Origin of the sequence: Eubacterium callanderi (genome assembly GCF_900142645.1) — a bacterium.
Taxonomy (GTDB): domain Bacteria; phylum Bacillota; class Clostridia; order Eubacteriales; family Eubacteriaceae; genus Eubacterium; species Eubacterium callanderi.
The window spans coordinates 1-57,092 of record NZ_FRBP01000016.1; the positions used below are offsets into that span (position 1 = coordinate 1).

A 57,092-nucleotide genomic window follows, 5' to 3' on the forward strand; every position below is an offset into this window, starting at 1 on the left:
TGAAATGTTGAGCATTGTGGAAAATATGGGCTTGATGGGTGTTCCGATTCCAGAAGCCATCACAAAGGCCATTGAGATTTTAAAAAAGAAGTCTGAAACAGAAGATAAAAATGGAGGTAAGGAATAATGTTAAACGGAATTGATATCAGTGCATGGCAAAGAGGCATTGACGCCGCATCGGTGCCATCCGATTTTGTGATCGTTAAGGCAACCCAGGGGCTTGACTACATCAACGATGACTGTGACCGGGCGTACCAGCAGGCCAAAGCGGCCGGAAAGAAGCTGGGCGTGTACCACTTCGCGGACGGGAACAGCTCCGGGGTAGCCGAAGCGGATTTCTTTATTGATAATATCCAGGGCTACATCGGAGAAGCGATTCTGGTTTTGGACTGGGAAACCGATGCCGTCAACTGCGGCCCCGGCTATGCCAAGGCGTTTCTGGACAGAGTACAGGCCCGCACCGGCATTAAACCCATGATCTATATGAGCGGCTCCGTTGTGAATGAATGGGATTGGAGCGCGGTCGTGGCCGGGGATTATGGCTTATGGGTGGCTTATTACAGTAAAGACAGCTGTGATGGCTACTGGCCGGAAGCGCCCATGTATCCGATCCATTATTGGAGCGATGCTGCGATGCTTCAATACACTTCCGGTGGGCGTTTAGCGGGCTGGGGTGATCGGTTAGACCTGAACGTTTTTTACGGCGATCATGCTGCCTGGGACGCTTACGCAGGCGGTGGAACCGGCGTAACGCCGCAGCCACAGCCAACCCCAAGCAGCCCAAGAACCGCCCCCTGGGGCGTGGATACCATTCAGTATTGGATGAATATCTGCAACTATAACCCCGGCGCCCCGATCGACAACCTTGATGGACCAGAAACAAAGCTTGGCGTCATGAACGGGCAGCGTGCTTATGGGGTCCCGGTCGACGGTTTCTTTGGCGATCAGACCCAGGCTCCGGCGGAAGATCAGATTCTGGCCTACGAAAAACGTTTGGCGGAGCTGGGCTTCTATCATGGCGAGTTCGACAGTATCCCAGGACCACAGTTGTTCCAGGCGGTCAAAGACTTCCAGGCCAGCAACGGATTAATCGCGGATGGGATTGTCGGAGAACAGACCTTTGCACTGCTATTTGGATGATACATTTATACTTTTAAGCTGTTTTAAAGGTTTGTGTTGTACTCTTTGCATAAAGATACACATAATCTTTATCTTTTCTATTTTTTTCCTTTCATGTTGCCTTTCGGGGCGGCTGTTTTGGGGCGGATGTTCTTCTTTAGAAAAACCTTATACCTTAGGGATATTTTGTGGAAATGTAGAGTAATATAAAAAAGATATTGGCAATGGTTCGCCCAAATACAGCCTTTTGTTTGGAGAATGAAAAAACAACGCAACCTTTTGTTTGGAACGCTTTTTAAAACAGGATGAGCATTCGTTTGTGATGATTGTATAATACCTGTAAAGAGACACCGTTGTTTTGTAGAGTGCTATTTTTTAAAATCTCCTAATAAGCCTGAATGAAGGAGAATTCGGGCTTCCATAGCATATATCCTCTTTTCATAGGCAAAACCCCTGGGATTGATTTAACCAGGGGTTTTGTTTTGAGGGATTAAAGCGTTTGCGTTATAAGATAAAGGCATCGTGGTCTGGAAGCGGAGGTTCAAAGACGTTTTATCATTCTTGTAAAAGTTACGCTGTAACATTTTAGATAAAGACTCAAGTTAGCCCGATAAAAATGAATAAAAAAGAAAAGATGAAACATTCGTTATAGAGATTCTAAGTATATGTTTATAGGCACTAAAAATATTTTTAGGGATTTAAGATAGATTTAAGGGAGATCACGTATTATACAGAAAATGATGTCTCCTTCACATCTTTGCATCAGATTATTGGGTCCCTCTCTAAAGGGGAAAAGGAAGAGGGATCCAGTACCCTTTTAATATTTTGAGAGTTGACAATCATCAAAACACAGAAACATCCACTTCAGTTTCATTTTATTTACTTTCCTTACAAAAAGCTCGCGATTCAAGGTTCGCGAGCTTTTTGCTGTATAAAGAAATACAAGGGATAAAAGATGAAAAAGATAAGTAGAGTATAAAGAATATTATTTGGGTATTTTTACATCGATGAGGAACAGGCATGTCCGGTCATTAAGAAGGATATCGTTTGGTTGGACGAAAGAATTTTGTGTAAATTTTAGGAAGTTGAGGTATTGCTAATTCTGATCATAATTTTCTTATAAGTGTTGCCGAGCATACTTGAGATTTTTTTCATGTTTTTGTATAATAAAAAGGATAGTGGGGGCGAATATGTGGGTGCGTTACAGAGCTTTTTGTCGGAATAATGTCAGTCTCTGTGAGCGGCCCCCACTATTTTAACTAAAAAGGATTCTAAAGATAAGTAAACAGCGGTTACTTTTTCTTTTTAATTGGTCGAGGCGGTTTTTTGATGGTTTAAAACGTCTCTTAATGGGTAAAATATTTTCTGAGATCATCTACCTCCTATTAGGATAATTTTCATCTCAACTTTTCCTTTTTTTGAAAACTCCCGGTCTTTGGATCAGGAGTTTTTTGTTGCAAAACAAAAGGTCTATAATGCAAATAGAGATGATCTTTATAAGATAATATTTCAACGGGGCTGGAACGGAGGAGGAGCCGGCGAGCTGAGCGGTTTCAGGCGGACAAAGACTTCCAAAAAGTAGCGGGTTAACCGTGAATGAGATTGTCGGGGAACAGATCTTTGTGCTGCTATTTGGATAATTTATTTATACTTTTAAGCTGTTTTAAAGGTTTGTGTTGTATTTTTTACATAAATAAAGAGATAAACGGAATCTTTTTTCATTTCTATTCCGTTTTGGCCGTCCTCCATTTTGAAGGGCGGCCTTTTTTGTTTTTGTGAAAAGCTTAAAACTTAAGGAATTTTGATGGAAATGTGGTATAATAGAAAAAGAAACAGGGACACCGGCAACGGTCCGCCCCAATACAACATGAGAGTAGACCGCTATTCTGTGGAAGGGCTAGCGGTCTTTTCCATTTTTAATGAGCTCCAGAATGAACCCGATCAGGATTAAAACCAAGATCAATTGGTTACTATCCATAAGCCTCACCCCATTTCTGGGACTGGATTTGACCGTGCCAGTGCCACAAGGGCCGGATGCCCCTGTGAGTGAGATTATAGCACAATTTGGCTTGAAAAACAATTCGGAGATATCCAATGTCTATTGGATGAAAAATCGCCTTTAACGAATTGGTTAAGGCGGTTTTTTTGATGGTTTAAAATCCGCTCAGCGAGGGTATAAATAATCACGAACACACATACCTCTTACTTTTTAAAATACAAATTACTCTCCCCATTAACTTTTCCTTTTTTAGAGTTCCCGGTCTTTTGGATCGGGAGTTTTTTGTTTTTTTAAATTTATGTGCGGTTAAGACAGTAAGATTCTGGGTATTGTATAATTGAAATCCATATAAAACGGAGGTGCTAAAATGTGTACGGCAGCGACATACACAACAAAAGATCATTATTTTGGTCGTAATCTTGATTTGGAATTCTCCTATAATGAAACGGTAACAGTAACACCACGAAATTATCCGTTTCAGTTCAGAAAGGTAAAAGCACTGGAATCTCATTATGCTATGATTGGTACGGCCTTCGTTGTGGATAATTATCCGCTGTATTATGATGCCACCAACGAAAAGGGACTAAGCATGGCAGGATTGAATTTTCCAGAAAATGCGGACTATAAACAAGAAGCAGAGGGAAAAGATAATGTAACCCCATTCGAGTTTATTCCCTGGATTTTAGGGCAGTGCTCTACCATTAAAGAGGTAAAAGAACTCCTTGGTAGGATCAATCTTATCAATATCAATTTTAGTGAAAAATTACCGCTTTCACCCTTGCACTGGATGATATCGGACCGGAACGAATCGATAACTGTGGAATCTGTAAAAGAAGGGATGAAAATATATGATAACCCTGTAGGAATTTTAACCAATAACCCAACTTTTGATATTCAGATCTTCAACCTAAATAATTATGTGAATGCCACCAGAGAAATACCCGAAAATCGTTTTTCAAGTGCAATAGCTTTAGATGTTTATAGCCGTGGTATGGGGGGGATTGGGATTCCTGGAGACCTTTCTTCATCCTCTCGTTTTGTAAAAGCAGTATTTACTAAACTAAATTCCGTCTCTGGAACTTCTGAATCTGAAAGCATTAGTCAGTTTTTTCACATACTTGGTTCAGTCAATCAAGAACGCGGATGTGTTCGTTTAGCTGAAGATACGTATGAAATAACTATTTATAGCTCTTGTTGCAATGTTGATAAGGGAGTCTATTACTATAAAACTTACGAAAATAGCCAAATAACAGGCGTAGACATGCATAATGAAAACCTCGACAGTCAAAGTATTGTCTCTTATCCATTAATTAAAGAGCAACAGATAAAAATACAAAACTAAAAACCGTATCAACATAAATTTTTCATGGTGTATTTTAGCCCCTAGTCGAATCGGGGGCTTTTATTGTTTTGGTGTTTTCTTGTATGGAGGATAATAATGAAAATCGCACAAGAGTACAAAGGTTACTATTTGGATGTGTTCTACAAGAATGGGGTTGTGAATGGCATTATCCAGCAAACGCAGGATCGACTCCAGGGGTTGACGGTTGAGGAAGTTGTACGGGAATTTAAGAAGAAAGTAAACCACATCAGCTAAGCTACTATAATAGTATAGGGATTCATCGAGCACGGATGTTGTCGTGCTTTTTTTGCGTTAACTTAAGATGTTCGTTAAAGTCGTAAAAAATAGCCAAAGAAGGTCTAAGAAATAGAGGTCTTTATGAAGTTTTCTACCTATTTATGAATAAAAAACGGGTGATGTTTTGGGAAATAAATCTGGAACGTTTTGTAAACTATTGTAAAATAACCAGCAATCTTTTAGCAGAATCCTTTAAAATAGCGGTTTTTAGCTGTTTGTAATTACCCAAGAGATAATTATACCGAAATTACAAAACCCCGGATTCTATGCCGGGGTTTTTTTGTGTCCGGTTAATTTTGATTTTCTATGGGCATGCTCAAAAGACTCAAAACCTGATTTTTCACAGGTTTTGAGTCTTTTGAGCATATGGACTAAACGTTGGAAGTGATGTTGACATCGAAAATAATCGAAATATCATCTATGTGATCAGGGACAAAAACACAAGAAATCCATGTGAGCTGTTACTGTGATTGGAATCGGGTTCTGTATGCCAGCGATTTAATTTGCCATCTTAACAACCCAGAAGGTTTATAGCTGTCCCAGAGTGTGAATAATGCAATAAAAGCAGGGAGTCTGATTGGAACACAAGTTGTTTTAAGGAGAGCATCCTGAGAGGTGACTGACACCGTTATGCCGACAGTCATTTTGAAATGGGAATATTCGGCGAAATATAGGTACTTTGAGAAAGCGGGTTTTTGTGTATGATTCTCATAAATATTTAGAAATATTTATGAGAATTTTTTTGTTTTAAAAGTTCATTAAAGTTTCGCGTTAAATAAATTGACAAAGCAATAAAAGATGCTATAATAATGAATAAAATGGTTATTGCCTTCGTTTGAAAGAAATAATAGTTATGTATGAATCTGATTTGTGTTTTAGATTAAAACTAATGGAAGCGTTGGAATGTAGCTTTAAAAGTAATATATAGTTTTGAAGGAGTTTTTATTAAATCAAATTTTAGATTATATTTAAAGAAGGACTACAGTAGAAAAATGCAAAAAATAAAAGCAGATCCATGCACAATCCTTATGATTAATCAGGGGCAACAGAAAGTGGGGTAGAATGATGCATTGTTTTTTAGGAATTGACGCTGGTACAAGTGGGGTAAAGGCTGTCATTGTTGATGAAAATGGCGAACTCAAAAGTATTGGCTATCAGGAATGTGATGTAATCAGTGAAAATCCTGGCTGGGCTGAACAGGATCCAATGGACTGGTGGCGGGCCTGCGATGGTGCAGTGAGGGAAGCCGTTGAAGGTAGCGGTTGTGGAAAAGAGATTGTCAGTATTGGTTTTTCAGGACAGATGCAGGGGAACGTCATGGTGGATAAGGAGGGAAAGCCCATTGGAAACTGTATGATCTGGCTTGATCAAAGAGCCAATGAGGAGGTCGAGGAAATAAGACAGCTTATTTCAGATCAGGAGGCTTTGGAAATCACCTCGAATCATTGTTTGAACAGCTATTGGGCACCAAAGATTCTCTGGATTAAAAAGCACCGTCCACAAGATTATGAGAAGACTGCAAAGGTCATGTTCACAAAGGACTTTCTAAGGTTTTTAATGACAGGTGAGATTGCCACCGAGGTAAGTGATGCATCCCTGACATTTTTAATGGATGTACCGAACCGTTGTTGGTCCGAGCGTATGCTTCAGGCAACGGGTATTCCAAAGGAAATTTTGCCAGAGCGTTTGGTTGAGTCCTATGAAATTGTTGGACAGCTACGTACTGAAGTTGCAAAGGACTGGGGCCTGAACCCGGGCATTCCGGTGGCAGCTGGTGCGGGAGATCAGCCAGCATGTGGTGTTGGAACAGGTATAGTGAACGATGGTGTCATCGGCTCATCCATTGGGACCTCCGGCGTAGTATTCGGATCAGTGGACAAGCCCTTTATGATTGACCAGGAGTGCGGAACTTTCAGTATGGCACATGCTGTTCCGGATAAGTGGTGCTTTTTAGGGCTGGCGCTTACCAGCGGGGCTTCCTTTAAGTGGCTGAGGGATAACATATTTCCAGATAAAAAAGCAGCCATGGCAGCAGCAGGAAGTGATGTCTACGATTATATGACAAGGCTGGCCCAGGGGGCAGCAGCAGGAAGTGATGGGCTGATTTTTCTGCCATACTTAAATGGTGACAAAACCCCCAATAATGATGAGCACGCAAGGGCAGTGTGGTTTGGGCTTTCTCAACGGCATGGTATTCAGGAAATTTGCCGGAGTGTGATGGAGGGTGTGACCTATTCCCTGCGCGATACAGTGGAGCTGTTTCGCGAATGTGGATTGGATGTTAAAAAAGTCGTTGCCTCGGGCGGCGGTGCTAAGAGTCCACTTTGGCGCCAGATGCAGGCAGATATTTATAACGCCAGTGTTGTTACCATGAATATGGAAGAGGGACCCGGAGCTGGTGCTGCCATTTTAGGTGCGGTTGGAGCAGGTTATTTCAAGAATATTCAAGAGGCATGTGATGCTATTTTAAAGGTAACTTCTGTGACAGAGCCTAATGTAAAGCAGGTTGCTCTTTATAATGAATACTATCAAATTTATAAGAATTTGTATCCATCCCTGAAATCTAATTTCAAACAGAATGCAATTATTGTAGACAAATATCACCATTCGGCTGAATAAAAGCATTTTTTATAGAGGTCAGCAATAAAATTTTGACGAACATGTACGCAAAACCAGAGACCTGGTGAATTATGCCTATGCCCATAATATGACAATGGAAACAGAAATTGGCTATATGAGTCAGGGCTGCTCGGATGCTTCTGGCGGAAGCCTTTTATGAAATGACTGCTGTTGACTCTTTAGCGGTGTCCATTGGGACCGCTTACGGTGTTTACAAGAGTGCCGAAACAACAAAGCTGGATTTTGAGATCCCTCATAATTTGGCAGAAGCCCTGTCGATTCCTTTTATTGCACTAACGGGGATGCCCATATAAGAGGCTTCTTATTTGGCGCAAGTGAAACCTTTATTGTAGAAAATGGAACCATGCTCACTGGTTATGTGGGGTATATCTACTTTAATTGACTGGGATCACAACCGGGTGCGCGATAGAAAATGCCATGTGATGGTAATAGACGAATAGGCCCATAAAACATTTGATTCTGGCCAGTAGCCTTCAATATCATGAAAAAAAATCATAATTAATTCAAATTTATTTGATTGCAGTTGTAAAAAATGTTAATTAATGTTAAATTTAAGAAAGTGTTCATTTTTTAGTAATTGCTATTAATTAGTTCTATTTAAAAGCATAGAAACTTTGGAGGTGCAGGAATGACAGAAAGGCAGTTTCAAATACTTGCTCTTATTTCGGAAAACGGCAGGGTTGAGGTGGCAAAGCTTGCGGAAATACTGGGAGTGTCCCAGGTTACCATTCGGAAAGATCTAGACGCGTTAGAATCGAAGCAACTTATTCGGCGGCTTCAGGGGATTGCAGAGCTGGATCGTGAAAATGATGTGACAAACCGTCTTGCCTATCACCACAGGGAGAAGCTGTCCATTGCAGAGGAAGCTGTGAAGGAGATCAAAAATGGTGAGACCGTTATGATTGAGTCTGGCTCCTGCTGCACTCTTTTAGCTGAGGAAATTGTCAAGGCCTCAAAGGATGTGACGATTATTACCAACTCGATCTATATTGCAGACCACATACGGCCAGCCTTGGGGAATCATGTTATTTTGCTGGGCGGCGAAATACAGATGGAACCAATGGTAACGGTAGGACCCATCATGGTGCAGGCGGCAAAGAACTTCTATGTGGATAAGTTCTATACAGGTGTTGATGGCTTTACGCCAGACGGGTATTTTACTGCCAGCGACATTATGCGTGTTGAATCCATCCGTACCATGGCCGGCCAGGCTAAAAAGACGATTGTACTGACGGAATCGGAAAAATTTGTAAACCACGGTGTTATGGCGCTTCTTCCCAGTACCAGTATTCATGCCCTTTACACCGATGACCAGATTCCAGATAAGATCAGGAATGATCTTAAGAAGAGTGGCGTGTGCGTTAACACGGTGAATACAACGTATGGACAGACTAAGTAAAATATAGTTTTCATTTGCCGGGGAAACATTGATTTTGAAGTTTTACCCTAAATCTTTGTTTGCTATATAAAATCTATGCTCAAAAGACTCAAAACCTCCAGTGCGAAGTGTTTTGAGTCTTTTGAGCATAGGTCTGGAAATTTAAAAAAGAATGCGGCAGGTCATTTTAGAAAAATTAAAAACTAAGTGTTATATTAAAGTCTAGATTAGCGAGTAGTGCACGTCACATAAGTCCAGTTGACACCACGGCTCGCTTTTTTTATTTTTCTGAAAATAAGGAGTGATATGATGCCAAGGACAAAATTACAGGAGATCGTTTATGCGGTTTTAATGGCCCTTTTTATGGTGCTGGCCATGGAACTTTATAATAAGAGGCTGCGCATGGGAGGAATGACCAATGCAGGCTTTTTTACAGCCTTTTCAGAAATGCGGATCATGGTGCCCGTTTGTTTTGTGATGGGTATTTTTTCATGGAGCGGATCGCCCCCAAAATCGCCTTTAAAATGGTAACGCCAGGCGAGGATAAGGCATTAGCGTCCAGGCGGCGGTGACCGACTGCCTGATGTGATGTGTCCGGTGATGAGCTTTTGGGCGACCCTGATTTTCAAGCGCCCGTGTGTACAGTTTCTGGCCGTCTGGCTGGAGACCATTGTCATCAATTTTCCAATGGCCCTCTGCTGGCAGATTTTTTCTGCGGGCCGCTGGTACGGTTCTTATTCCGGACAATTTTTAAAAGGCAGCTTGAAAAGCAGGCTGGGAATCATAGGGGTAAGACAACCGCTGCGTGGATAAATGGCCCTTTACCGTTGCTCGATTTGATGCAGTATTCGTGTTAGAATAAAGCTGAAGGGGGAGATAAAATGAAAGCGATACAGCTGCGGATTGGCACGCTGCGAAAACAAAAGGGGATCAGCCAGAAAATGCTGGCCGGGGCAATTGGCGTGACCCCTCAGTCTGTGAGCAAATGGGAGACGGGAGCAGCACTTCCAGATATTGGGCTGCTGCCGGCGCTGGCGACATTTTTTGAGGTATCGGTTGACGAACTGCTGGGGCTCAAATCTTTGCCGGATGATGCTTATGAGCCATCAGGAACAGGCTTATCTGGCTACTGGAGTGAGCGAATGGAGTATCTGAAACGGACGAGGAGCAGATTATGGAATAAGGACTATTTTCAATTTTTGATCGAGCGTGTTTGGAAAATCAAAACACCGGTGCGAGTTCTGGACTGTGGATGCGGATATGGCGCTGTGGGACTGCAGATGCTGCCATTACTGCCGGAGGGCAGCTCCTACACGGGCATTGACCTTTCAGAACAGCTCATCACAGAAGCAGAAAACATCTATAAAAAATTGGGTTACCCGGCGAAATGGATTCACGGTGATTTTATTACATATCCCTTTATCGAAAAATATGATCTGGTGATATGCCAGTGTGTGCTGCGCCATGTGGATCAGCCTTTTACCTTTCTTAAAAAGATGAAGGAGGCAGCGCAGGATGGTGGACTTGTCATTGCGATGGAGCCCAATCGGGAGACAGAGTGTGACAGCCTGTATATTGACCGGCTGGATTATGGCGCGCTGTGCAGCAGAAACGGCCTGCGAAAAGTCTGGAAAACAGAGTTTGAGCACCAGGGCCGGGATTATGCTGTGGCGGTAAGACTGCCGCATATGATGAAAAAAATTGGCCTGAGCCATATTGAAAGCCGTATGAACGACCATGTCCAGTTTGCCTTTGGTGACGCCAGGGGCGGCGAAAAATTGTCTGAGGATTTGCTGGAAATAAACGAATGGAATGAGCCCTTATCTGAAGCGGATTTGAAAGCAAGGACCGATTATCTTATAAACCACGGAATGAACCGGGAGGAAGCCGTCGGATTTTGCCAGAACCAGCAAAAGACTGGCGAAAATGTCCGTATGCTCAGGGAGAATCTGGCTTACACGCAGTTGCCCAGTATGGTCATAACCTTTGGAAGAAAAGCAGAGACTGTTAAATTCGGATATTAAATCATTTTGACGCACTGTGATTTTATGTACAAAAGATTATTGAATTTATAAAGGTATGCTCAAAAGACTCAAAACCTCCAGTGTAAAGTGTTTTGAGTCTTTTGAGTATGGGTCTGGAATGTAAAAAGTTTATGGAAAGCATACCAGCAGACGGCTCAGCGCCGGGGCGCTTAGCTCAGGGGCAAGGGTCAGGTGGTCACTCAGAAGGGTCTGATTTGGGATAGAATGTTCGATTTCGCGGGAGTAGGAACAGAAAACAGCCTGGTGCTCCTGGTCGGATAAAGCCCGGTCCTTTTCCAGCCACAAACTCAAGGAGAGGATGTAGACGGAGAGGCAGGCCAGGGCGATGTGCTGGATTTGCAGAAGAGGCTCACAGGACCAGGCGCAGTCCATGAAATAGCGGAACAGGTAGTATACGCTTAAATGCTCATAATAATGGGCGTGGACGCTCTTAAAGGCCCTGGCGGCAGTAAGACTGTCCGGCGCCTTGAGGCGCTTACGGGCGCGCTCCAGCTGCCTGGTGAAAGCACTCTGGCGGTGCTCACACTGGATAAGGAGGTTAAAAAGAGCGTCGAGGGTGTCGCTCGCCTCAGCTTCTGCGGGCGGAACGCTGGATCGGAGATCGCTCAAGGTCCGGGTGAGCTGCCGGTCATCTGAAAATGCTGTGTACAGACTGTTTTCGGCAGCTTCGTCTGAGATAAACAGGAGGGCAGTGAGCCGGGTAGCGAACTGGAGCAGCAGGGCAAGGCGCTCAAAGATTGTGAAACGGCGGTTCTGCAGCAGTGTACGGCCAAGGTGCCGGGCTCTGAGCATGCGCGTACAGAACAGCGGATCGAGATCAGGATCGTAACCGGAAGACTCGTCGTTCTGGGCCATCACAAAGCGCATGGGAGCCGGATCGGACAGAATGAGTCGGGCGGCCTCTGGGCAGGACAGGGATAGGCCTGCCTCTCGGAGGCCTCCGAAGTCCGCATAAAAGCGGGGGTAGAGGCGGCAGGTCTCACTCAGGGCATTCTCGCCCAGGGCGGTATGAATGTCGCAGAGATTTTCAGGGTTAAGGAAGGGACAGAGTCCGTTCCGATTGATGAAAATGCAGTCGCCGTCCCCATCCAGGGTCATGGCATCACGGAGACGCTTGCCTATGGGGCCTTCTGCCTTCTGGTAGAGCCGCTCGGATTTAGGGTCGATGACGACCTCCCAGCCTGCGCAGCAGGTATCCGGGCAGTCCCCGGCCAGGCATCTGAAGGAATCGAAGGGTTCGGGTGTTTGAAAATTCATGGTATTCTCCTTTTGGTTTGACACCATTATAGCAGAACAAGGCTGTGTTTAAAAATAAAAACACGTCTGGACTGTCTTGACTTTTAAATGATTAGAAGTATAATGATTAGAGTTCTAATTGTTTGAAAGGAGTGTGGAGGATGACAGCAGAAGAAAAAATTAAACGCTATATTGTCTTTACCATCGGGGTTCTCATCAACTCCTTTGGCATCAGCTTTATTACAAAGGCCAGTCTGGGGACATCGCCCATTTCCAGCGTTCCCTATGTGCTGAGCCTGCGTTTTGAGCCGACTCTGGGTGAGTTTTCATTCGTGCTCAACATGATTTTTATTATTCTGGAGATCGCCCTGCTGCGCAGAAGGTTTGAGAAGATCCAGCTTTTACAGATTGTGGTTAACGTGGTGTTTAGCTATTTCATTGATTTCAGTATGCTGCTGCTCGGTGGCTTAAACCCAGTAAATTATGTCATAAAGCTTGTCTTTCTGCTGATCGGCTGCGCGATTCTGGCCTTTGGCATTACGCTGGAGGTCTTTGCGGATGTGATTCTGGTGCCGGGCGAGGGGATTGTCAACGCCATCGCAGTGACCTTTAAAAAGCAGTTTGGGTCGGTCAAGGTAGGCTTTGACGTTACGCTGATGGCCACAGCCTGTATCCTGTCGCTGGTCTTTTTTCACGGTTTGCAGGGTATCCGGGAAGGGACGCTTATCTCGGCCCTGATCGTGGGAACCATTGTCAAATTTTACAGCAGGCGTCTCGGCTTTCTGAGGGACGGACTCTTTGGTGTGCGGTCCAAGGGCGCTGAGGCGGATAAGCCCTGCGGCTGCCCGGTGATTACCATCAGCCGGCAGTATGGCTGTGGCGGAAATGAGGTGGGCAGACGCCTGGCCGGCGATTTGAAGATGGCTTTTTATGACCGTGAGATCAGCAGCCGCACTGCCGCCGAGGGCGGCTATACCTACCAGTATGTGGAGCGGGAGGAGCAGCGCTATACCAACAGCCTGCTCTACGACCTGGTGGCCTCCAATTACGCCATGGCTCCCGGTGAGGTGCCGCCGCTGGACGCTCTCTTTGAGACCCAGAGCCGGGTTATCCGTGAGCTTTCCTGCCAGGGCCCGTGCGTGATCATGGGGCGCTGCGCAGATTATGTGCTCCGGGACCGGCCGGACTGCTTCCATGTCTATCTCAGCGCGAATATAAAAGACCGCACTCGCCGGATTATGGAAAAGGAAAACCTGGGCGAGACTGCCGCCAGGCAGCGGATCGCAGAAAAGGACCGGGAGCGGTCCAGCCATTATAAGCACTTTACCGGCCAGGCCTGGGGCGCCGCCGGAAATTACAGCCTGTCGGTAGACACCTCAGTCTTTGGGATTGAGGGAGCTGCTGCGGTGATTGAGGACGCCTTCGGGCGTGCCTGGAAAGGAAAAGAAAATGAATCAGAGCTTTCACAACCTGCTGTTTGTCAGCCAGAGCCTTTTTAACAAGCGGCTCTACGCAGCACTGCAGGGAACGGGCCTGTCCTCCGGGCAGCCCAAGGTGCTGGAGTACCTGAACCGCAACGACGGCAGTGTCCAGAAAGACATCGCCGCCGGATGCCAGATTGAGCCGGCGACCGTCACCAGCCTGCTGCCGAGGATGGAGGCGGCAGGGCTCATTGAAAGACGAACAGAGAACGGCAACCGCCGGTCCCTGTACGTTTATCTGACAGAGAAGGGCAGGGCAAACGCTGCCCGGATCGAGGAGGCCTTCGCGGCCCTGGAGAGCGCGGCTTTTGAGGGTATCCCGGAGACGGAGCGCGAAGCGTTTATGGCGGTTTTCTGCAGGATCTATGAGAACCTGAATGGAAAATAGAGAACAAAATTTCAGTTTTCAGTTTTTTTCATAAAAACCCTTGTGTTCAGGGTGTTTTTGAAGTATAATAAAGGACGGATTAATTTTCAATCAATGCAATTTTGAAAAGATATCCAGGGGGAGGCCCTGGGTATCTTTTTCTGATTATACCGCCAATGTAAAGGCGGCGCATTCTGTACAAAAAGAGCCTTTCCGGCTCCGGATATAAAGAAACTAAGAAAGCAGGAAACATATGAAAGAAGAACAACCGATTATCAATATTGCGGTTATCGCCCACGTTGACGCGGGTAAATCGACCCTGGTCGACGCACTGCTGAGCCAGAGCGGCGTTTTCAGAGATAACCAGGAAGTGGTTGACTGTATCATGGACAGCAATGACCTGGAACGGGAGCGTGGGATCACCATCTATTCCAAAAACTGTTCCATCATGCACGATAATATCAAGATCAACATTGTGGATACCCCGGGCCATGCGGACTTCTCCTCTGAGGTTGAACGTATCTTAAAGACGGTTGACACGGTTATTCTGCTGGTGGACTCCAGCGAAGGCCCTATGCCCCAGACCCGTTTTGTCCTCAACAAATCCCTGGAGCAGGGACTGCGCCCGATTCTGTTCATTAACAAGATTGACAAGAAGGACCAGCGCGCCGAGGAAGTGGTCGATATGGTTTTCGATCTCTTTGTAGAGCTCAAGGCCAATGACGAACAGCTGGACTTCCCGATTCTTTACGGGGTTGCCAAGCAGGGAATTGCCAAATATGACATGGATGACGACAGCACAGACCTGACCCCGCTGTTTGAAACCATTGTAAAGCATGTGGGTATTCCAGAGGATATGAGCCTGGAACCGCTGCAGATGCAGGTATCCACCCTTGGCTATGACGATTATATCGGCCGTCTGGGCATTGGCCGCATCGACAAGGGAACCATTCACACCGGGGACAGCCTGGAGGTCTCCAAGCGTGACGGCAGCTTTAAGCGGGTAAAGATCGGACAGATTTTTGTATACCGCGGCCTCTCGAGGGTTGAGGTCAAGGAGGCAAAGGCCGGTGACATCGTCGTGGTCTCCGGGATTCCGGACATTATGATCGGGGAAACCATCGGTGAAGTGAACCAGGTACAGCCCATGGAGCTCATCGAGATCGAGGAACCGACCCTGTCCATGAACTTCCTGGTCAACACCTCTCCTTTTGCCGGAAAAACCGGTAAATTCGTGACCACCCGCCACATCAAGGCCCGCCTTGAGAAGGAGCTGGAGATCAATGTCGGGATGACCGTTGAGCCGCTGGAGGGCACCACAGAGGGCTACCGTGTATCGGGCAGGGGCGAACTGCACTTATCTATTCTGCTTGAAAACATGCGCCGTGAAGGCTATGAGGTGGCGGTTTCCAAGCCAGAGGTGATCATGCACCGCGATGAAAAGGGCCACAAGCTGGAGCCTGTGGAAAGCGTGATCATTAACGTCCCGGACGAGTACTCCGGAACAGTTATCTCCAAGCTGAACGTGCGTAAGGGCAGCATGGTGAGCATGGCCGCCGAGGAGGGATGGACCAAGCTGGAATACCTGGTGCCGACCCGTGGCCTGTTAGGCTACCAGAGCGAATTTATCAACGACACCCACGGCGAGGGCACTTTGGTACGCCGTTTCGATTCCTTCGAGCCTTATTTTGGGGAGATTCCACAGCGGCAGAACGGCGTGCTGATTTCCGGCTTTTCCGGAGAGACCATGGCCTACTCGCTGTTTAACCTGAGCGACCGCGGTACCATGATGGTGGGCGCGGGAACCCCCGTTTACGAGGGGATGATCATTGGCATTAACAACCGTAGCGACGACATGGTGGTTAACCCCATCAAAAACAAGAAGCTGACCAACACCCGTTCCTCGGGAGCGGATGAGGCCTTAAAACTCATTGATCCTAAGATCTTTACGTTGGAAGAAGCTCTGGAATTCATCAATGATGATGAGCTGGTTGAGATCACCCCCACGGATATCCGTATCCGCAAGAAGATTTTATCCGAACTTGACAGAAGAAGAGACCGACGAAATTAATATAAAAAAGAGAGAACCCGTATCGCGACGATACGGGTTCTTTTTGGGTATAGGCGCTGTAGTCCGAGACGCTGCCGGTATTTCCGCCCGTTTTTCTCAGACAAAATTAATACAAAGTGGGTATACTAGAGAGAGAAGAAAAATGAAAGGAGCGGCAGATGGTGTTTAAGAAGAAAAATTTGAAGGACTATATCCTTTTGATCACGTATGCTGTCTGCCTGCTCATGGCCCTTGTCAATATCAAGTATATCTGGAATGGCCTGGGGATTCTGGTGGATATTGCCATGCCGATCCTCATCGGGATCGCCATTGCCTTTGTGCTCAATATCCCAATGAGCTTCTGCGAACGCTATGTCTTTAAATTCATGGACCGGATACGGGGCAGGAGGCTCCGGGAAAAGGGGAAGCGGGCCGCGGCCATTGTGCTGACCTTTATCTTTATCGGGCTTCTGATCACCGGAGTCGTCACCTTTGTGATCCCCCAGCTCCAGAAAAGCGTTGAGATGCTCATTACCAAATTTCCAGGCTATGTGGCCAGCTTTAACCTCTGGGTCAACCAGCTTCTGGAATGGCTGCACCTGCCTGAGGATGCCTGGAACCAGATCTCAAGCCAGTGGCAGGACCTGTTTCCCAAAATAAGCAGCAGCCTGATCGGGGCCATGCCTGAGATCGTAAACACAACGGTCAGCATTACCCAGGGCGTGTTCAATTTTCTCATGGGCTTTATCATTTCTGTCTATATGCTGGCAGACAAGGAACGCCTGCTGGCGCTCAAGGATAAGCTCATGTACGCCTATATCCCGGATAAGACCAGGGCGTTCATCAATGAGGTAGGCCATACGGCCAACCAGACCTTCCACGGCTTTATCGCCGGACAGATTACCGAGGCCTTTATCCTCGGAACCCTGTGCGCTGCCGGGCTGGCGATCCTGCGGGTACCCTATGCGCTGCTCATCGGCGTGCTGGTGGGGGTGACAAGCATTATTCCCATCTTCGGGGCCTTTCTGGGCGCTGTGCCCAGCGGGCTGATTCTGCTGGTGGTCAATCCGGTGTACTGCCTGATCTTTATCATTTATATCATCTGTCTGCAGCAAGTGGAGAGCAATGTGATCTACCCTAAGGTGGTGGGAACCTCGGTCGGGATCTCGGGCCTGTGGGTGCTGATCGGCATGCTGCTGGGCGGTAGCTTCTTCGGCTTTACGGGCATGATCCTGGGCATACCGGGATTCGCAGTGCTGTACTCAGTGGTGCGGACCCTGACCAATGCCCGGATTGCCAGAAAGCAGGCGGCCAAACAGAACGAGACCATCACGGTTAAGGATTTGGAAGATTCATAAATTAAAATTGAAAACATAAAGGAGTGAATGACATGAGTCGGGAACTAAAAAATATTGAACCGGACGAATTGGAAGCTTTACTGGAAAAAAATGACGGGAACACGGTCTTGTTGGATATTCGGGACAAAATGGAAATTCACAATGAATTTGAGGATCAGGAGTGTGTAGTCAACATTCCGCTGAAGCTCCTGCCCTCACAGCTGGAAATGCTCACGCCCTTTAAGGACAAGACCATTGTGCTGGTGTGCCGGTCGGGTATGCGGGCGTCCAGAGCCCAGAAGCTGCTTGAGCAGGAGGGCTTTACGGACCTGCGGGTGCTGCGGGGCGGCGTGGTACATTGGGAGCGGTTTAAAAAAGGCTGAAAGTGCGGACTTTTTCAATGGAAAATTACAGGAGAAAAATACTGCGCATTTTGAATGACAGAGCGGCTTCAGGCCGCTTTTTTAATGGCTTTTATCGGAGTGTGAAAAAATAGTATCATTTAATAGTACAGGCTCAAAAGCCTCAAAACCCCGGGAACGGGGCTTTTGAGGCTTTTGAGCTTTTGTTTTGAAACTTCTGTTTTATGTTTGATTTTCTTTGTAGCGGGTGATGTCGTGGCAGGACAGCAGGCAGGCGGGGCGGTTCTTCCAGGTGATCAGAGAAGCGTCGGCTGAGGACCACACGCGCAGCAGTGGGTTGTAGATCTCCATGGTACAGTTTTTGCTGGCGCTCCCGACACTGCGGGCAGGGCAGCGTGCGCAGGGTTCGGTCCGGTCGAAAAAGGCCTCGTAGCAGTACATACCGACCTCTGAGGATGGGACCAGATCCTTTGTTTTCTGGTTGATGTATAAAAGCCTGCAGGTGCCGGGCTCGATGACGTAGATCCAGGAATTCTGGTTGTCAAGCACGGTTTTCATGGCGGCAGCGGACTGCTCAACCCGGTCCTGAGCCCTCTTTTTCAGCAGGAAGGTGCTCAGGATTTCTGAGATAAAGGACAGGGCGGCAATCTGTTCCTGGGTCCAGAAGCGGTTGTTGCGGCACTCGTCAAAGCCCACATAGCCCTTGAAGCAGCCGTTATCCCGGATGGCGCACTGGAGCATGGATTTGATGCCCTGGGGTGCCAGAACCTCGAACTGAGCCTTCGGGAGGCTGGCGATGTCCCGGCAGTAGAAGATACCGTTCTCGTCAAAATTGTCAAGGTAGCTGCCGCCCAGGTCTGTCGCGTAGGACACATGGCTCAGGTTCTGGATCTCCGGCGCCACACCGTCATTGCACCATTCAAAGGTATTGGCGCAGTGGGTGTCGTCCTCGCTGTTCTCAAAAATATAGACGCGGCTGACATCAAACTGGCGCCCCACAATCTCGAGGATGGAGTGCACGGCGCTTTCGATGTCGATGGATTTGTACAAAATCCGGAAGACATACTCTACCAGCTGGCTGTTCACCGCCTGCGAGCTCACCTCGCTGTCCGAGTCGATGCGCTCGTTCACAGCGCTGTAGACGCCCATGGCAGCGTTTTTGAGGGCCATGACCTCCAGCTCCCGGTCAAAGATCACATACTGGTTTTTCCCCTGGCGCTTGGCTTGGTAGAGGGCGTAGTCTGCGCGCTTGTACAGCTCGTGGAAATCTTTGGCATGGTCGGGGCAGCAGGCAATACCGATGCTGCAGGAGGTTTCGGCGTCGTCTTCATTAAACACATCGAGGCTATGGAAATTCTCGATGACCTGCTGCGCCTTTTGAGTAGCGACCTGGATATCCGGAATATCGCGGATAAAGGCGATGAATTCGTCGCCGCCGATGCGGCCCACCACGTCGCCGCTCCGGAACAGGGTCTGGATTTTGCCGGCGATCTCCATCAGAAAAGCGTCGCCGAAAAGATGCCCCCGGGTATCGTTGACATTCTTAAAGTCGTCAATGTCGATGATCAGCAGGGCGCACAGGCTGTTTTCCGGGCAGCGGGACAAGTGCTTCTCAATGATACTCTCAGTGGTGCCTTTATTGTACAGCTTTGTGAGAGTGTCGCGCTCGGCCTTCTGCATAAGCTCCTGGGAATGCCGCTTCTCACTGTCAATATCCACAATCACGCCCACAGCCTTGAAAGGCTCACAGTTTTCGTCGTACTGGGCGGTGATGCGGATACGGCACCAGATATACAGAGCGTTGGCTTTTTTGATCCGCACCTCGGTTTCCACATAGGGGCTGCCCTGCCGGATGTCCTCGAGAATGCCGGTAAAGGCCGGAATGTCCGAGGCCAGAATATGCGAATGGGCGATGGTGCCTGTGCTGATGTTTTCAGTCATGGGCTCATAGCCGAATTTCTTCTGCCAGTTGTGGGAAAAGATAAAGGTATCCTTTTGGATGTCCCACTCAAAGATAATGTCGGTGGTCTGGTCCATGATGATCTCGTGGCGCTCCAGGCTCAGCCGCAGGTTTTCCTGGGCCTCCTTTCCGGCTGTGTCATCGATGAGAATACAGTAGAAAGAATCCGGGCCGCTCTCGCTTTTGATGAGCTGCCCCTTGTCTAGAATCCAAATCGTGCTGCCGTCGCTGCGCGTGGCACGGTATTCGATCTGCTTGGTGCTTTTCTGCCGCAGCTGGCGCTTGACCTCCAGCAGCGTGGAGGAGCGGTCGCGGGGGTCGATGATGGCCATGAAGCTGTCGTCAAAGCGCTCCCGGATCTCGGCACGGGTGTAGCCGAACATGGACAGAAAGCCGTCGTTGACCTGGAGAATGGTCAGCTTTTCGTCGTAAAGGCAGCGGAAAATACCGCCTGGGATATTTTCAGTCAGCTGCTGTAAATCCTGGCTCCGGGCCTCCAGCTCACGGGTGGTTTTTTCAATGAACCGCTGGATATGGGGGTCGGAGGCCGTGAGTATGTTCTGGCTGAGGGCGGGCAGATGGGCTCGGCTGTCGATGCGGGCAATGTGCAGCTGACGGAGCCGCAGTTCTCCGTCAATCAGGCTGCAGACCAGGCTGCCTGAGAGCTGAACCTCGGGCGTGGGCTGGCCGGGGGTGTCTGCGCGCAGACGCAGCTGGCAGTCTGCCAGACAGTGGGTATCGGACAGGGCGCGGGTCTCGATAGATGCGTCCAAAATGGTAAAGGGATAGGGAAAGCGGGAGAAATCCGCTTCCAGAACAGCCTCCAGCCCTCCGCTCTCATGTATATTGCTGTGATACAGGCCGGACCAAAGCACATCCTCTGTGGCCATCGAGAGAATTTTTTCGGTATCCCTCATCTCAAAATAGGCCCGCTGTAATTCCTTGACAAAGGCCCTTGTCTTGCGATCGATGCTCATCCTTACACCTCTTCTAACGAATTATAATCGTGACTATCCTCAAAATCACTTTATGGGGGAAACAGCTCTCCAAAACACAGACAGCGTTTTCAAAAGCAGTATATTGATGTTATTATACCGCTAAAAAAACTAAACCACAAGCGAAAAGAAAAAAGAAGAGCTGCCATCCGGGCAGCTCTCAGTAATAATAAATTTCCCCTTAAAGGGCGCGGTTAATGGCGGATACCAGGGCGGTTACCGAGGCGACGATGATGTCGTTGTGGATACCGGCGCCCCAGACAGTGCGGCCATCGGGCATGGTGATGCCCACATAGGCAGCGGCCTGGGAGGTGGAGCCCTCTTCCAGCGCGTGTTCTTTATAGATCAGATCGGTGTAGGGGGTGTCCAGGTAATCCTTGAGGGCGTTGCTGACCGCGTCGAAGCGGCCGTTGCCTTCCGCAGACACCATGGTTTTCTGGCCGTCACGCTCAATGGTGATGGTGGCCTTGATGTGCTCGCTCACCTGTTCAAAATGGTATTCGGGCAGAGTGACCGGGTGCTGGATATTGACATAGGTTTTCTCGAAAATATCCCGGACTTCCTCGGCGGAGAGCTCTTTGTGCTTGTGGTCGGAGACATCCTTGACCGTGTACCCCAGGTCCTCGCGCATGCCCTTTGGCAGGTCGTAGCCGTATTTCTGTTCGAGGACATAGCCGATGCCGCCCTTGCCGGACTGGCTGTTGATGCGGATCACGTCCTTTTCGTAGCGGCGGCCAAGGTCGGTGGGGTCAATGAGCAGGTAAGGCACGGTCCACTGGTCACAGTGCTTTTCCTCGCGCCACTGCATGCCCTTGGCGATGGCGTCCTGATGGGAGCCGGAGAAGGCGGCAAAAACGAGGGCGCCGCTGTAGGGCTGGCGTTCGTACACATGCATCCGGGTTGTGCGCTCATAGACCTCGGTGATTTCGGGCAGGTTGTCAAAGTGGAGCTTGGGGTCCACGCCGTGGGTGTACATGTTCAGCGCCAGGGTGATGATGTCCACGTTCCCGGTCCGCTCACCGTTGCCGAAGAGGGTGCCCTCGATGCGGTCCGCGCCGGCCAGGAGGCCCAGCTCGGTATCGGCCACCGCACAGCCGCGGTCGTTGTGGGGGTGCAGGGAGACAATGACGTTTTCCCGAAATTTTAGATTTTTGCACATGTACTCGATCTGGCTGGCGTACACATGGGGCATGGACATGGATACCGTGACGGGCAGGTTGATGATGACCTTGCTGTCCGCGGTGGGCTGCCATACGTCCAGCACTGCGTTGCAGATATCCAGGGCAAAATCGACCTCGGTGCCGGTAAAGCTCTCGGGGGAATACTGGAACTGGAAGTTTCCCTCGGTCTCAGCCGCCAGATCCCTCAGCATGACGGCGCCGTCCACAGCGATTTGGATGATCTCTTCCTTGGATTTGCGGAAGACCTGCTCACGCTGGGCCACAGAGGTGGAGTTGTACAGGTGGACAACGGATCTCTTACAGCCCTCCAGGGCCGCGAAGGTCTTGCGGATAATGTGCTCTCTTGCCTGGGTGAGCACCTGGATGGTGACGTCGTCCGGGATCAGGTCCTGTTCGATCAGGGTCCTCAAAAAGATATATTCCGTTTCGGAGGCCGCCGGGAAGCCGACTTCGATTTCCTTAAAGCCCACAGCGACCAGGGTTTTGAAATACTCGATTTTTTCCTCCAGGCTCATGGGAATAATGAGTGCCTGGTTGCCGTCGCGCAGGTCTACAGAGCACCAGATCGGCGCCTCGGTAATATACTCTTTGTGCACCCAGTCAGTGGATTCGACCGGGGGCATAAAATAACCGCGTTTGTATTTCTTGGGGTTCATCATAATGGTAAGTTCTCCTTTTTCAGATTTTAATCGGATCATCTTTTCATTCAATCATTTTGAAGCTGGTCAGGAGAATGATCGAATGAAAAGACGTTCGTTTTGTTGCCGCTCGTCCGCTAACGCTCCTTACTCGCTGCCAAATTTTTTATAAAAAATTTGGACAAAACATCAAAAAAATCTCTATATTCACTTAAGAATATAGAGACGAAAGATTTTATCCTACGTGGTACCACTCTAATTTTACAGCATAACGCTGCCTCGTTGGCAGATACGGACCGCACTCGGCCTTATATCCTCCTGGGGTAACGGTCAGGAACCGGCGCCGCCTACTCTCGTGGATTTCAGGGTGCCACTCCGAGGCCAGTTCAGATACCTTTCCCAACTGCTTCGCATCAACCAGCAGCTTTCTGGATGTTCCGGGGATCTTACTATTCCTCATCAATGTGTTGTGATAATCATAATCATTTTAAAGGAATTTGTCAAGGAAAAAATTGTTAAAGTTAAAGAACAAAATTTATCCGCGCCCCAGGTCACAGACTCAAAAGGCTCAAAACCCCGCAGCATAGAAGTTTTGAGCTTTTTGAGCCTGTCTTTCAAGCGTTTATGCGAAAATGACCGCGTACAGGATCACGATGATGCCCAGCACAATGCGGTACCAGCCAAAGGCCTTGAAATCGTGCCTGCGGATATAGCCCATGAGGAACTTGATGGCAAAGACAGAGACCACAAAGGCCACAGCCATGCCGATGAGCAGGATGCCGATTTCCATGCCTGTAAAGCCAACGCCGGTTTTGACAAAGAACTTCACGATTTTTAAGAGGCTGGCGCCCAGCATGACCGGCACAGCCATAAAGAAAGAAAACTCAGCCGCGATATGGCGGGAACAGCCCAGCAGGGAAGCCCCGAGGATGGTGGAGCCAGAGCGGGAAGTTCCCGGCACAATGGACAGCACCTGAAAAAGGCCGATGAACAGAGCCGTTTTATAGCTAAGCTGCTCAAAGCTCCGGATGGCGGGCGTTTTAGCGCAGTTCCGGTTCTCAACAACAATAAAGGCGATTCCGTAGACGATCAGCGCGATGGCCACCGTGACATAGCCGTAAAGCTTTCCTGTGACCAGGTCGTCGAAGGGCAGGCCAATGAGGCCAAGGGGGATAATGCCCACCAGCACCTTGCCCCAAAGGGACCAGGTCCGCTTTTTCTGTATGGGGGATTTACTGGGAGAAAAGGGGTTGAGCTTGTGAAAATAAAGCAGGGCGACCGCCAGGATAGAACCAAACTGGATGACCACCACAAACATGTCCCAGAAATCCTTAGAGACATTCATGTGGATAAACTGCTCAAACAGGATCATGTGGCCCGTGCTGCTGACCGGCAGCCACTCCGTGATCCCCTGAACAACGCCAAAAAAGGCGGCTTTCAAAAATTCTAAAAACATTGGTATCTCCTTCATCAATTCTTTTGAATAAGCCTATTTTATCATGGAACCGTCCCCGCAACCTAAACACAGGCTTACAATATGCTTACAATTTTGTAACATAGGGGCGCAAACTCAAAAGACTCAAAACCCCACAGCGTGGAAGTTTTGAGTCTTTTGAGCATGTATCTTAAGTTTTTATGCAAACATCACCGCGTAGATAATGACAATGATGCCCAGCGCAATGCGGTAGTAGCCGAAAGCCTTGAAATCGTGCTTGCGGATATAGCCCATGAGGAACTTGATAGCAAAGACAGAGACCACAAAAGCCACGATCATCCCCACTAAAAGGATACCGATCTCTGTACCTGTAAAGCCAATGCCGGTTTTGACAAAGAACTTCACGATTTTTAAGAGGCTGGCGCCCAGCATGACCGGCACAGCCAGGAAGAAAGAAAACTCCGTAGCCACATAGCGGGAGCAGCCCAGCAGGGTGGCGCCAATGATGGTGGAGCCGGAGCGGGAAGTCCCTGGGATCAGGGCCAGGATCTGGAACACGCCGATGAACAGGGCCGTTTTGTAATCCAGCTGCTCAAAATTACGGATGGTCGGATGCTTGGTGCGGTCCATGTTTTCCACCACAATAAAGGCAATCCCGTAAACGATCAGGGTGATGGCGACGGTCACATAGCCGTAGAGCTTGTCGGTGATAAAATCATCAAATAAAAGTCCGATAACAGCAGCCGGAATGACGGCCACCAGTACCTTGCCCCAGAGAGACCAGGTATCCCGTTTCTGCACCGGTGATTTCTTAGGTGAGAAGGGATTGAGTTTATGAAAATACAGCAGAACAACGGCCAGAATGGATCCAAACTGGATGACCACCAGGAACATGTCCCAGAAATCCTTGGATACATTCATATGGATAAACTGTTCAAACAGGATCATATGGCCTGTGCTGCTGATGGGCAGCCACTCCGTGATCCCCTGAACGATCCCGAAAAAGGCCGCTTTTAGCAGTTCTAAAAACATATAGATAACTCCTTACGTATTGATTTTTTAACCGAATAATATTTTACCACAACACCCGATAAATGAACATTAAAAAATTCTTACATTTTTATCATATTAAAGTTATTTTTATATAAAACGGACAAAAAGTATTAAAACTATTTTGTTATTAGAGTGAAAATGTTAATTTTGACAGGTCCTGAAAGCCTGGCAGAAACTTTTCGGCCTCTCCATTGCTATTCTCACAGAATTGTGATAGGATAAATAGCTAAAGAGAAATAAGCGAGCCGAGATAAAGGAGAAACGATGAGAGAATGTATGGAAGACTTACCGAAACTGCAGGCGCGGCTGAAACGCATCGAGGGCCAGATCCGCGGCATTTCGGACATGATGGAAAAGGATGTCCCCTGCAATGAGATCCTGATTCAGATCAACGCTGCCAAATCGGCCCTGCACAAGGTGGGGCAGATGGTTGTGGAGGGGCATCTGCACCACTGCGTCAAGGACAGCATCGAGCATGGAAATACCGAGGAAACACTAAAGGATTTGTCCAAGGTCATTGAGTATTTCTCAAGGATCTGATACAAAAGGGCCCGTATCGCCACGGTACGGGTCCTTTTTATATAAATTTTTCTTAACAGGCCTTGAACAATCGGGTCAACGGTCTATAATGGTATTAACCGATTGGGTTAATGAAAGGAAAATGGAATGAATGATAAGTTTTTTAAGCTGCCGGAGGAGAAGCAGCTGCGCATTGTCAACGCGGGATTTAAGGCTTTTGCCGAGAACCCTTATAAAAAGGCCAACACAGCCGACATCGCCGCCGCAGCAGGTATTTCCAAGGGGCTGCTGTTCCACTACTTCAGCAACAAGCAGACACTGTACGAGTACCTGTTCCGGTATGGTAACGACGTAATGTTCAGGCGTATCAGAGAGCTGCTGCCTTCCGATGAGTCCGATTTCTTTGAGATCTGGCTGCGGTCCCAGCGGGCTAAATCCGAGATCATGATGCGCAACCCTTACCTGATGGACTTCTTTATCCGGGTCTATTATGACAAGGCGCCGGAGAGTGCGGGGAATATGAGCTTTTACAGCGATTTGGAGACCACCATCACCGCGTTGATCCTGGACCGGATCGACCGGAGCAAGTTCAGGGAGGAGACCCCGCCCGAGAAGGTGATCCGCTGGCTGATCTGGGCGGCCGAGGGCTTTATGAAGCGCCAGAGCGATCTTGGCAGAGTAGACATTGAACAGCTGAATTCCGAGTATACCGAGCACGTTCTGTTTATAAGACAGCACTGCTACAAAGAGGAGGCATTACAATGATCGCAATCGAGCACCTGACCAGAGACTACGGCGAGGGCCGCGGGATTTTTGACCTGTCCTTTGAGGTAAAAAAGGGCGAGGTCTTTGGCTACCTGGGCCCCAACGGCGCCGGGAAAACCACGACCATCCGCCATCTGATGGGCTTTCTTTCGCCCAAGCGCGGCACCTGCGCGATCGACGGCCTGGACTGCTTTAAGCAAGCGGCTGAGATCAAGGAATTTTTAGGGTACCTGCCCGGGGAGATCGCCTTTTTCGACAGCATGACCGGCGTGGAGTTTCTGAACTTTATGGCCGAGATGCGTGGCATGAAGGACCGTGCGAAAATGGAAAAGCTCATCCGCTTTTTCGACCTGAACCCAAAAGGGAAGATCCGTAAGATGTCCAAGGGCACCAAGCAGAAGCTGGGCCTGGTGTCCGCCTTCATGCACGACCCCGGGGTCCTGATCCTCGACGAGCCCACCAGCGGGCTGGACCCCCTCATGCAGAACCGGTTTATCCGCCTGATCCAGAACGAGAAGAAAAAGGGCACGACCATTCTCATGTCCTCCCACAGCTTTGAGGAGGTCGAGCGGACCTGTGACCGGGTGGGCATTATCCGCGCCGGGGAGCTGGCAGCCCTGGACAGTGTGGCCTCCCTCAAGGCAGAGCGCCACAAGATCTACCAGGTCAGCTTCGCCACCGCTAAAGAGGCCGGAGATTTCGCGGCCCGGTGCAACGGCACCCGCCAGCTGAGGGAGCACCCCCAGCTTGTGGAGGTGCGGGTGGCAGGGAGCATGGACAGCTTTCTGAAAATGCTCACCGGCTACCACGTCATGGCGTTGGACACGGTCTCCCAGGATCTGGAGGATATTTTTATGCAGTATTACGGAGGTAAACATCATGCTTAGCGGGCCGCTTTTCAGAAAAACCTTTAAATCACAGCTCAGGATACTTGTCATCTTCGCGGCCATTCTGGCCATGTATATGGGTGTTGAGATCAGTATGTTCAACCCGGATTCCATGGACGGCATAAAAGAGATGATGGACATGCTGCCCCAGCAGATGATAAACGCCATGAACCTGGACGTTGGCGCTGAGACAAGCCTTGTGGGCTTTCTGGGCTCCTATTTTTACGGCTTTATTGTCATCATGGTGCCCATGATTTTTAACATTATCGCCAGCAACAACGCGGCGGCAAAGCTGGTGGATTCCGGCGCCATGGCCTGCCTGCTGTCCGCGCCTAATTCCCGGACCAGGGTCATCGCAACCCAGGCCGCAGCCCTGATCCTGTCCAATATCCTCCTCATGGTCTTTGTGACCGTTATGGGGATCGCGGTCAGCCAGGCTCTGTTCCCGGGCGATCTGGACATCCGCGCCTTTCTGCTCGTCAACGCAGGCGCCCTGCTCATGCAGCTGGCCGTCAGCGCCATTGGCTTCTCTGCCTCCTGCCTGTTTAACGAGAGCCGCCTGTCCCTGGCCCTGGGCGGGGGCCTGCCCGTTCTGTTTCTGGTGCTCATGATGCTCTCCGGCGTCAGCGAGGACCTGGACGTTGTGCGCTACACGACCCTGTACAGCCTGTTTGACCCTGCCGAGATCATCGCTGGAGGCGACACCGTGGGCCTGTGCATGGCGGCCCTGGCGGCAGTCTCGGTGGTGCTGTATACCCTGGGCATCCTGGTCTTCAGGCGGAAGGACCTGCCGCTGTAAATATAAAAAGCAGACTGAGATCTGAATCTCAAAAGGCTCAAAACACGTATCCAAGGTGTTTTGAGCCTTTTGAGCCTGTATCTTGGGGGATTCTTATAAAAAAGGCGCGCTCGGTTATTTTTTTCTGAAAGTGGTATGTACATAAAAAGGGTGCTGCCAGAGGCAGGCCCGAAGCACTGATGAAAGAAGGAGCGATTATGAGAATAGCCATAGTGACCGGGGCGTCCAGCGGGCTTGGACGCGAGTTTGTAAAACAGATCAGTGAACGTGAGCATCTGGATGAGATCTGGGCCGTTGCCCGGAGGCGGGAACGGCTGGAAGCGCTGGCCAGGGAAGTAAAAACACCGGTGAGGCCTGTAGTCATGGACCTGACAGACACCAGCAGTTTTCCGGAGCTGACAGCCCTGATGGCCGAGAAGCAGCCGGACGTGCGGCTGCTGGTCAATGCCGCGGGTATGGGGAAGCTGGGAAATTACGCCGAGGTGACCGAAGCGGACAGCAATGCCCTCATTGATTTAAACTGCCGGGGAGCAGTCGATATGACCCTGAGGGTACTGCCGTACATGCAGAAAGGCGCGAGAATCTTGCAGATCTGCTCGGTGGCGGCTTTTATGCCCCTGCCCGGCATGAACCTGTACGCGGCCTCCAAGGCCTTCCTCCTAAGCTACACCAGAGCTCTGCGCTGGGAGCTGTTCGGCCGGGGCATAAGGGTGACAGCGGTCTGCCCCTACTGGATCAAAAATACCGAGTTTGTGCCGCGGGCCAGCGCCAACGCGGACCGCTCCGCGGTGCGCCACCTGCCCTTTGCGGGCACCGTCCAGACGGTTGTGCGCCGCTCTATGAGGGACAGCCGCCTGGGCGCGGCCGTATCCACGCCGGGCCTTGCAAGCTTCGGGCTGCGGGTGTTTGGCAAGGTGGTACCCCACGGGCTGGGCATGGCGTTCTGGAACGTGCTCAGGAAAATCTGAGGAAATTCAGGGCGCCGGCAGTTGACAATTTTGAAAAGTTCGCTTATACTAATATTAACAATTGAATCAAACCATTGAGGGTGCCTTGAAAAAGGAGAATAGGGAAACCGGTGTGAATCCGGTACGAACCCATCACTGTAAACAGGGACGCGCCGCAGTAAACCACTGGCCTCGGGCCGGGAAGGGAGCGGAGTGCGGAGGAGCTGTGAGTCAGGAGACCTGCCTTTAGTGTTACGCGTGTTTGTCCGGTGAGGGGATTGTCACTGGGAGAACCTGAGATAGGTAAATGGGAGCCTGTCGGCGATGTGTCGGCAGGCTCTTTTTATATGATTTTTTAAGAAAGAGGTAGAAAAATGAGAAGCTTGAAGAAACAGTTTTTAGGGATTGCCCTGTCCGCAGTGCTGGCGGCAGGCGTGTTGGCAGGGTGCGGCAGCGCAGGGGGAAATGACAGCGCCAGCCAGAGCGCCGGCACAGACGGCCATTATCCGGTCACCATCACCACCTACGATTACGACAAGCAGCCTGTGGAAATGACCTTTGAAAAGGCGCCTGAAAAGGTGCTGGCCGTATACCAGAACGCCATCGAGACCATGCTGGCCCTGGGCCTGGAGGACAAAATTGTGGCTGCCAGCGGTCTGGATCACGAGGTGAAGCCAGCGTACAAGGACGCTTTCGCCAAGGTCAACTATCTGTCCGAATTCAAACCCAGCAAGGAAGCCGCCACTGCTCTGGAACCGGATATGATCCTGAGCTGGACCTCCCTGTTCTCCGACAAGAACCTGGGCAGCATGAAGGAGTGGCAGAGCCAGGGCGTGAACAGCTACAACATGCTCAACAGCGGCGCAGTGTCCCCTAAAACACTGGATAACGAGTACCAGGATTTTGAGAACCTGGGCAAAATCTTTGACGTGGAGGATAAGGCCGGGGAACTGGTGAACGCCATCAAGGACGCTGTGAAACAGACAGAGACCTATGCCCAGAAGGAAAACAAGAGCCCCAAAGTACTGGTGATGGAGGACCAGAGCGGTCAGATTGTCAATTATGGGGCCACCACACTGGCAGGCGATATGGTCACCAAGCTTAAGGGCACACTGGCCAGTCCGGACGCGTCCAAGCTGGGCGAGGAGGACGTGGTCGCTGCCAATCCGGAAGTCATCTTCGCAGTCTATATGGACCGTGACGACCAGGACATGGCCGCCCAGACAAAGGACGCCATCATGAACAACGCGGCCTTTGCCGACATCGACGCAGTGAAGAACAACCGGGTGATCCCCATCGAGCTGGGGCAGATGTACTGCAGCGGTGTGCGTACCATCGACGGCATTCATACCATCGCGAATGGGATGTACCCAGATTTAAACCTGAACTAGTCAGCGGGCTTTTTTATGAGACAAAGCGCACTGATCAAAGATAAAGGGCGGCTCCAGAGCCAGCCCTTTTATGTGTTTGTATGCGTGGTCATGCTGGGGCTGCTGATCCTCTCGGCCCTGGCAGCGGTTACCATCGGCTCCATGGACCTGTCCATCCGGGATGTGTACAGCGTCATCGGCTACGAGCTCTTCCATCTGGACAGCCTGAGTGCCTACGCCAGGGGCGCGGCCCACAACGTGGTGTGGTTGATCCGCTTTCCGAGGGTAGTCATGGGGCTGGCTGTGGGTATGGGCCTGTCCATCTGCGGCGTGGTCATGCAGGCCATTGTCAAGAACCCGCTGGCAGAGCCCTATGTGCTGGGCATCTCCTCCGGGGCGTCGCTGGGGGCGACCACAGCCCTGTTCTTTGGGCTGGGCGCTGTGCTCGGCGGCAGCGGTGTGGGTGTGTGCGCCTTTATCGGGGCCTTTCTGATCTCCATGCTGGTGGTGGCAGTGGCCAACATTGGCGGGCCGGCCAACTCCGTCAAGCTCATCCTTTCCGGCATGGCCCTGGGCGCCCTGTGCATGGCTTTCTCCAATTTTATGGTCTTTATGGCCAACGACCCCAACACCACCCAGCAGCTCACCTTCTGGATGCTTGGCAGCCTGTCCGGGGCCAAGTGGGGCCCCACACTGGTCATCTTTGTCGTGGTGGCGGCCAGCACCCTCTTTTTCTGGAGCCAGCACCGCCCCCTGAACCTCATGCTCCTGGGCGACGATGTGTCCATCACCCTGGGCACCAACCTGAACACCTACCGCCATGTGTACCTGGTCCTGACCTCGCTCATTATTGGCCTGTGTGTGTACGCATCCGGCACCATTGGATTCATCGGGCTGGTGGTGCCCCACGCGGTGCGCATGGTATTTGGCACCGACCACCGCAAGCTGGTGCCCCTGAGCGCCCTGACCGGCGGCATTTTTCTGATCTGGGCCGATGTGCTGGCCCGCACCCTGCTGCCCGAGACCGAGGTGCCCATCGGGATTCTCGTGTCCATGGTGGGCGCACCGGTGTTTATTTATATGATGATGCGTAAGAGCTACGGTTTTGGAGGTGGCGAATAATGGAAATCAGATCCCAGGACATTACCCAGACACTGGGCGGCTGCGAGATTTTAAAGGGCGTGAGCATTGACGTCCAGAGTAAAAAATTCATTGGGATCATCGGTCCCAACGGCAGCGGAAAGAGCACCTTTCTGAAGTGCCTGTACCGGACAGCCCGCCCCACCGGCGGCGTCATTTATTTTGACGGAGAGGCAGTGGACAGCCTCAGCTATAAGGAGTCGGCCAGAAAAGTGGCTGTGGTGGCCCAGCACAATTACTATAACTTTGATTTTACAGTGGAGCAGGTGGTGCTCATGGGCCGGACCCCGCACAAAAAGCTCATGGAGCGCAACTACGCCGAGGACTACGCCTTGGCCCAGAAAGCCCTGGAAACTGTGGGCATGGAGGCCATGAAAGACCGGAACTTCTCTACCCTGTCCGGCGGCGAGCAGCAGCGCGTGATCCTCGCCCGCGCCCTGACCCAGGACACCCAGTGCCTGATTCTGGATGAGCCCACCAACCATCTGGACATCAAGTATCAGCTGCAGCTCATGAGCATTGTGAAAAAGCTGAACCTTACCGTCGTGTCCGCCATCCACGACCTCAACATCGCGGCCATGTACTGTGACGAGATCCATGTCATGAAAGAAGGCCGCATCATCAAAAGCGGCCCGCCCGATGCTGTGCTGACCCCGGCGTTTATCCGGGAGGTCTACGAGATTCAGGCCGAGGTGATAAAGAACGCGAAAAGCGGCTTCCTGCACGTGCTGTACCAGCCGGAATTTTAAAATCATTCTGTAAAAAAGATGCTCAAAAGACTCAAAACAGCCGTCGTGGTGGTTTTGAGTCTTTTGAGGTTAAGGGCGCAGAGGTTTTTGTTTATTTTAGCTTTTGTCAACCGCATATTGTAAAAAATTAAGGCTTTTACATAAAAAGAATAAAATATTATTCAAACATGTGATCAAAAGACTCAAAAGGATAAAAATGGCTGTTTTGAGCCTTTTGAGCAGGTTTTCCATAATATAATAAAAAAATAATCTGATAACAAATGATTATCCATCAGTTAAACTTTTAACAATTGTTGACTTAAACAGCGATTCATTATATAATGCAAACCATATCACGACGACGGTCGGATATAAAACGATTTTGAAGGGATGTGTTGATAAAAAACTATCGATCAATCTTTGACGTGGTCAGGGAAGAAACCAATATTGTGACGGCTGCCCGCTTTTACGGGATGGCAGTTGACCGGCATGGGAGGGCGCTGTGTCCATTTCACAGCGACCATCACCCCAGTCTGTCTTTTAAAGACAACCGGTTTACCTGCTTTGCCTGTGGGGCCAGAGGGAGCGTTATTGATTTGGTGATGCAGATTTTCCATATTTCTCCATTAGAAGCGGCAGTTAAGCTTCAGGAAGATTTCAATCTAAAGGTGGAGGTCAGAGGTCAAAGCCATAAGGCCAACGACGTTGCGGCGAAAGGAGAGGCGGATACAAGAAGCGTGAAGCAGGAAACGAACGGGACGAAAAGCGCACAGCGCGGAGCGAAACCAACGGACAGCCTGTACAGCCCTTTGCGTATGACGGCTCCGACGGACAGCGCGGAGGCGGTACTGGCAGCGGCGCTCCGGGACCGGCTGGCGGATATGGAAGCATACTATAGCAGACTACACCGTGAACTATGCGAAAATACTGAGAAATATAAGCCTTGCAATTCACTGGAAACCGTCCAAGACAAGTATGTCGAGGCCGTGTTTCAATTACCCGTGGTATCCTACTATTTGGATATCCTGGACAGCGGGACGCCATCCGAGAGGGTGGCGCTTTACCGCGCGTATAAAAGAAAGGAGCTTATACAGTATGAAAAACGATAGAACACAGCGACATAATACAGACGACATTGAGGCCATGAAAGGCCTCTTAACCGAAGAGGAGCGAAAAGATCTGATCATTGAAGAGACCAAGAAAAGCATTGAATTCAAGCCCATTATCCCATTGGACGACAGCGCAGGAAGCGCTGTGCCGGCTTTTCCAGTGGAGAGCCTGCCCGGCGCAGTACAGGACTTTGTCCTGGCGGCTGCTGCCAGCATCGGGGTGCCGGTTGCCATGACCGGCAGCGCGGCCCTGGGCGTTCTGGCAGCCGTACTGCAGAAGAAGGCCAAGGTGAAAGCCAAGGAAGACTGGACAGAGTCCCTGTGCCTTTACATCCTGCTGATTGCCCGCTCATCGGAGCGGAAATCCCCGATTATGCGTAAAATGACCAAGCCCCTCGAGCTTTACGAGGAGATGGTCAATGCCAAGATGGCCGAAGACATCGAGGAATACGATAATCAGGAGAAATTTTTTAAAAAGAAGATCAAGTATCTGGAAGGAAAAGCCGCCCGGGGTGTCATTAACTACACCGATGCCCAGAAGGCCAGAGAAGAGCTGGCAGCACTTAAGCCAACGCGCCCTCTGCGCCTGACAGCAGGCGATGTGACCCCCGAGGTGCTGGTCAACCTTCTGGAAGAGAACAACGAGCGCATGGCGATTTTTGCGGCAGAGGGGGGCCTTTTTGGCACCATGAGCGGCCGCTACAGCGGCGCGGTCAATATCGACGTGTTCCTCAACGCCTATTCACAGGACAAGATGACCGTCGACCGGGTTGGCCGTCGGACCCGCATCCTAAGAGACGCCCACCTCACCATGGTGATGGCTGTACAGCCCCATATGGTGTGTGAATTTGAGGCCAGGAAAGAATTTCAGGAGCTGGGCCTGACAGGCCGGTTCCTGTACGCCATGCCCGACAGCCTTGTCGGCACCAGAAACAGCCGGGCGTCTGAGATCAGAATCAGCCGTTCGACCGTGGCCAAAGCCATTGACCTGGCAGAATATTATCTGGCAGAAAAGCTGCGGATCTTTAACATGACAAGCAGCGACGCCGAAACCCAGGCCGCGGCCTACGTCCTCAAACGGACCCTGACCGCGGGCAAAGACAGCCTGACCAAACGGGAGATCGCTCAGCGCTGTAAGGGTAAGGGCATGCACGCAGACGATGTGGAATCGCCGCTGGCGCTGCTGGCAGCCCACCACTATCTGGTGCCCGTACCGGCCGAGTACGCCGGAACCGGACGCCGGAGCATCCGTTATTTTATCCACCCCGGACTCCTCAAAACAGAAGCCGCCAGGGAAGAGGACCACAATGCCCTCGTGCCTGTGATCACACCGGCAGAACCGGAGGACTTTACACAGGAGGAAAGGGCGGTGACGGTTTAATGAACAATACCGATGCGATGGCCGTTTATGATACCTCATTAAAACAACAGGGCAGCAGGCCCCCGGCCCATACGGCAGAGGCAGCCTGCGTGCCGCAACAAAATCAAAGACAAAGCACGGTTAAAAACATTCTCGAGGACATAAACGCCGGCAAAGCGCTGGAAGCTGAACAGATTCAAAGAGCAGAAACCCTCAGGGAAGTCGACGGGGAACTGAAATCCGTCGCGATTGAAATGCTCGAAAACAGAGTGTCTCCCGACAGAATCATCCTGAAACTCAGCAATATCATCATGCACCTGAGTGACGACAAAGTATTTTATAAGAAGGTTCAGGCGCTGGTGCATAAAAATTACAGTGATCGTTAATGTATAAAAACAGGCATCCGAAAGGGTGCCTGTTTTGACTGTCGACAAATGTTATCATAAAGAGGTGAAGCGTTAAAAAGAGAAGGGCTAATGGAAAATGAAAAATTGAGAATGGAGAATGAACGAACCCTTTCGCTTAGGCGAAAGCGAGTGAATCAGCGGCCTCTGGCCGCTATCTCATCAAATGTGCAACGCACATTTGCACCTGTAATTCTGCATTCTGCATTCTCCATTAAAACGGCTTTTTCCTTTAACTTTTTTGACAGCCTGAGGCATCCGGCACGATTCCTGGCCGTCACCCACAGCGCCTGGACCTTTTTTCTTTTCTGGATAAAAGGCGCAGTCTTGGACAACAGCACCTATCTGGCAGACTGAAGCGGATTTTAAGAAAGGTGTCTTTAAAATTTAAAATAGAGAATACATGCTCAAAAGGCTCAAAACCCTTTTGAATTGGGGGTTTTGAGCCTTTTGAGCATGAAGATAATACCAACGTTATCTGTTTGACGTATCCGCTTAAATTTGGTAAACTTGGAATAGTAAAAAGAAACTTTCTGACAGAGATTTTGATTTTAAGAACGGAGTTAAAATGAGAAAAATAACCGCTTCTATGGGAATCGCCCTTGTGCTGCTGTACCTTTGCCTCGCCTTTCCCACAGAAATACCAACGCCCTCGCTGGTAAAAGCAACCTCTTTTTCCCTGGAAAAGTATACCGAGGACAACGCCAGTATTGTCCTGTCTGTTGCGGAAAAGGCTATCACACAGGACGCTGGAAAGCTCAGCGTTTACGTGATCAATCACAGCGGAGAAAACCAGACCTATGGCCGGATTTTTTATCTGGAGCGGGAAGAGAACAGCCAGTGGCTTCCGGTGTCCCCGCTTCCCGGCGCAGCCTTTGAAAAGGCTATGGTATTCCTTCCGCCAAATACAGCGAACGAGGAGACGCTGGATATCGGGACTTATTACGGGCGTCTTCAGCCGGGCAGCTACCGTGTAATCAAGACCTTTGGCGATGCTTACGCCAGTGGGAGATTTTATGTCAGAGAAGTTTAGCATGTTATGCTCAAAAGGCTCAAAACCTGAATCACATGGGGTTTTGAGCCTTTTGAGCGGGTGTTTCTAAAAACAGATTTAATTTTCAATGAGGCCCAGGTCCATTTTCCAGGTGAGCACCCGTTTGACGGAGGCATTGATTTGATCTTCGGAGAGGGTTTTGTTTTTTACAGCCTCGATCACCGCGGGGATCTCGATGGTATAGCGGGAGCTCAGAATCATGTCGTTGCCGGCGGCCACTGCCTGCACAGCCGCGGTATCGGCGCCGTAGGCCTTGGTGATGGCCTCCATATCCAGGTCGTCAGTGAGGATAACGCCGTCAAAGCTCAGCGCGTCCCGCAGAATTTCGTGTACCTTTGGGGACAGGGATGCCGGGTGGTCCGGGTCCATGGCCTCAATGACATTGTGGTTGACCAGAACACTGCCCGCGCCGGCCCGGATGCCTGCCTTGAAGGGAAGAAAATCCTGGGCTTCAAAGGTCTCAAGGGGGCGGCTGTCCCTTGAGAAATCCTTATGGGTATCAGCGCCGGGGCCATAGCCTGGAAAATGCTTGAGCACAGAGCCCATGCCGTCTGAGTCCATGGCGCTTACTGTGGCTTTCGCGTAGTCGGCCGTGGTGGCTGCGTCTCTTCCGGTGGTCCGGGAGTAGATATAGTCTGCGGGATTCTGCGAAACGTCGCAGACCGGGGCGAAATTGACGTTGAGGCCCAGGGATTTAAGCAGCGCGTCCTTTTCGTGAGCGTCGGCGGTGACAGCGTCCATGCCGCCGTTTTGCAGCAGGGTCTGGGGAGAGGGGAAGCTCTCGGCCCGGAGCGCGGGGTTGCCGCTGACACGCACCACGTCGCCGCCCTCCTCGTCAACACCCACCAGCATAGGGATCTTTGCCGCGTCCTGGCAGGCGTTGATTTCGGCCCGGATTTGGTCGGGGTTTTTATCCTTAAAGTCGCGCCCGAAAAGAATGGTGCCCCCAAACTGCCAGGTTTTTTCGTCCTCGGGGGCGGCAGGGCCGGGGTACCGGGCAAAGAACATCTGCCCCACCTTTTCTTCAAGGCTCATGCCAGCCAGGAGCTTATCTGCCCGCAGGCTGTAAAAGGCTTTCTCGGCCGCGTCTGAAGCTGTCAGGACCTCCAGTTTTCTGGCGGGGAGAGGGGTATCCCCGGCCTTTAGGCTCTCGGGATCGGTGCCGGTTTTTAACGTGATTTTGACCTCTGCGCCGGTTTCGGGCAGGGGGCCCTGCGGGAGGGCTGTAAGGTCGAAAACGCTGGTCACGGGCTCCTGGGCGTCCTCAGCCCGGTAAAGGAGGGTGAGGGTGGCGTCATCGCTTTCCAGCACATAGCCTGTAAAGGTGACCGGAGAAAAGAGCTGGGACAGGGTGAGAGCCGGCGAGCAGCCTGTGATCAGGAGCCCGGAGGCGGATATGATTAAAAAGAGTGATAAAAGTCGTTTCATGAATGTTTCCTTCTGCAAAATTTGCCCCTTGTTTCAGGGACGGGTCTATTGTACCATATTCTCTCTGAAATGGGGGTCTTTATTTTGGTAAGGCGGGTACGGTTGCTGTAAAAATAAAAGTGGCGTCGTCCGAGACTGCGCCTTTTATCCAGATAAGAAAAAAAGGTCCAGGCACTGTGGGTGACGGCCAGGAATCGAGCCGCACTATCGGCACAGCCAGACACAGGCGAGATCAAGCGTCAGCTTTAGTAAAGAAGCTGCAATTGTATGTGCGGTGCCTGCAGGACGCTTTTCTCTTCCTTAGGTAAAAAGCTTCGTCTCTTAGGTTTCATAACGTTTTAACACTTCTTGTGAAAATGATCTGCGATTAAAGGAGGTTCCACGCGCTTTTGCCGCAGCAAAAGGGGTCTTTCATTTTCCATTTTCAATTCTCCATTAAAAAAGAAAAGGCCCCCGCAAAGCTTTGCGGAGGCCTTCTCTTTTAGGAGATGTTTCTGCAGGAGGTAATCCTATCCGCGGCCCACTTCAGTGTTGTCATGCTTGCGGTCGCGGAGTGCTTTTACAGGGGATTCCTTGTCTTCATAACGGTAATCCTCACCGTTTTTGTCAATGTATTTTTCAATGACTTCATGGGACGGCACATAGTCGCCGTTGACCATTTCCTGGTATTTAAAGAAGCGGTAATCCTTGGGCAGCTTGCTGCTGTCTTCATAATCTTCGCCCTTTTTGCCCAGGTTCGCCTGTTTGGCGAGGACGTCGCGGACATATTCTTTATTGGAGGTCAGGTGCAGAAGTTTCGGGAAGTGCCCGTCGACGACCTCGTTCCATTCTTTCTTTTCATATTTTTTCAGAAGCTCGGCGGCCTTGTGTAAATGGCCGATTTCCTTCTGAAGCTGTTCTTCCCACAACAGCTTGATGATCTCATTCTTTTCTTCACGGTAGAAGGAGTAGTACAGATAGGCTTCAACATAGTCGTGAAGCAGCAGATTTTCCAGCCAGGTACAGTTGGGGTCCAGCAGGCCGCCGTAATGGGTGACATGCTGTTCTTCAACCATACCGATTTCAAGGTACAGGCTGCGGCCCAGATCGTCCGGATAACGGTTGCCCACGTTCATGTAAAAGTTCATGGTCTGCTGTTCGCCGGCCACGATGATCATGGTGTTGAGCTTGGTCTGGATGTCGGCAGTCTTGGAGTCGATGGGACGGTTGATGGTGTCAAAGGGATGTCTGTGGTGGGCGATAGTGGGGCGGCCGGGCATGAGTTCGGTATAGCCGCCGACCAGCTCCTCGGCCTTGATGCCCTTGTCCATTTCCAACAGATCGGCATAGCGGTACAAGTGGTCAAAATCTTCCAGCAGGGCAAAATCCAGAGCCTGCTTCACATAGTTGTCCGGTTCATTCTGTGCCAGCCAGGCGGTCAGGTCAACGGCCAGCTGTTCATAGCCGATGGCCATCTCCAGAACTGATTCATCAGCCGGCGGCAGCCAGTTGATCATTTTCTGCTGCTGCTGCTCAATACGGCGTGTCATGGCCAGTTCCCGGCGCAGATCGTTGTCCGTGCAGTTCCGGTGGAACTGGTGGGCAAACAGGGCTGCCTCCACTTCGATTCCGTTCATCAGGATAATGCGCGTCTTGGTGTAAGGGTCGATCTGATCTTTTGCGTAGGGAATCGGTGTCAGTTTCTTCCAGTCTTCAGCCTGCTTTTCAACAGGAATACCTTTTTCGTCAAATGGGTTAAAGCTACTCATAAAGAAAACTCCTTTTTTGGTGATTGTTTAAAATGAATTCAATTATTACTTACCCATCATTTTTTAAAATATAACGCGAAATGTAAATGTTTAAAGCAACTTTTAAGGATAAAATATACTAGAATGAAATGGTGGGACGATTGAAAAGAAAAAGCGAATCTCACGCTTTTAGAAAGAGTTTGCAAAACAGAGCAACTCTGTTTGTATAATAAAAACATAAAAGGAAAAACTGTCTTTTATGTTAAAGACAGACGCAGAGTAAAGAAAAAGCACTTCCCTTTTTGGAGAAGTGCTTTTTATATCGAATGGTTTAAGCTGAACCTCAGCGCTTTTGATGGGCGGCCAGAAGCAGTGCCATGGCAACGCTGTTGAGTTTGGCCTCGGCCGTGTCGGCGCGGGAGGTCAGGACGGCGGGCTTGGCGGTGCCCATGACAACTGCGCCACTCTTGGCGCCTGCCAGGTAGGTCATGGTCTTCCAGAAAATATTACCTGCCTGGAGGTTGGGCATGAGCAGTACGTCGGCTTTGCCGGCCACAGGGCTTGTGATGCCCTTGTGCTCAACGGACATTTCGGAGATGGAAAGGTCCATGGACAGGGGGCCGTCGATGATACAGCCCTTGATCTGGCCGCGCTCGTTCATCTTTGAGAGCACTGCCGCGTCGTAGCCGTCAGGCATGTTGGCGTTGACGGTCTCGACGGCACTCAGACAGGAAATTTTCGGCATCTCACAGCCCAGGGCATTGGCCAGGGTGGTGGCGTTGCCGATCATCTCAACTTTATCCTCAAGGGTAGGGGACACGATCATGCCGCAGTCTGTTGCCAGGAAAACCCGGCCCAGCGCAGTGGCTTCAAAGGCAGTAACGGCGTTTAAGAGCTTGCCGGTCCGCAGGCCGTGCTCCTTGTTCAGGATGGCTTTCAGGTAGGTTTTGGTCTGGAGCAGCCCTTTCATGACAATGTCGGCCGCGTCGTTGCGGGCCAGCCCTACTGCCACGTTGGCAGCCTGGCTTTCATCCTTTATGTCAACCACTGTGTTTTCTTCCAGGTTGCATCCGGTTTCCCTGGCAAAATACTCGATCTTGGCCGCGTCGCCCACCAGAATGGCGGTTCCGAAGCCATAGTCATTCATCATTTTAACCGTCTGTAAAACAGGCAGGTCACCGGCGGCGGCAACGGCCACAACGGCTTTTTTAGTCTGGGCCTGTTTGATCAGCTGATCACGCATTTCCTTGAAATGGTACATATTGTCCCCTCGCTTTCTAAAATAACTTCTCGTAAATAGTATACAGTATAATTATACTGTTCTAACACTCTGCCAACAAGGAAAAGCGAGGATAGAAAATTGTGTTCAGGAGTAAAATATAACCATTATAAATGAGAATAGGTAAAAAATTGTTCCTTAAAGAGGTAAAAATTTAAAGGCTTTCATTGACAGCCCGATTGAGGGCTGTTATGATGAGAGAAAAGAAATTTTAATCCTGAAACAGAAAAAAGGAAGCGGTAAGATGAAAAAATTTTGTTGTCTGTTCATGGCAGTGGTCCTGGTTTTTATCCTGTCGGCCTGCGGCCCGTCACAGCAGAGTGACCCGCATACTGAAAAGCTGGCAAACGCGGAGGCGTTCCAAAATGAAGGCGGCCTGGACTTTACATTTGACAGCCTGCCGGAAAATATGGGGGCCGCCCGTTACTCGGTGGTGGACGGGGCAGTGGCTCAGGTGCAGTTTATCCGTGACAACCGGACTTACATTGTCAGAAAGGCCCATTATTCGCGGTCTGCGGATATCAGCGGGGTTTACACGAGTTTCAGCGACCAGGCGGTGTTTTTGCAGAAAGGGGATATCCTCACCAATACAGGCACCATCGACGTTTACTTTACCCCAGTCAGCAAGGATACGGGTGAGGCGCTGGCCTGCTGGGTAACACCAGACAACTTTGCCTATTCGGTCTATTGCCCTGAGAATGTCGGCGTTAAGGATCTGAAGGCACTGGAGGGTGTCTGCCAGGCGGTGTCCTGAGGTTTGATTTTAAAAAATTGGGTAATCCTTAATCAATACGATTAAGGAGAAACGCATGCAAAAAGGACGTTTAGAAGCCTACACTGACGCAGTGCTGGCCATCTTAATGACGATTTTAATCTTAGGGATCAAAATTCCGGATGAGCCTACTTTTGAGGCGCTTTTTGAAATAAAGGAGCAGCTCTTTGCCTATATCCTCAGCTTTCTGCTCTTTACGGTTTACTGGAACAACCATCACCATATGTTCCAGCTCGCAGAGAAGATTAACGGAAAGGTCATGTGGGCTAATTCTTTCTGGCTTTTTTTCCTGTCCCTGATTCCAGCGGCAACCAGCTGGGTGGGAACCTTTATGGGCGGCTTTGCCCCGGAGATCACCTACGGAGTGCTTTTTATGCTCGTCAGTATTTCCTATTTTTTTCTGAACCATATCCTGGCTTCAGCAGGCGGTGTGGACTCGGCGGTTTACAAGGCCATCGAGCATGACTGGAAGGTCCCGGTCACACTTGTGATCAACGGTATCTCGCTGGGGCTTGCCTTTATCAACCCTGTACTCACCCTTGTCGGCTGCTATGTGGTCATTATCATCTGGTTTATTCCCAACCGGCGGGTGGAAAAGTTTTTTTAAAACAGAAAGCCTGTCCTCAAAAGACTCAAAAAAGACTCAAAACCTTAAACAGCAGGGTTTTGAGTCTTTTGAGCATAAGGGGCGGTGTGTTAATAAATTTCAGCAGAGAGCTTTTGTCTGAGCGTTAGGACGCCTTGACGGTAAACTGGCTGTTGTACAGGTCGGCGTAAAAGCCGTTCTGTGTAAGTAGCCCCTGGTGGGTGCCTTGTTCCACGATGGTCCCGTTTTTCATCACAAGGATGTGGTCAGCGTCGATGATGGTGGACAGCCGGTGGGCGATGACAAAGCTGGTGCGCCCTTTCATCAGGTGGTCCATGGCCTTCTGGATTTCGAGCTCGGTCCGCGTATCGACGCTGGAGGTCGCCTCATCCAGGATCAAGATGGCCGGATCTGCCAGAATGGCCCGGGCGATGGTCAGCAGCTGTTTTTGCCCCTGAGAGATATTTGAGGCTTCATCATTCAGGATGGTCTGGTAGCCATTTGGCAGGGTGCGGATGAAGTGGTCTGCCCGGGCGGCTTTGGCAGCGCTCACAATTTCCTCTTTGGTGGCGGCGCCCCGCCCGTAGGCAATATTATCCTCAAGGGTCCCGCCAAAGAGCCAGGTATCCTGGAGCACCATGCCAAACTGTGAGCGCAGGTCGCCACGGCGCAGATCGCGGATATCAATGCCGTCGATCAGGATGCGTCCGCCGTCCAGCTCGTAAAAGCGCATGAGCAGATTGATCAGCGTAGTCTTGCCTGCGCCGGTCGGGCCGACAATCGCAATCTTTTCCCCAGCCTTTACATCAATGCTGATATCCTTCATCAGCAGACGGTTAGGGCTGTAGCCGAACCGGACATGCTCAAACCGGACATCGCCTTTGGGATCAGTGAGTGATTTGGCCGGAGCGATGTCGGGCACCTCGTCCTCCTCATCCAGCACCTCAAAGACACGTTCGGCCGAGGCGATGGCAGCCTGCATGGAGTTAAAGATATAAGCTGCCTCGGTAATCGGCTCAGAGGCCTGGTTGACATACTGGAAGAAAGCCTGGATAACCCCAAGGGACAGCCGTCCCTGGATAACAAAGAACGCGCCGAGGACCGCGATCAGTACATAACCGATCTGGTTCATGAGGCGGATCAGCGGGTTGACCGCGAAGGTGATAAACTGGGCGTTGCGGCTGGCTGTGTAGAGGCGCTCATTGACCTCCTCGACGGTTTGGGTGGAGGCGTCCTCCCGGTTAAAGGCCTTGATGACCACCTGGCCTGTGAAGAATTCCTCGATATGGCCGTTTAATTCGCCGAGGGTTTTCTGGTTTCTGGCAAAGCAGTGCTGGCTGCGGCGGGCCACCAGAGCGGTAATGACCATGCCGATAATGATCATCACAAAGGCGATCAGTGTCAGCAGCGGACTGATGGACAGCATCAGGATCACCGCGCCGATGATGGTGACCACTGTGATGATAAACTGCATCAGTCCCTCCTGGAGCGTGTCCGCGACTTTTTCGAGATCGTTGGTGGTACGGCTCAGGATATCGCCTTTTTTATGATTGTCGAAATATTTCAGGGGCATCCGCGCAAGCTTGGCGCTCAGGGACTCCCGCAGGGTCAGGGTCAGCCTCTGGGATACGCTGGCCATAAGGTATTGCTGCAGATAGTTAAAGGCAGCGCTGAGAACATATAAGCCCAGCAGCAGCCCCAGTATCTGGCCCATGGCTCCCAGATTAATGGTGAAGGTGGTGCCGGTCTCAACGGCGTGGCGGACGCTGTCAAAAATCTGGTTGATGGCCTGGCCGATCACCATAGGGGCAGCCAGGGTAAAGGTGCAGCTGAAAACCACAGAAATCAGCACAATGATCAGCTTTCCCTTTTGCTCCAAGAGCTTTGAAAAAAGCCGCTTGGCTGTTTTCCCGGCATAGCGTGCCTTCTCGGCGGACATACCGCCGTCAAAGGAAAGGACTTCGGTTTCCTGATGTTCGCTCATGCTAATTCCTCCTTACTTAACTGTGATTCCGCGATTTCACGGTAGACCGGACAATTTTCAAGCAGCTCGCGGTGGGTGCCCTTTCCAGCAATGACGCCGTTGTCCAGTACAATAATCTGGTCTGCGTCCACAATGGAGCTGACCCGCTGGGCCACCACAATGATGGCAGCGCCGTGGACCTCAGCCTTTAAAGCGGCACGGAGGTTGGCGTCAGTCTTAAAATCCAGCGCGGAGAAGCTGTCATCAAAAATATAGACATCCGCTTTTTTTACGAGAGCCCGGGCAATGGCGAGCCTTTGCTTCTGTCCGCCAGAAAAGTTGTTGCCGCCCTGGGCCACGCGTGTCTCATAGCCATATTTCAAATCGCCGATAAAGGCGTCTGCCTGGGCGATACGGGCTGCCCGGCGCAGTTCATCCATGGTGGCGTCCTCCTTTCCATAGCGCAGGTTATCGGCAATGGTGCCGGAAAATAAAAAGGCCTTTTGGGGGACAAAGCCGATCTTATCCCGGAGGGCTTTCTGGGAAAGGGTTTTAATATCCACCCCGTCGATGGTGATGGTGCCAGCCTGAATGTCATAGAAACGGGGGATCAGGCTGGCGATGGTCGATTTACCTGAGCCGGTGCCGCCGATGATCGCAGTGGTTTCCCCGGCTCTGCAGCTGAAATTCAGATCGCTTAAGACAGGCTCCTCCGCGCCCTGATAGCAAAAGGTTACGTGGTGGAAAGCCAGCTTTTCTTCAGAAAGCTCAGCGGTCAGCTCGGCCGGGGCGTCGGCGATCTCAGGATCAAGCTCAAGAACTTCAGAGATACGCTTGGCGCAGGCTTCAGCCCTTGGAATCATAGTAAAGACCATCACAGCCATGACCAGGTAAAACAGGATGAGCATGGCGTATTCGATCACAGCCATAATATCGCCAATCTCCATGGCGCCCTGCCCGATCTGTATACCCCCGAACCAGATAATGGCCAGTGTGCAGAGGTTTAAGAGCATGAGCACCAGAGGCATGGCCACAGCGAAGATTTTGTTGATGCGGATAGCGGTCTGAGCATAAGCCTCAAAGGAGGTGTTGACACGCCTGCGCTCAAAATCGGTCCGGTTAAAGGCGCGGATAACCCGCACCCCGGTAATGTATTCCCGCATAAATCGGTTGATTTTATCCATTCCGGTCTGCAGCAGGCCGAACAAAGGCATGGTCTTGCGCTCGATGATGACCGCCAGAATCATAAAGATGACCATGGTCACCACGATGATACCCCCCATAAAGGCATTTTTTGAAAAGGCCAGGATCAGGCCTGCGATGGCCATGATCGGGGCAGGCAGCATCATCTGGAGCACCATGATCAGGGCCTGCTGAATCTGGTTGACGTCACTGGTATTGCGTGTGATCATGGACGCGGTGCCAATGCTGTTAAAATCGTTGATTGAAAAACGCTGGGCTTTTCTGAACAGCGCGTTTCGGATATCCCGGCCAGTGCCGGACGAGAGAATGGCCGAGAACCAGGTGCCTAAAATAGCAAAAACCCCAGTCAATACGGCAAAAAGCAGCATGATGCCGCCGGTTCTGATGATATAGGGAATATCCCCATAGACGATACCGTTATTGACGATATCTGCCGTGAGGGTCGGGATATAGAGGGTTCCCAGTGTCTGCAGAAACAGCAGCACAACGACAAGGATGAGTGTTTTACGATATGGAATTATAAATTTGAATAATCGAGTCATTTTGTCTCCTTCCCATAGGTATTGTACTCCGGTTCGATGTATGTTACTATAAACTGTAGAGTAACTGTACAGTCAAGTAGAAAAACGAAAAAAATTAGGTTTAAGGAAGGCTAAAGCATGGAAAACAAGGGAATGCTGACCATCAGTGAGTTTGGAAAGCTCGCGGGTGTCAGCCGAAAAACGCTCATATATTATGATAAAATTGGCCTTTTCTGCCCGGAGACAGTGGATCCTGAAAGCGGATACCGGTATTACTCTTATCCACAGCTGGATGTTATCAGTGCGATTTACGCTCTGAAGGAAATCGGGACGCCCTTAAAGGATATCAAGATTTATCTGGATGAGAGGACCCCTGAAAGGCTGGTGGCGCTCTTTGAGGAGCGGAAGGCCAAGATTGACGCGGAGATCTGCAGCCTCAAGAGGATCAGTGATATGATGGGGTCCAGAATCGAGATGACGCGCGCGAGCAGTACCATTGATACGGGCAAGATCTCCGTAGAGTATATGCCGGCCGAGCGTATTTTTATCAGCCCGGACATCTCAAATGTCGATGATGAGTCGATCTGGGATATTATCCAGGAATTCTATGAATACTGCGCGCTCTACAACATCAGCTATGGCTATCCGGTAGGGGATATTGTGTCCATGGAAAGCCTGCTGCGGGGAGAGTGGCATTTTCCAACCTGGTATTTTGCGAGACTTGATGAACCCATGGCACTGCCGCACATTGGCCTCAGGCCCGCGGGCTATTACGCGGTGGGCTACATCTACGGAAATTATGACAGTGTTGATGAGCTGTATGAGCAGATCAATGCGTATATTGAGGAGAATGGCCTGGTCATTGACGGCTGCGGCTACCGGGAATCCATCTTGGACGAGATCGCTGTCCAGAACCCGGATGATTATCTGTTTCAGGTATCTGTAAAGGTAGAAAAGCCGCCAGAGGATGATAAAAAATAAGGGCCCGGGAAATTCCCGGGCCTTTTGAGTCTTTTGAGGATGTTTTTTTAAAGAAAAAATTTGTACAGTCCCTGGACTCGGGCTAAGAGGAAAGGACTGTTTTTGCCAGCAGCTGTCCGGCGATGACGCCAGCGAGGCTCAGAATCAGGTTGAGCCCGGCATTGGCCGCTGCGGTTATCCAGGCACCCTCGCCGATCAGGCTCATGGTCTCGTAGCTGAAGGTCGAGAAGGTGGTAAAGCCGCCTAAAAGACCGGTGGTCAGAAAGAGCCGCATTCTTGGCGGGAGGCCGGCGCTCTGGAGGCTCCACTGCATAATAAAGCCCATGAGCAGTCCTCCAAACACATTTACGCACAGGGTTCCAAGAGGCAGCCGGCTGTCCATAAAGCGGGCAATACCGCTGGAGATAAGATAACGGAGCGCAGCGCCTACAAAGCCGCCCACGCCTACGGATAAAACTTCAAACATGATGTTACACTCCTTGTCAAAAAATTAAAAAGCTCCTGCTTCTGTAAGAAACAGGAGTCATCAGCATTATGCGGTTTAGGCGAACTCCATCGCCCTGAGACCATTATAACGGAACGCACTGTCCGTGTAAAGATGAGAACAGTTTCAGAAATTTATTTTTTCATAATGTATTGTAAAGCGCCGCTGGGACAGGTTTCCACAACAGCCTTTACCTCCTCGGCAGCGGCGTTGTCGGGCAGAACCCAGGGCCTGCGGCAGACCTTGAACACCTCTCCGTTGCCATGGGTACAATTACCTGAGTGGCAGCACATGTCTTTATTATAGAAAACGTCAATATCCTTGCCAGTGTATTTTTTATAGCCTTTTTCAATCAGTTCTTTTTCTGTCAAAGTCATTCACTCCTTTATTGGATTTAAAAAGATTCTTGTTTAATATATCCATTTTGAGCCGTTCTAAACAAAAAAGAGCCTCCGATAAGGGAGGCTCTGATTATTCCGTTTTATTGGGTTTTATGACTGAATTGATGGCATCCTTAATCTGTTCGGCAGGATTGTTTTTCTTTTTCGCTTCTTCCTCGGCCTTTTTAGCCTCCTCCTCAGCCTTTCGTTCGGCCTCGCGGGCTTCTTCCTCAGCGATGCGGGCAGCCTCCTGGGCGGCTTCCTGCTCCTCAACCTTTTTTCTCACCTGGCCGATTGCAAAATTCATATCCGTCTGGGTATCGGGGTTTTCAAGCTGAGCCACCAGCTCCTGAGCCTCATCGCAGGCATCCGAGGAGGCATCCTCAGAAAGCGCGTTTCGGGCGGATCCGTCTGTAAACTGGGCGTTCAGCAGGTCGTTGATCTGTTTGTAAATATTGTACTGGTTCTGAGCATCGGCAAAATCCTGTCGAACCGCTGCCGTGAAATCTGTTTTTCCCATAGCGTCCAGCTCGGTCAGATTTTTATTGATGTTGTCGACCTGGAATGGCTGTATGGTCCTCACGACCAGGCGGGACCCATCTTCCTTTGTCTGATAAAGGGCAGAAACCCCGTTAAGGACATCGGCCATTTTCTGGGCAGTGGCGGTGCGCTGCAGCAGAAAGCTGCGCATAGCCTCATCCTTGATCTGATTGGCCTTTTTAATGCTGTCAGAGATCTGGCCGGTATTCTGTGCAACGCCTTCGGCCAGCCCCGCATCGTTTTCAGTAAAAAGTGCGTTGACAGACTGAACCGCCCGGTTTTGAACCAACAGCGGTATATGATAAACGGCAGCGCCAATCCCGACAATAGCAGAAATTAGCAGAAGCAGTAAAATAATGGTAAGTACTTTACCGCGCAGCGCCATTCGTTTCCATAGTTTTAGTGGTTTCATCAGCATTTACTCCTAAATGTTGTGGGTAACTTTAATCTTATCAGAACTTGTCCCGATTTTCAATTGGAAATAAAAAAAGATGGGAGCATACCCATCCTTTATATAAAGTCACTGATTTTCGGGGCCCGGCGCCATTGGGCTGAAAAAGGTTTTTCGGGCAAAAGCCCCAAGGTGGCGGATGGCGACAACAATCAGAATGCCTGTCAGCAGGCAAAGCACCCGGTTGATAATGGCCGAGGTAAGGTCAAAGAGCACCAGCGATGCGAAAAGAGCGCTCATGAAGTTAATGAGCTGCTGATATTTATAGGGCTTGGCAAACTGGTAATTGCCGATATAGCCCAGAACCAGGATCAGAACGCCGCCATATCCTTCGGGCACCAGCATTTGGAACAGCAGCACGAAAAGAACAATTCCCGCCAGTGTGGCGATGGAACGGTGCTTGATCCGTGTGAGGGTTTCGCTGTAATCAATCTGCGTCAGCGACATCACCACAATGCTGATCCACAGCGGCTTTTTAAGGCCAAAGGCCATCCCGATAAACATGGCCAGTGTAAGGCCCAGTGTCATCTTCAGAATAAAAGCATGGTCCTTTTTCCGGCAGAGCTGGGCCTGCTCCTTCAGGCTGCGCTGCCTGGCAGGATCAAAGCCCTTTATTTTCCAGGAAACAGCAGTGACAATGGCTGTGATGGCAGCGCCGGCTAAAAGCCCGGCCATCCTGAGGACAAAGGCGTGTCCTGTCACAGGGGTGGACTGGCAGAAAATATAGCAGAGTAAAAAGATAATGTGCGGTCTGAGCACAGAGGGCTCCGAGCAGAAGGCCATCATCAGATAAATAAAAACAAAATTCAGCAGAAGGCCTGCCCACACGTTGATAAGAGAAAGGGCAGAAACCAGACCTGAGCCTGCAAAGAAAAAGAAAAGCAGAAAGGTCATGGAACCGGGTTTCAGTTCCATATCGCAGGCCGGAAAGGTCAAAAGGGCAACGATAATGGCAATGGACGGCAGGAGATTTTCCTGACCAAAAAAATGCGCGAAAAGGCTGATAAAAAGAAGGATGAACGCAAAACGTGCTGTATTGATACAGAAGGTTTTAAATCCGGCTTTTACCGTCGTCTTATTTAATGTCAAGCAGTATTCCTCCAATCCTTTATTGATCACTTATAAATAATATGATAACGGAATAAAAGACAAAAAACAAGAACGTCAATTTAGAGGAATTTTGCTGAATCCGGTTGCAATTTTACGTTCAATGAAATAAAAATAATGGATTGAAACTTTTTGAAACGGTTGTTAAAAAAGCTTAAGAAAAGCTTTTGTGAAGAGCGCTACCATTCCGCCAGATCCAGCACTTCGGTAAAAAAGGCGTCATGATCCTCGTAAATGGTCTGAGGAGCATACTCCTCAAAATCCTCTTCGTTATAGACGACGCTGACCTGTACGCCGGTGTGAATGGTCATTTTTGCCAGGCGGCGGGCCTGCTCCTTCAGTGCGTCTCCAGCCTCAGATTTGATGGCGATGCAGCCGGGTTTGTCGAATTGTCGGGCAATTAGATAAGCCATTTTGATTCATTCCTTTTTGTTTTTATTATAGCACAGTAACAGGCAGTGCGGAAAAGGGATAGAGATAAAAAATAGTCCTGTCAAAAAAGAATCCGTTTTCAGCGAAAATAAAAACATTTTTTAATATAAAAATTAATTATATATAACGTTTAAAATCGCATAAAACGGGTAAAAATTATTGAAATATGTTAGTTTGACAATACTTCTTAAAGGGGTGTACAATTTATAAAGTAAAGCTCTGAAATGTTACGCGCCCAACCGTGCATTTGAGCTATGACGATATAAGGAGAATGAACATGAAGCTTGAAGACAATCTGATGATTCAATTTTTGAAAAAGTTTGACGAAAATCCGTTTTTGATTAAAATAAACGGAAAAGAAGTTTTAGTGGGCGAGGGCAAACCGGCCTTTGTGGTCCGGTTTAACAAAAGTCTGGACATAAAGGAGCTCAGACGCAGCACCTCGCTGGCACTGGGCGAAGCCTACATGCGCGGCGATATCGAAGTGGAAGGCGACCTTTTCCAGGCGCTTGACCAGCTTCTTGGTCAGATGGGTAAATTTTCTCTGGATAAAACTGCCCTGAAAAAGCTGATCTTCACCTCAAATTCCAAGAAAAACCAAAAGGATGAGGTATCCTCCCACTACGATATCGGCAATGATTTTTACAGGCTATGGCTGGACGATACGCTGAGCTATTCCTGCGGTTATTTTAAAAATCCAGACGATACCCTCTATGACGCTCAGGTCAATAAGGTCGATTATATCCTTGAAAAGCTGTACCTGAAAGAAGGAATGAGCCTTCTGGATATTGGGTGCGGCTGGGGATTCCTCCTGATCGAGGCCGCCAAAAAATACGGAATCAACGGCGTGGGCATTACCCTGAGTCTTGAGCAGCACAAAAAATTCAGCGAGCGCATTGCAGAGGAAGGGCTGGAAGGCCAGCTGACAGCAGAGCTGATGGATTACCGGGATCTGCCAAAATATGGAAAGACCTTTGACCGTATTGTCAGCGTGGGCATGGTCGAGCATGTGGGAAGAGACAATTATGATCTTTTCTTGTCCTGCGCGGATAAGGTGTTGAACCCCAAAGGGCTCTTTCTGCTGCATTATATCAGTGCTCTGGAGGAACATCCGGGTGACCCGTGGATTAAAAAGTATATCTTCCCGGGCGGCATGATCCCCTCGCTCAGAGAAATGATCAGCCTGGCTGCCTCGCACCGCTTTTACGTCATTGATGTGGAGAGCCTGAGACGGCATTATACCAAGACTCTGCTCTGCTGGGACAAGGGCTTCAGAGAGCATCTGGATGAGGTGCGCGAAATGTTTGACGATGAATTTATCCGAATGTGGGATCTATACCTCTGCTCCTGCGCCGCAACCTTCCACAATGGGATCATCGACCTGAGCCAGATTCTGATGACCAAAGGCGTGAATAACGACCTGCCGATGACCAGATGGTATTAAAAATAAAAAAGAGAACCGGAAAATCGCGGTTCTCTTTTTTGTTTGAAACAGGGTCATACGTCTACCCGTTTTAAGGGATTGGACGCTTTCATTTTGATAAAGAGCGGTACATACTCCACAATCACCGAAGCGTTTTCCAGGCCATACCATTGCACCGGAGAACCGGCGACGCGGCGGATCATATATTTTAAGGAAACAGCGGCCCAGTCAGAGGGATGAATGTCACTTTCGGGTACCAGCATTTTGCGCAGAATGCAGAACCGGAAATCCCCTACAGTGCTGTTGTCGCCAATGGAATACCGGCGCTGCTGTGGCGGGAGCTCATGGCTGGTGATCAGATCGCCGACAATCTGGCGCAGATAGACATTGATACGCTGGTCTACCTTAAAGCCGAGGTACAGTTTTACCCTGAAAAGATAATCAGTGCCAAAGCTGTCAACGGTATACTCCCGGGTGTAGGGCTCATCAGTCACACTGACGCTGACAAACCAGTAGGCTCTTGCTCGCTTTGTCTTTTTGTCGAAAATAGAATATAAAATGTCGCGGTCGATGGTGTCACCCTCGGTTTCGTTCATCAGGTAGACCAGATTATCCGATACTGTGATGAGCCTGTTGTCACTGTGAACATCTCCAAACATGGCGGTATAGTCCGAAATATGCAGCTTAAGGGCCTGAGAGCGCTCGATGTCTGTTCCACGGTGCCATACGGCCATAACCGCAAAAAGAATCGCCGCAATGAGCAGCGCCACATAGCCGCCACTTTCAAATTTTGAAAGGCTTGAGAGAAAAAAGGTCCCCTCCAGCCCGCCAAAAAAGACCAGAAAGATAAAAGGAAGAATTTTCAGACCTTTCAGGCAGCGCAGATACATAAACAGCAGCAGTGTGGTCATGAGCATGGTCAGCGTAATGGCCAGCCCGTAGGCAGATTCAAGCCGCGCGCTGGAACGGAAATAGAGAATGACGCCGCTGCAGGCCAGCCACATGATCAGGTTGACCAGAGGGATATAGAGCTGTCCCTTGGTTTCAGAGGGATAGGTGATGCGCATGTGCGGCATAAGGTCAAGGCTGATCGCTTCAGATACCAGTGTGAAGGTGCCGGTGATCAGAGCCTGAGATGCGATAACGGCTGCCAGAGTGCTCAGAAGCACACCGAAAATACGGATATTGTCTGGGAGCATCTGGAAAAAAGGGTTGAGATCAGGCAGAGTGCCCAGTGTGGTATTCCCCTTGTTTGCCATGAGCCAGGCGCCCTGGCCCAGATAGTTAAAGATCAAACAGACTTTGACAAAGGGCCAGCTGGCATAGACATTGCCCCTTCCCACGTGGCCGATGTCTGAATAGAGCGCCTCGGCCCCGGTGGTCGCCAGGAACACACTGCCGAGAATCATGACGCCGGCCTGGTTGTCTGGGCTGAACAGAATGGCGGCGCCTCTGAGAGGATTAAAGGCCCTCAGAATTTCCCAGTTGCCAGCCATGTTGGCAATGCCTGAAATGGCCAAAAAGAGAAACCACACGGTCATGACCGGGCCAAAAGACTTACCGATGGATTTGGTACCAGCCCGCTGGACAAAAAACAGAATCGCTATGATGACAAGTGTAATCATGACAATGCGGCTCTGCTCATCGCCCAGAAAACGGTAGATAAACGGCAGGCTCCGAAGTCCTTCAATGGCAGTTGTAACTGTGACAGCCGGGGTGAGAATCCCATCGGCCAAAAGCGCCGCGCCGCCCACCATGGCAGGGACAATGAGCCAGGCCTTGTACTTTTTAATCAGGCTGTACAGCGAAAAAATACCGCCCTCGCCGTGATTGTCGGCCTTGAGTGCGATAAGAACATACTTGACTGTGGTAAGGAGTGTGACGGTCCAGATCACCAGGGACAGGGCTCCCAGGATCAGGTTGTCATCGATGGCGTTCAGGCCGCCGTTGCCGGCAATGATCGACTTCATAACATACATCGGCGAGGTGCCGATATCACCGTAGACGACGCCAAGGGCTACAATGGCAGCGCCCAGGCTAACAGGAATTTCTGTCGATTTTTTTAAGTGTCTCATTTTAATCCTCTACTTTTCCTCTTGGTGTATTAAAAGACAACCTCCGTGTTGCAAAACACTGCGGACACGAATGTTTCGAATACTTATACCCTTTTATCGGAAAATTTATATATTTTTAACAAGAAATTTATGAAAAGTTATAAAGAAAATAGACCCGGCAGAAGCTGCCAGGTCTGCTGCAATTCCTTAACGGTCATACCAGAAGCCTTTGAACAGGGTGACACCCATTTCAAGAAGGAGCGCAAAAAGAATGATCGCCATGAAGTACAGGTTAAAATGGGTTAGAAAGCCTGTGACGGCTGCATTCGACAAGCTGCTGGAAATCGCTGCGATAAAAGCGCTGTTTAAAATCTGCTGATCAGACAGAAGGATCAGCGTCAGAGCTGCGCTCAGGACACCTGAGACCACTGTGACAATAGCCAGCCTTTTAGTGTAACGGCCTTCATAGAGTTTAAAGCTTTCATTCATAATGCCGAGGATCGTGAAGCCTGCGAAGACATACCATAGCTGGTGAATGCGGTCTACGTTAAACACAGGGATAAAAGGCTGATCTGCGCTGAATTTTGCGCAGATAATCTGAGGAGCGGCCAGAAAGATTACACAGAAGATCACAGAAAAAATGATGCCGGCGATGGGCTCTCCCTTTGGAATAACAGATTTTCTTTCTGGAACCGGGGGCAGACTGTCAAGCTCACTGCCGCCAAAATTAAGGGCGACATTTTTTCGTTCAAAGACCGCGAAAATAAAAGTAACCGCGCCAAAAGCAGCGATAAGGCCAGTGATCAGTGTACCAATCCATGAGAAAAGGGTAATGTACAGTGCCTCGTGACTGTCCGTGAAAAATGAGATAAATCCAGAAAGAACAAGCCCGAAGGTCACAGAAGCCAGAACGATGCCGGTAACCATTTTGTATTGGCTGTAATAGGCAGGGCCGATAAGGTGGTCGCGGCCTTCAGGCATATAGCTCATGGCCAGCTCTGACGGGGTTCCCAGCTCCGTGAGAATGACCCGGACATCACGGTCTTCAGGCATCAGACCATCGCACCGGGCCTCCAGCATATCTTCGATGAGCGAGTGCAGCTCTTTGTCAATATCGTTTCGCAGTCGGGCAGGCAGCCGCCTTGTAACCGCGTAGACATACCGATCAATCAGTTCGTTTTTCATTTTTATTCCTCCTCAAAAATCTGATTTATGCTGCTGACTGTTTTATCCCAATGCTGTTTTAACTGCCGGCAAATTTCATTGCCGAATTCAGTCGTCTGGTAGTACTTTCGCGGCTTTGGTCCGTCTGTCTGCCAGGAGCTTTCGAGAAGCTCCTGGCTTTCGAGGCGTCTGAGCAGCGGGTAGAGCGTATTTGCCTCTGCCGCGATACCCTTTTCATTGAGTGTGTTTACCAGATTGTAGCCGTACATGGGTATTTTCAGCTGGCTTAAAACACAGAGCACCAGTGTTCCCCGGCGCAGCTCTGATACCATACTTGACAAAACACTATCCTTTTCCAAATGACGGCCCTCCTTTATTTGCTGTTAATCACATTATAGTGTGTTATACACAGTATGTCAAGAAGATACAGTATTTTGTTTGAAAATGTCTGAAAGAAAAGGCTGGACTTCATGCTGGAAATGATTTATAATAAACGTAACATTGGTTTCAGTTTATCTGGAAGAAATAAACAAAAAAATAACCGCATTCGAGTCCAAAAGCCTAAAGGAAGTGAAGCCCCCATGGCCGGGGACCGATGAGTATATCTGGAAACGGATATGCTTTCCGTGTTTGAGAAGAATGCAGATGATTCCTGAAAATTTTCAGGGGCATATTTCGACACGGGAGAAGTATGCCCTTTTTTAATGATTTTTCAAAAGATGGTTATTTTATCCATGAGCTCCTGCTGCCTTTTGTCATTAAAAACAAAAGGCACTAAGCTATATAATCTACCAAGTCAAAGGGCCGTCGCATCCTCGGCGGCCGTTTGAATCCTTTGCTGAATGGAGCAGGACCATGCGGTTCTGCTTTTTGTGTTTTGAAATATAAGTTATTTTTATATTTAACTTATAAAAATTTCTTAAAAATTAACGTTATAGCGATTTGATGCTATTTTATAATGTTTAAAATATAAAAATAAGGCTAAATAGGATAAAAATTTATACTTTTACAACGCTTGAAGTTATGATATAATTCTGAAATAAACATTCAGGAGGTGCGTGAAATGAATGGTTTTCTTTCTCCGGCGGAGATCGGAGAAGTGTGGGTTGGGAATGGTGTGAAAAAGGCCTCCCTCTCCATTGGTAAAATGCTGATTCTCGGCATTTTTGCAGGTATTTTTATTGGCTTTGGCGCCCATGGATTTTTACTGGCGACAGGAATTGGCAAAGGCGCCTTAAGCGAGGCTATGCTCGCTAAGTTTATTGGCGCTTCGGTATTCCCGGCAGGCTTGATGATGGTAATATTATGCGGCGCAGAGCTGTTTACAGGCAATAACCTGATGACACTGGCCCTGATGGATAAAAAAATTACCATCAAAGGGATGCTGACAAACTGGGTGGTTGTTTATATCGGCAATTTAATCGGATCGATTTTGTTGGCTTTTGTTTTGGCCAAAAGCGGTCTTTATGCAGACGCGGTGCTGGAAAAAGCGGTGGCCGTTGCACAGGCAAAGGCTGGGATGCCTTTTTCAACAGCGCTTATCCGCGGTATTCTATGTAATATGCTGGTTGTTTTAGCGTGCTGGATGCAGGCCGGCTCAAAGGATATGATCGGCAAAATCTTTGCGATCTGGTTTCCGATCATGCTTTTTGTTTTTGCGGGCTTTGAACATAGTGTTGCCAATATGACCTATATTCCTCTTGGAATTTTCCTGGGGGCAGATGTCAGCTGGGGGCAGATGTTTATCAACAATCTGCTGCCTGTCACACTCGGCAATATTATCGGCGGCGCCATAATCGTACCATGCGCTTACTATTATGCATACATTCGTAAAAATAACTAGAGAATGATAAAGGAATACCTTTATATATATAAGGGTATTCTTAATATAAATTTGAAAGCGGTTTATGTCTTCTGTTTTATCTGTGCTATAATGAATGAGAAAATTTAAATGTTTACAGGAGAAATGAAAATGCTGATTGGAAAAAACATAACCATTGGGATTACGGCATGTACGCCGGTTGACCAGATTCCTGGACTCATCCGGATGCTGCGAAATGAAAAAGCAGAGGTAAAGGTGATATTAACCCCGAATGCCCTTAATTTTATTACACCGCTTCCATTGCGGCGCGCGTCGGGGAATCCGGTTGAAATCGACCAGTTTGAGGAACCAAAGGTATGGGATCCTGAGCACAAAACCTCTGACCAGTCTGATTTGCTGCTGATCGCTCCAGCCTCGGCCAATACCATTGGCAAAGCGGCCAATGGCATAGCGGATAATTTACTGACGACGACCATTCTTTCCACCACAGCCCCCATTGTGTTTGCCAATAACATTAATCCGATGATGTACAGCAAGCCCAGTGTGCAGCGGAATATCCAGACTTTAAAGGAAGATGGCTGTATTTTTGTTGAAAACGGGGAGGGCAGAGCGCCCAACCGCATGCCGTCTAATGAACAGATTTTCCAGACGATCATCAAGGCATTGGAGAAAATGACAGAAATTTAGAAAATGGAAAAGTAGGGTAAAAAATTGTCTTTGTTGGAAACAGCATGGACAATTTTAAATAAAAGAGATAAAATGTAATAGGAAATATTTT

General features: G+C 49.6%; 53 protein-coding genes, 3 riboswitches and 1 other annotated feature. Of the genes, 35 read left to right on the plus strand and 18 right to left on the minus strand.

The window, feature by feature from the left end; genetic code table 11:
• The first annotated feature begins 4 nt into the window (after nt 1-4).
• From BUC22_RS18660 to BUC22_RS18705, 11 genes are all read left to right on the plus strand, one after another.
• On the plus strand, nt 5-127 hold the full coding sequence (locus tag BUC22_RS18660; protein WP_083591149.1) for a phage holin family protein: 123 nt from the start codon (nt 5-7) through the stop codon (nt 125-127).
• Nucleotides 127-1,140: a GH25 family lysozyme gene (locus BUC22_RS18665; protein WP_073383362.1), complete on the plus strand. Its 1,014-nt coding sequence runs from the start codon at nt 127-129 to the stop codon at nt 1,138-1,140. Before BUC22_RS18660 ends, BUC22_RS18665 begins: the two co-directional genes overlap by 1 nt.
• Nucleotides 1,141-2,923: 1,783 nt before the next feature.
• Entirely contained in the window at nt 2,924-3,070 is a 147-nt protein-coding gene (locus BUC22_RS21980) for a hypothetical protein (protein ID WP_159435643.1), read from the plus strand.
• A gap of 415 nt (nt 3,071-3,485) precedes the next feature.
• Nucleotides 3,486-4,460, plus strand: coding sequence for a choloylglycine hydrolase (bsh, locus tag BUC22_RS18670; RefSeq protein ID WP_073383364.1), 975 nt, complete (start codon nt 3,486-3,488; stop codon nt 4,458-4,460).
• Nucleotides 4,461-4,556: 96 nt separating this feature from the next.
• Nucleotides 4,557-4,715: a hypothetical protein gene (locus tag BUC22_RS22165; RefSeq protein WP_177190834.1), complete on the plus strand. Its 159-nt coding sequence runs from the start codon at nt 4,557-4,559 to the stop codon at nt 4,713-4,715.
• Nucleotides 4,716-5,819: 1,104 nt separating this feature from the next.
• On the plus strand, nt 5,820-7,376 hold the full coding sequence (xylB, locus tag BUC22_RS18675; RefSeq protein ID WP_013382249.1) for a xylulokinase: 1,557 nt from the start codon (nt 5,820-5,822) through the stop codon (nt 7,374-7,376).
• 134 nt (nt 7,377-7,510) lie between these two features.
• Entirely contained in the window at nt 7,511-7,690 is a 180-nt protein-coding gene (locus BUC22_RS18680) for a class II fructose-bisphosphate aldolase (protein WP_013382248.1), read from the plus strand.
• Between the two features lie 335 nt (nt 7,691-8,025).
• Nucleotides 8,026-8,796, plus strand: a complete 771-nt coding sequence (locus BUC22_RS18690; protein WP_013382247.1) for a DeoR/GlpR family DNA-binding transcription regulator — start codon at nt 8,026-8,028, stop codon at nt 8,794-8,796.
• Nucleotides 8,797-9,084: 288 nt separating this feature from the next.
• Entirely contained in the window at nt 9,085-9,306 is a 222-nt protein-coding gene (locus BUC22_RS18695) for a hypothetical protein (RefSeq protein WP_073383366.1), read from the plus strand.
• A gap of 69 nt (nt 9,307-9,375) precedes the next feature.
• Nucleotides 9,376-9,588: a DUF2798 domain-containing protein gene (locus tag BUC22_RS18700; protein WP_013382245.1), complete on the plus strand. Its 213-nt coding sequence runs from the start codon at nt 9,376-9,378 to the stop codon at nt 9,586-9,588.
• 68 nt (nt 9,589-9,656) lie between these two features.
• Nucleotides 9,657-10,799, plus strand: a complete 1,143-nt coding sequence (locus BUC22_RS18705) for a class I SAM-dependent methyltransferase (protein ID WP_013382244.1) — start codon at nt 9,657-9,659, stop codon at nt 10,797-10,799.
• Between the two features lie 129 nt (nt 10,800-10,928).
• On the opposite strand, the gene fliB is transcribed toward BUC22_RS18705, so the two are convergent.
• Nucleotides 10,929-12,077 (minus strand): flagellin lysine-N-methylase, encoded by a 1,149-nt coding sequence (fliB, locus tag BUC22_RS18710; RefSeq protein ID WP_073383369.1) that lies wholly within the window; start codon nt 12,075-12,077, stop codon nt 10,929-10,931.
• Nucleotides 12,078-12,217: 140 nt separating this feature from the next.
• Here fliB and BUC22_RS18715 point away from each other — a divergent pair, with 140 nt between their 5' ends.
• From BUC22_RS18715 to BUC22_RS18735, 5 genes are all read left to right on the plus strand, one after another.
• Nucleotides 12,218-13,555 carry a cytidylate kinase family protein gene (locus BUC22_RS18715; protein WP_013382242.1) on the plus strand — a complete coding sequence of 446 codons (1,338 nt, stop codon included), beginning with the start codon at nt 12,218-12,220 and terminating at the stop codon, nt 13,553-13,555.
• On the plus strand, nt 13,506-13,925 hold the full coding sequence (locus BUC22_RS18720; RefSeq protein ID WP_013382241.1) for a MarR family winged helix-turn-helix transcriptional regulator: 420 nt from the start codon (nt 13,506-13,508) through the stop codon (nt 13,923-13,925). Before BUC22_RS18715 ends, BUC22_RS18720 begins: the two co-directional genes overlap by 50 nt.
• 232 nt (nt 13,926-14,157) lie before the next feature.
• Nucleotides 14,158-15,975 carry a translational GTPase TypA gene (typA, locus tag BUC22_RS18725; protein ID WP_073383372.1) on the plus strand — a complete coding sequence of 606 codons (1,818 nt, stop codon included), beginning with the start codon at nt 14,158-14,160 and terminating at the stop codon, nt 15,973-15,975.
• Nucleotides 15,976-16,133: 158 nt separating this feature from the next.
• A complete protein-coding gene (locus tag BUC22_RS18730) occupies nt 16,134-17,312 on the plus strand; it encodes an AI-2E family transporter (protein WP_073383374.1) in 1,179 nt (392 codons plus the stop codon).
• Between the two features lie 32 nt (nt 17,313-17,344).
• On the plus strand, nt 17,345-17,674 hold the full coding sequence (locus BUC22_RS18735; RefSeq protein ID WP_073383377.1) for a rhodanese-like domain-containing protein: 330 nt from the start codon (nt 17,345-17,347) through the stop codon (nt 17,672-17,674).
• A 201-nt stretch (nt 17,675-17,875) separates the two neighbouring features.
• Here the strand turns inward: BUC22_RS18735 and BUC22_RS18740 are convergent, their stop codons facing one another.
• The 4 genes from BUC22_RS18740 to BUC22_RS18755 form a co-directional block, all read right to left on the minus strand.
• Complete coding sequence (locus BUC22_RS18740) at nt 17,876-20,590, minus strand: sensor domain-containing diguanylate cyclase (protein ID WP_073383380.1); 2,715 nt, start codon at nt 20,588-20,590, stop codon at nt 17,876-17,878.
• Nucleotides 20,591-20,789: 199 nt separating this feature from the next.
• The gene (locus BUC22_RS18745; RefSeq protein ID WP_013382233.1) at nt 20,790-22,448 is read right to left on the minus strand and encodes a 2-isopropylmalate synthase; all 1,659 of its coding nucleotides are present in this window, start codon (nt 22,446-22,448) and stop codon (nt 20,790-20,792) included.
• A 197-nt stretch (nt 22,449-22,645) separates the two neighbouring features.
• Nucleotides 22,646-22,899, minus strand: a binding site (T-box leader).
• A gap of 150 nt (nt 22,900-23,049) precedes the next feature.
• Nucleotides 23,050-23,883: an undecaprenyl-diphosphate phosphatase gene (locus BUC22_RS18750; protein ID WP_073383382.1), complete on the minus strand. Its 834-nt coding sequence runs from the start codon at nt 23,881-23,883 to the stop codon at nt 23,050-23,052.
• Nucleotides 23,884-24,060: 177 nt separating this feature from the next.
• Nucleotides 24,061-24,894 (minus strand): undecaprenyl-diphosphate phosphatase, encoded by an 834-nt coding sequence (locus BUC22_RS18755; protein ID WP_013382230.1) that lies wholly within the window; start codon nt 24,892-24,894, stop codon nt 24,061-24,063.
• 285 nt (nt 24,895-25,179) lie between these two features.
• Between BUC22_RS18755 and BUC22_RS18760 the strand changes: the two genes are divergently transcribed.
• The 13 genes from BUC22_RS18760 (at nt 25,180) to BUC22_RS18820 (ending at nt 35,976) form a co-directional block, all read left to right on the plus strand.
• A complete protein-coding gene (locus BUC22_RS18760; protein WP_013382229.1) occupies nt 25,180-25,455 on the plus strand; it encodes a metal-sensing transcriptional repressor in 276 nt (91 codons plus the stop codon).
• A gap of 126 nt (nt 25,456-25,581) precedes the next feature.
• Nucleotides 25,582-26,199 (plus strand): TetR/AcrR family transcriptional regulator, encoded by a 618-nt coding sequence (locus BUC22_RS18765; RefSeq protein ID WP_073383384.1) that lies wholly within the window; start codon nt 25,582-25,584, stop codon nt 26,197-26,199.
• Nucleotides 26,190-27,086 (plus strand): ABC transporter ATP-binding protein, encoded by an 897-nt coding sequence (locus tag BUC22_RS18770; RefSeq protein WP_073383387.1) that lies wholly within the window; start codon nt 26,190-26,192, stop codon nt 27,084-27,086. Before BUC22_RS18765 ends, BUC22_RS18770 begins: the two co-directional genes overlap by 10 nt.
• On the plus strand, nt 27,079-27,885 hold the full coding sequence (locus tag BUC22_RS18775) for an ABC transporter permease subunit (RefSeq protein WP_073383390.1): 807 nt from the start codon (nt 27,079-27,081) through the stop codon (nt 27,883-27,885). Before BUC22_RS18770 ends, BUC22_RS18775 begins: the two co-directional genes overlap by 8 nt.
• Before the next feature lie 197 nt (nt 27,886-28,082).
• Complete coding sequence (locus tag BUC22_RS18780; RefSeq protein WP_073383392.1) at nt 28,083-28,853, plus strand: SDR family NAD(P)-dependent oxidoreductase; 771 nt, start codon at nt 28,083-28,085, stop codon at nt 28,851-28,853.
• Nucleotides 28,854-28,914: 61 nt separating this feature from the next.
• Nucleotides 28,915-29,094: riboswitch (cobalamin riboswitch) on the plus strand.
• A gap of 112 nt (nt 29,095-29,206) precedes the next feature.
• The gene (locus BUC22_RS18785; RefSeq protein WP_073383395.1) at nt 29,207-30,223 is read left to right on the plus strand and encodes an ABC transporter substrate-binding protein; all 1,017 of its coding nucleotides are present in this window, start codon (nt 29,207-29,209) and stop codon (nt 30,221-30,223) included.
• A 15-nt stretch (nt 30,224-30,238) separates the two neighbouring features.
• Complete coding sequence (locus BUC22_RS18790) at nt 30,239-31,324, plus strand: FecCD family ABC transporter permease (protein ID WP_073383397.1); 1,086 nt, start codon at nt 30,239-30,241, stop codon at nt 31,322-31,324.
• Nucleotides 31,324-32,091, plus strand: coding sequence for an ABC transporter ATP-binding protein (locus BUC22_RS18795; RefSeq protein WP_013382221.1), 768 nt, complete (start codon nt 31,324-31,326; stop codon nt 32,089-32,091). The genes BUC22_RS18790 and BUC22_RS18795 overlap by 1 nt, the downstream gene beginning before the upstream one ends.
• A 374-nt stretch (nt 32,092-32,465) precedes the next feature.
• The gene (locus BUC22_RS18800; protein ID WP_073383399.1) at nt 32,466-33,179 is read left to right on the plus strand and encodes a CHC2 zinc finger domain-containing protein; all 714 of its coding nucleotides are present in this window, start codon (nt 32,466-32,468) and stop codon (nt 33,177-33,179) included.
• Nucleotides 33,166-34,560 carry a YfjI family protein gene (locus BUC22_RS18805; protein ID WP_073383401.1) on the plus strand — a complete coding sequence of 465 codons (1,395 nt, stop codon included), beginning with the start codon at nt 33,166-33,168 and terminating at the stop codon, nt 34,558-34,560. The genes BUC22_RS18800 and BUC22_RS18805 overlap by 14 nt, the downstream gene beginning before the upstream one ends.
• Entirely contained in the window at nt 34,560-34,925 is a 366-nt protein-coding gene (locus BUC22_RS18810) for a hypothetical protein (protein ID WP_073383404.1), read from the plus strand. Before BUC22_RS18805 ends, BUC22_RS18810 begins: the two co-directional genes overlap by 1 nt.
• Before the next feature lie 90 nt (nt 34,926-35,015).
• Nucleotides 35,016-35,300, plus strand: coding sequence for a hypothetical protein (locus tag BUC22_RS18815; RefSeq protein ID WP_073383407.1), 285 nt, complete (start codon nt 35,016-35,018; stop codon nt 35,298-35,300).
• A gap of 211 nt (nt 35,301-35,511) precedes the next feature.
• The gene (locus BUC22_RS18820) at nt 35,512-35,976 is read left to right on the plus strand and encodes an immunoglobulin-like domain-containing protein (protein ID WP_073383409.1); all 465 of its coding nucleotides are present in this window, start codon (nt 35,512-35,514) and stop codon (nt 35,974-35,976) included.
• 78 nt (nt 35,977-36,054) lie between these two features.
• Here BUC22_RS18820 and BUC22_RS18825 read toward each other — a convergent pair whose 3' ends face one another.
• The 3 genes from BUC22_RS18825 to BUC22_RS18835 all read right to left on the minus strand — a co-directional run bounded on the left by BUC22_RS18825 (nt 36,055) and on the right by BUC22_RS18835 (nt 40,413).
• On the minus strand, nt 36,055-37,425 hold the full coding sequence (locus BUC22_RS18825) for a glycoside hydrolase family 3 protein (RefSeq protein ID WP_073383412.1): 1,371 nt from the start codon (nt 37,423-37,425) through the stop codon (nt 36,055-36,057).
• Nucleotides 37,426-37,934: 509 nt separating this feature from the next.
• Nucleotides 37,935-39,173, minus strand: a complete 1,239-nt coding sequence (locus tag BUC22_RS18830) for a hypothetical protein (protein WP_013382213.1) — start codon at nt 39,171-39,173, stop codon at nt 37,935-37,937.
• Between the two features lie 322 nt (nt 39,174-39,495).
• Nucleotides 39,496-40,413 (minus strand): bifunctional enoyl-CoA hydratase/phosphate acetyltransferase, encoded by a 918-nt coding sequence (locus BUC22_RS18835; RefSeq protein ID WP_013382212.1) that lies wholly within the window; start codon nt 40,411-40,413, stop codon nt 39,496-39,498.
• Nucleotides 40,414-40,675: 262 nt separating this feature from the next.
• On the opposite strand from BUC22_RS18835, the gene BUC22_RS18840 reads away from it, so the two are divergent.
• Together BUC22_RS18840 and BUC22_RS18845 are read left to right on the plus strand one after the other, a co-directional pair.
• Entirely contained in the window at nt 40,676-41,185 is a 510-nt protein-coding gene (locus BUC22_RS18840) for a hypothetical protein (protein WP_073383414.1), read from the plus strand.
• Nucleotides 41,186-41,240: 55 nt separating this feature from the next.
• Nucleotides 41,241-41,810 (plus strand): TMEM175 family protein, encoded by a 570-nt coding sequence (locus BUC22_RS18845; RefSeq protein ID WP_013382210.1) that lies wholly within the window; start codon nt 41,241-41,243, stop codon nt 41,808-41,810.
• Nucleotides 41,811-41,934: 124 nt separating this feature from the next.
• Here BUC22_RS18845 and BUC22_RS18850 read toward each other — a convergent pair whose 3' ends face one another.
• Both BUC22_RS18850 and BUC22_RS18855 read right to left on the minus strand, forming a co-directional pair.
• Nucleotides 41,935-43,773 carry an ABC transporter ATP-binding protein gene (locus BUC22_RS18850; protein WP_073383417.1) on the minus strand — a complete coding sequence of 613 codons (1,839 nt, stop codon included), beginning with the start codon at nt 43,771-43,773 and terminating at the stop codon, nt 41,935-41,937.
• On the minus strand, nt 43,770-45,497 hold the full coding sequence (locus tag BUC22_RS18855; protein WP_073383419.1) for an ABC transporter ATP-binding protein: 1,728 nt from the start codon (nt 45,495-45,497) through the stop codon (nt 43,770-43,772). The genes BUC22_RS18850 and BUC22_RS18855 overlap by 4 nt, the downstream gene beginning before the upstream one ends.
• 117 nt (nt 45,498-45,614) lie before the next feature.
• Here BUC22_RS18855 and BUC22_RS18860 point away from each other — a divergent pair, with 117 nt between their 5' ends.
• Nucleotides 45,615-46,457, plus strand: coding sequence for a MerR family transcriptional regulator (locus BUC22_RS18860; RefSeq protein ID WP_013382207.1), 843 nt, complete (start codon nt 45,615-45,617; stop codon nt 46,455-46,457).
• 82 nt (nt 46,458-46,539) lie between these two features.
• Here BUC22_RS18860 and crcB read toward each other — a convergent pair whose 3' ends face one another.
• From crcB to BUC22_RS18885, 5 genes are all read right to left on the minus strand, one after another.
• Nucleotides 46,540-46,923: a fluoride efflux transporter CrcB gene (gene crcB, locus BUC22_RS18865; RefSeq protein ID WP_013382206.1), complete on the minus strand. Its 384-nt coding sequence runs from the start codon at nt 46,921-46,923 to the stop codon at nt 46,540-46,542.
• A gap of 44 nt (nt 46,924-46,967) precedes the next feature.
• A riboswitch (Fluoride riboswitch) is annotated at nt 46,968-47,026 on the minus strand.
• A gap of 49 nt (nt 47,027-47,075) precedes the next feature.
• Nucleotides 47,076-47,312: a (4Fe-4S)-binding protein gene (locus BUC22_RS18870; RefSeq protein ID WP_013382205.1), complete on the minus strand. Its 237-nt coding sequence runs from the start codon at nt 47,310-47,312 to the stop codon at nt 47,076-47,078.
• 100 nt (nt 47,313-47,412) lie between these two features.
• Nucleotides 47,413-48,273 carry a hypothetical protein gene (locus BUC22_RS18875; protein WP_143163952.1) on the minus strand — a complete coding sequence of 287 codons (861 nt, stop codon included), beginning with the start codon at nt 48,271-48,273 and terminating at the stop codon, nt 47,413-47,415.
• A gap of 108 nt (nt 48,274-48,381) precedes the next feature.
• The gene (locus tag BUC22_RS18880) at nt 48,382-49,401 is read right to left on the minus strand and encodes an FUSC family protein (RefSeq protein ID WP_073383423.1); all 1,020 of its coding nucleotides are present in this window, start codon (nt 49,399-49,401) and stop codon (nt 48,382-48,384) included.
• Between the two features lie 197 nt (nt 49,402-49,598).
• Entirely contained in the window at nt 49,599-49,832 is a 234-nt protein-coding gene (locus BUC22_RS18885; protein ID WP_013382202.1) for a DUF6718 family protein, read from the minus strand.
• 296 nt (nt 49,833-50,128) lie between these two features.
• Here BUC22_RS18885 and BUC22_RS18890 point away from each other — a divergent pair, with 296 nt between their 5' ends.
• The gene (locus BUC22_RS18890; protein ID WP_083591184.1) at nt 50,129-51,295 is read left to right on the plus strand and encodes an SAM-dependent methyltransferase; all 1,167 of its coding nucleotides are present in this window, start codon (nt 50,129-50,131) and stop codon (nt 51,293-51,295) included.
• A gap of 53 nt (nt 51,296-51,348) precedes the next feature.
• Here the strand turns inward: BUC22_RS18890 and BUC22_RS18895 are convergent, their stop codons facing one another.
• The 3 genes from BUC22_RS18895 to BUC22_RS18905 form a co-directional block, all read right to left on the minus strand.
• Entirely contained in the window at nt 51,349-53,349 is a 2,001-nt protein-coding gene (locus BUC22_RS18895; protein ID WP_073383428.1) for a KUP/HAK/KT family potassium transporter, read from the minus strand.
• A 186-nt stretch (nt 53,350-53,535) separates the two neighbouring features.
• The gene (locus tag BUC22_RS18900) at nt 53,536-54,513 is read right to left on the minus strand and encodes a hypothetical protein (protein WP_073383431.1); all 978 of its coding nucleotides are present in this window, start codon (nt 54,511-54,513) and stop codon (nt 53,536-53,538) included.
• A gap of 2 nt (nt 54,514-54,515) precedes the next feature.
• Complete coding sequence (locus tag BUC22_RS18905) at nt 54,516-54,851, minus strand: PadR family transcriptional regulator (RefSeq protein ID WP_090414986.1); 336 nt, start codon at nt 54,849-54,851, stop codon at nt 54,516-54,518.
• A gap of 174 nt (nt 54,852-55,025) precedes the next feature.
• A riboswitch (molybdenum cofactor riboswitch) is annotated at nt 55,026-55,149 on the plus strand.
• Between the two features lie 406 nt (nt 55,150-55,555).
• Here BUC22_RS18905 and BUC22_RS18910 point away from each other — a divergent pair.
• Both BUC22_RS18910 and BUC22_RS18915 read left to right on the plus strand, forming a co-directional pair.
• Nucleotides 55,556-56,335 (plus strand): formate/nitrite transporter family protein, encoded by a 780-nt coding sequence (locus tag BUC22_RS18910; protein ID WP_073383434.1) that lies wholly within the window; start codon nt 55,556-55,558, stop codon nt 56,333-56,335.
• 129 nt (nt 56,336-56,464) lie between these two features.
• A complete protein-coding gene (locus tag BUC22_RS18915; protein ID WP_073383436.1) occupies nt 56,465-57,001 on the plus strand; it encodes a flavoprotein in 537 nt (178 codons plus the stop codon).
• The last annotated feature ends 91 nt before the right edge of the window (nt 57,002-57,092 follow it).

Excerpts from the sequence above, each read along its gene's own strand:
- BUC22_RS18915 (WP_073383436.1), top strand. The coding sequence starts at position 56,465 with ATGCTGATTGGAAAAAACATAACCATTGGGATTACGGCATGTACGCCG.
- BUC22_RS18785 (WP_073383395.1), top strand. The coding sequence starts at position 29,207 with ATGAGAAGCTTGAAGAAACAGTTTTTAGGGATTGCCCTGTCCGCAGTG.
- BUC22_RS18840 (WP_073383414.1), top strand. The coding sequence starts at position 40,676 with ATGAAAAAATTTTGTTGTCTGTTCATGGCAGTGGTCCTGGTTTTTATC.
- BUC22_RS22165 (WP_177190834.1), top strand. The coding sequence starts at position 4,557 with ATGAAAATCGCACAAGAGTACAAAGGTTACTATTTGGATGTGTTCTAC.
- BUC22_RS18665 (WP_073383362.1), top strand. The coding sequence starts at position 127 with ATGTTAAACGGAATTGATATCAGTGCATGGCAAAGAGGCATTGACGCC.
- BUC22_RS18765 (WP_073383384.1), top strand. The coding sequence starts at position 25,582 with ATGAATGATAAGTTTTTTAAGCTGCCGGAGGAGAAGCAGCTGCGCATT.
- BUC22_RS18755 (WP_013382230.1), bottom strand. The coding sequence starts at position 24,894 with ATGTTTTTAGAACTGCTAAAAGCGGCCTTTTTCGGGATCGTTCAGGGG.
- BUC22_RS18795 (WP_013382221.1), top strand. The coding sequence starts at position 31,324 with ATGGAAATCAGATCCCAGGACATTACCCAGACACTGGGCGGCTGCGAG.
- BUC22_RS18885 (WP_013382202.1), bottom strand. The coding sequence starts at position 49,832 with ATGGCTTATCTAATTGCCCGACAATTCGACAAACCCGGCTGCATCGCC.
- BUC22_RS18745 (WP_013382233.1), bottom strand. The coding sequence starts at position 22,448 with ATGATGAACCCCAAGAAATACAAACGCGGTTATTTTATGCCCCCGGTC.
- bsh (WP_073383364.1), top strand. The coding sequence starts at position 3,486 with ATGTGTACGGCAGCGACATACACAACAAAAGATCATTATTTTGGTCGT.
- BUC22_RS18715 (WP_013382242.1), top strand. The coding sequence starts at position 12,218 with ATGACAGCAGAAGAAAAAATTAAACGCTATATTGTCTTTACCATCGGG.
- BUC22_RS18695 (WP_073383366.1), top strand. The coding sequence starts at position 9,085 with ATGCCAAGGACAAAATTACAGGAGATCGTTTATGCGGTTTTAATGGCC.
- BUC22_RS18875 (WP_143163952.1), bottom strand. The coding sequence starts at position 48,273 with ATGAAACCACTAAAACTATGGAAACGAATGGCGCTGCGCGGTAAAGTA.
- BUC22_RS18835 (WP_013382212.1), bottom strand. The coding sequence starts at position 40,413 with ATGTACCATTTCAAGGAAATGCGTGATCAGCTGATCAAACAGGCCCAG.
- BUC22_RS18810 (WP_073383404.1), top strand. The coding sequence starts at position 34,560 with ATGAACAATACCGATGCGATGGCCGTTTATGATACCTCATTAAAACAA.
- BUC22_RS18730 (WP_073383374.1), top strand. The coding sequence starts at position 16,134 with ATGGTGTTTAAGAAGAAAAATTTGAAGGACTATATCCTTTTGATCACG.
- typA (WP_073383372.1), top strand. The coding sequence starts at position 14,158 with ATGAAAGAAGAACAACCGATTATCAATATTGCGGTTATCGCCCACGTT.
- BUC22_RS18690 (WP_013382247.1), top strand. The coding sequence starts at position 8,026 with ATGACAGAAAGGCAGTTTCAAATACTTGCTCTTATTTCGGAAAACGGC.
- BUC22_RS21980 (WP_159435643.1), top strand. The coding sequence starts at position 2,924 with ATGGAAATGTGGTATAATAGAAAAAGAAACAGGGACACCGGCAACGGT.
- BUC22_RS18820 (WP_073383409.1), top strand. The coding sequence starts at position 35,512 with ATGAGAAAAATAACCGCTTCTATGGGAATCGCCCTTGTGCTGCTGTAC.
- BUC22_RS18680 (WP_013382248.1), top strand. The coding sequence starts at position 7,511 with ATGCTTCTGGCGGAAGCCTTTTATGAAATGACTGCTGTTGACTCTTTA.
- BUC22_RS18660 (WP_083591149.1), top strand. The coding sequence starts at position 5 with ATGTTGAGCATTGTGGAAAATATGGGCTTGATGGGTGTTCCGATTCCA.
- BUC22_RS18735 (WP_073383377.1), top strand. The coding sequence starts at position 17,345 with ATGAGTCGGGAACTAAAAAATATTGAACCGGACGAATTGGAAGCTTTA.
- BUC22_RS18700 (WP_013382245.1), top strand. The coding sequence starts at position 9,376 with ATGAGCTTTTGGGCGACCCTGATTTTCAAGCGCCCGTGTGTACAGTTT.
- BUC22_RS18890 (WP_083591184.1), top strand. The coding sequence starts at position 50,129 with ATGAAGCTTGAAGACAATCTGATGATTCAATTTTTGAAAAAGTTTGAC.
- BUC22_RS18750 (WP_073383382.1), bottom strand. The coding sequence starts at position 23,883 with ATGTTTTTAGAATTTTTGAAAGCCGCCTTTTTTGGCGTTGTTCAGGGG.
- BUC22_RS18900 (WP_073383431.1), bottom strand. The coding sequence starts at position 54,513 with ATGAAAAACGAACTGATTGATCGGTATGTCTACGCGGTTACAAGGCGG.
- BUC22_RS18815 (WP_073383407.1), top strand. The coding sequence starts at position 35,016 with ATGGAAAATGAAAAATTGAGAATGGAGAATGAACGAACCCTTTCGCTT.
- BUC22_RS18895 (WP_073383428.1), bottom strand. The coding sequence starts at position 53,349 with ATGAGACACTTAAAAAAATCGACAGAAATTCCTGTTAGCCTGGGCGCT.
- BUC22_RS18705 (WP_013382244.1), top strand. The coding sequence starts at position 9,657 with ATGAAAGCGATACAGCTGCGGATTGGCACGCTGCGAAAACAAAAGGGG.
- BUC22_RS18790 (WP_073383397.1), top strand. The coding sequence starts at position 30,239 with ATGAGACAAAGCGCACTGATCAAAGATAAAGGGCGGCTCCAGAGCCAG.
- BUC22_RS18805 (WP_073383401.1), top strand. The coding sequence starts at position 33,166 with ATGAAAAACGATAGAACACAGCGACATAATACAGACGACATTGAGGCC.
- crcB (WP_013382206.1), bottom strand. The coding sequence starts at position 46,923 with ATGTTTGAAGTTTTATCCGTAGGCGTGGGCGGCTTTGTAGGCGCTGCG.
- BUC22_RS18780 (WP_073383392.1), top strand. The coding sequence starts at position 28,083 with ATGAGAATAGCCATAGTGACCGGGGCGTCCAGCGGGCTTGGACGCGAG.
- BUC22_RS18855 (WP_073383419.1), bottom strand. The coding sequence starts at position 45,497 with ATGACTCGATTATTCAAATTTATAATTCCATATCGTAAAACACTCATC.
- BUC22_RS18825 (WP_073383412.1), bottom strand. The coding sequence starts at position 37,425 with ATGAAACGACTTTTATCACTCTTTTTAATCATATCCGCCTCCGGGCTC.
- BUC22_RS18760 (WP_013382229.1), top strand. The coding sequence starts at position 25,180 with ATGAGAGAATGTATGGAAGACTTACCGAAACTGCAGGCGCGGCTGAAA.
- BUC22_RS18850 (WP_073383417.1), bottom strand. The coding sequence starts at position 43,773 with ATGAGCGAACATCAGGAAACCGAAGTCCTTTCCTTTGACGGCGGTATG.
- BUC22_RS18720 (WP_013382241.1), top strand. The coding sequence starts at position 13,506 with ATGAATCAGAGCTTTCACAACCTGCTGTTTGTCAGCCAGAGCCTTTTT.
- xylB (WP_013382249.1), top strand. The coding sequence starts at position 5,820 with ATGATGCATTGTTTTTTAGGAATTGACGCTGGTACAAGTGGGGTAAAG.
- BUC22_RS18910 (WP_073383434.1), top strand. The coding sequence starts at position 55,556 with ATGAATGGTTTTCTTTCTCCGGCGGAGATCGGAGAAGTGTGGGTTGGG.
- fliB (WP_073383369.1), bottom strand. The coding sequence starts at position 12,077 with ATGAATTTTCAAACACCCGAACCCTTCGATTCCTTCAGATGCCTGGCC.
- BUC22_RS18740 (WP_073383380.1), bottom strand. The coding sequence starts at position 20,590 with ATGAGCATCGATCGCAAGACAAGGGCCTTTGTCAAGGAATTACAGCGG.
- BUC22_RS18775 (WP_073383390.1), top strand. The coding sequence starts at position 27,079 with ATGCTTAGCGGGCCGCTTTTCAGAAAAACCTTTAAATCACAGCTCAGG.
- BUC22_RS18860 (WP_013382207.1), top strand. The coding sequence starts at position 45,615 with ATGGAAAACAAGGGAATGCTGACCATCAGTGAGTTTGGAAAGCTCGCG.
- BUC22_RS18830 (WP_013382213.1), bottom strand. The coding sequence starts at position 39,173 with ATGAGTAGCTTTAACCCATTTGACGAAAAAGGTATTCCTGTTGAAAAG.
- BUC22_RS18845 (WP_013382210.1), top strand. The coding sequence starts at position 41,241 with ATGCAAAAAGGACGTTTAGAAGCCTACACTGACGCAGTGCTGGCCATC.